A 57,671-nucleotide genomic window follows, 5' to 3' on the forward strand; every position below is an offset into this window, starting at 1 on the left:
GAGAAGTTTACTTGCAGAAGAGCAGTGGTTTTGTAAAAACAAAACAACCCGCCTTGCAGGCTGATTCATTACAAGAAGATGTGGATGCGGTGTTTTTTGATGCTGATGGAGACAAAGACCTTGACCTTTATGTAGTTTCTGGCGGAAACGAGTTTTTTGACAAAATGCCACAGATGTTGGATAGGCTGTATCTGAATGATGGAAACGGTGGTTTTAGTAGGACTTTGAATAGCCTACCACCGATGTTTGAAAACAAGAGCATTGTGAGGCCTTGTGATTTTGATAAAGATGGAGATATTGATCTTTTTGTTGGCGGCAGAGTGGTAGCCTATAACTACGGAAAAACCCCGAAATCTTTTGTTTTGGTAAATAATGGGAAAGGTGTTTTTGCCGATGTTACATCTAAAATAGCTCCCCAAATAAGCGAAGCTGGAATGGTAACGGAAGCCATTTGGGCAGATATCGACAAAGATGGTGATCAAGACATAACTGCTGTGGGCGACTGGATGGGAATAAAAATGTTTGAAAACAGAAATGGTAAGTTTTCGGAAATTGACAATGGTTTGGCAGAAGAAAAAGGGTTTTGGAACGGACTAGCCTCGGGAGATTTTGACAACGATGGCGATATCGATTTTGTGGTTGGAAACTTAGGAACCAATACCAAATTTAGAAAGGAAATCAACGGTAAGTTAAAAATGTACGTCAAGGATTTCGATAAAAACGACTCACGAGATCACATAGTAGCATATAATAGAGGCGACCAGTGGTTTCCTGCCAATTCGAAAGACGAAATGGGAAAACAAATACCAAGTATTATAAACACCAAGTACACAACCTATAAAACTTTTGCTGGCAAGACTGTCGATAAAATATTCTCAAAGACTGATTTGGACGGAGCAGACCAACTAATGGTTAATCGATTTGAATCAGTTTACTTAGAAAACAAGGGAAGTGGCAAGTTTGAGATCAAAGCTTTACCAAGCCTAGCTCAGGTGTCGAAGGTAATGGTGCTGAGGACAGAGGATGTGGACAATGACGGTAACCTAGATGTGATTTTGGGTGGCAACTTTGATGGTGCCAGCATGTATCAAGCCCGATATGATAGTTTCTATGGTTTGATTCTTAAAGGAAACGGCAAAGGGAGCTTTACGGCTTCTGTTCCAACAGATAATGGTTTTTTGATGGAAGGTGATGTGAGAGATATTAAAACACTAAACACGCCAAAAGTGAAACTGTACTTTGTAACCCGAAATAACGACAAAATGCAGATTTTCAAAAAGATAAAATTATGAAATATGCTTTGGTATGTTTAAGTTTTTTGTTCGTCTTTGTATTTGAGATAAGTTGTAACAGCGATATTTCTGAAGGAAAGGCTTTAGCAAAAACCCATTGTTCTAGCTGTCACATGTTTCCTGAGCCGAACATGCTACCTAAAAACGTTTGGCAATATAGCACACTACCTTATATGGGTATAATGATGGGAATCGATAAAGAAATAGAGAATCTCCCGAAGGAACTGATGTACTATGCTATTTTAAAGCCTGAAACCAACCTCATAAGTGCAAAAGACTACGAAAAAATAAAAGAATATTATCTTTCAGAGGCACCAAAAACTTTGGAGTTTCCTGTATATTCTGCATTACCAGAATTAAAAGGGCGATTTGATATAGAAAAACTCAATGTGCGTAGCCCAAACGGAAAAATACCTAACTATACTGCGGTAAAAATAGATGAAAAAAACCAAAGAATTGTGGCTGGAGATCAGTCGAATAGGCTTATTTGGATTTTAGATAGAAATGGGAAACCGACACAAACCATTAAAGACCAAAATGCCTTAGCGTATGTGGATATTGAAACCGAAAAACCATATTTGTTCACCTATATTGGATTTACTACTCAGGCAAATCCTGATGTTAATGGTTCGGCAGAATGGTTGAATGTGACAGAGACTGCCAATAACGAGCGAGTTAAAATCCTTCCAGACTTGAACAGGCCTATTGAAGTATTGAGCAGAAACCTCGACGAAACATCTGATGAAGAATTGATTAGTAACGAATTTGGCTTTAAGTTCGGCGGTTTGAGTGTTTGGAAAAAAGACGCCTCTGGCAAATACCAAAAAAAAGTAATAAGTACTCAGACTGGAGCTACAAAAACAATAATTCAAGATTTTAACGGAGATAAAAAACCAGATATTCTTTCACTTTGTGCTCAAGGAGACGAAAAAATCATACTTTATCTCAACAAGGGAAGTCTGAAATTTGAAGAAAAACTTCTACTGAGGTTTCCTTCAATATATGGTTCTAGTTCGTTTGATATCGCTGATATAGATAAAGACGGCAAATTTGATATCATTTATACGGCTGGTGATAACGCTGATTTTACCACAGTTTTGAAGCCCTATCATGGCGTATATGTGTTTAGAAATAAAGGAAATTTTAAGTTTGAACAATCTCAATTTTTCATGCAAAACGGTGCAACAAAAGTTGTTCCTGGCGACTTTGACAATGACGGAGATATAGACATGGTTTCTATTGCACTATTTCCTGATGTAGACAAAAGACCATTGGAAGGGTTTATGTACTTTGAAAATAACAGTTCGAAATTTATTCAAAAAACGCTTCCAATCAATCATTTAGGTCGATGGTCTGTAATAGATGCTGGTGATATTGATCAAGATGGTGATATTGATTTGGTATTAGGAAGTCATCCAGTGGCTAAGTTTCCGGCAGGATTTGACCAAGCTTGGAAACAAGGAAGTGGGATGGTAATTTTGAGAAATAAAACACACTAAAAATATCATTATTGATTTCTGTAATATCCATTTATGATAATGGAATCCATGTGATTGGTATTAGCCTCCTTTTTGAAAACGATATTTATAGCACAACCGCAATTAAACAATGCTGCATCGGTGCCTTTATATATTTCTAACTTCTCAATATTAAAAGGCGAAATGCCATCAATGGACTCCTCCTCAACATTATTAATTATCAGTTTTATACTATCGGCTCCTTTACAAAACTGATTTTTGATTTTTTTCATTGGGTTTTCTTCCAAAGTATTTAAATAAGACTGAACGAGGGTTGAATTCAATATAAAAGCTGGAGATGATTGCGAAAATTTATTAAGTGGATCATAGAGCTTGGTTGCTTTCACCAGAACTTCCTCTAACAAAATGCTGCCTTTCTGAATACTATTGGAAGGTATTTCCAAACTTCTACGACCTATTTCCATTGAATTGCCTATTACTATTTTCCAGTTGATTGGTTTATTAATTGGTAAAATTGGAGGTAATGAAAATGTGGAATCAAAAACAACCTGACAATGGTCACACAAATAGGAAAGCTTTTTGTCTCCGTAAAAATCTAAACCAGATATTCTGAATTTATCTTTTGTATTGATAGCAAAAACATGAGGTTGGCCAGTAGCGGTGTCTTCTTTTATATCACTTATAATAAACTTTATATCAGCAGGTTTAGAAAGCTCTGCTCCATTTTTTTTAAAAATATTTCCAGCAAAAGACAGCTCTTTCTCATAGTCATATTTTCTATTAAATTCAAATAATTGACTTTTAGAGAAAGTGAAAGACCGCTTGACATCAGTAAAAAAATCGGTTCCTACAGTATCAATTACCTGTGTTTTCTCGGCTAAAATTTGGTATTGATTATCTAAAAGGAAAACGTTTAAAGTACTGGCTTGCGAAGGAAGTTCAATTTTGAACAGAAAAGAAGGTAAACGGCAAGGTATCTTGTTGAAGTAGAAAACTTGGGCATTTTTTAAAATAACCAAATAAATTGAATCTAAATCAGGTCGTTTGTTTTGAATATGAACCCTCAAATGGTCAGTAGAGCTTATGTAATCAGTGGCCATAACGATGCCTTCAGATAGTACATCCGGCATATTAAAAGTTTTAGAACCTGCCAAAATCTTATATTTACCTACCAAAGTAGGTGTAAATTCGATAAGTCCAAGACCTAAAGAATCGGTTTCAGAGCTAAAAATTTCTTCATTGCTTGGAGACAATATAACAAATTTTGTTGACCAATTTTCTCCAAAGTTATTTTTGGTTTCAATTACCAACCGGGATTTTAGTCCCAGTATGAGATGATTTTTTGACTCGGTGTGCACTATGACCTCATCGAGATATTCTTCCAATTTATCAGGAATTTCTGCTCTATAGTTTTGGTTCAAAATCAAAATTTCTTTGGTTGCAAATCCTACAGCAGAGGAGTTAAGCATCCATTTTGTATAGACTCTTACTTGATAATTACCAGTAGAGAGCTTTTGCGGCAATTTGTACTTCAAGCTTGTCTTACCATTTGCCAGCTTTAATTTCAAATGGTCAATAGCCATACCTTTGGCCATATCAATGATATCGACATATAATATTCCACTAAAATTTGTCACAAAGCTACTTTGCAGCTCGGTCACAGAAAAATCCATGTCTATTTGCTCGCCAGATAAGTAAAAAGGCTTTAGCATAGAAATCTCAACTTTTTCGCGTGGTTCTTTGAACGGCTCCTCCACCGCTTTGGGTATAAGCACCTCAAGGTCAGTTATTTGAGACGTTTGAAAGGCATTGCTTTCGAAATCAAAAGGTAGTAAGCTTGCCATCCTTCTGTCTGCCATCCCACCAGAAATTGCAATTGACATAGGGTCAAAAATATTTCCTATCTCATCCACTTCAATCGGCATTTGCTGCTTTAGTATGGACCGCTCGAGCAATCTATTTCCATTCCAATACTTGACCAATACTCTGTGCGAAAAATTCACTAAAAAGACATTCTCAGCATTGGTTTTGTAAACTAGGTTTGAGTCGATAAACTTGAGTTGGGAGTTATTACCCAATGCTGTTATTTCGTGAAACCCCATATTGTCCGGATCTGTTTCTAAATATTGACACCGAAAATTTTGTTCTTTGAGTTGCTTAAACAAAATGGCCTTAACAAGGTGCTTTAGAGAACCCCGATACGCTTTGATTCTATTATTCTCCCATAAAAGTCTTTGATTTTCGTTTAAAGCAGTAAGATTTTCAAACCTCGGAATACCATTTATGGTGATTCTTCCTTCTTTCTTTTCGAAGTTTTGAAGAATAAAATGTACCCTGTAGCCTAGTTTATAATTTTCAATGACCAAAGGCTCAAATGCCGTAGCCGTGTAAGTGTCAAAATGTTTTTCAAAGTTAACAACCTCTTTGTTTTTAACAAAAACTTCCTTTTTCTTAAAGTTATTTCCTAAAAATTCTAATGAAAAGTCTTTGAAGTTGTTCTCCCATTCTTTGTCACGTTTTCCAACTACTTTAAGTTCTTTCAAGGCGGTTTGGTCTTCTTCAAGCTTGATAGTCAATTTATTAATATCCTTGTCAATAGTCAACACCTTGATATTGGGCTTAAAGCTAACCATGGAGGCTACCAATTTGTATTTACCCGACTTTACATTTGTGATTCTGAAATTTCCGTTTTCGTCGGTTTGGGTCCCGATAGTAGAGCCTTGAAAATACACATTGACAAATGGCAAGCCATTTCCTGATACTGAGTCAGAAACCGTTCCTGCAATCTCATACTTTTGTTGGCCAAATGCGATATTTGACCAAAAAGCAAAAATGAAGATAAGCACAATTGGTTTCATATTTTCATTTAAATTACCGTTGTTAAACTACAGCAAATCGCTGTGTGTTGAGGTATTTATGTGTATTAAATAATCATAGTTTACTTCAAATAGGGGCAAAAAATATTTTTCACTTGGCTTGTTTTGAGTATCATAAACTGCTCCCATTTCAAAAAAAGCACGTGACACAATATATGGTCTTATTATTGGATTCTTAAAAACATCTTTTGTTTTAAACAAAAAATTAGGAGTGCTGCATTTTCCAAAAACTACATTTGTAAACCTTTCAGTTAGAGCATCATCTACATTCAAATATTCCACTTGCATATTTAAGCTATTTTTAGATGTAACTGTTCCTTTCAAAAATGAAAAGCCAATGACTTTATAGTTTCCTTGAAGTGCGTTTGTAATATAATAGCCCATTGTTCTTGAATAGGTAAATGTTTCGACAATGTTGCTCACATGGAAGTTATGAGCCCATATGGACATCGGGAAGTTGGTTTGTTTGCTTAACCAAACTGCATTTTTTCCCATATATTCATCTCGAATTATACCAGCTTTAGCGTGATCAGGTTCGTTAGCATAAATGAACGTTTGAATTAAAACATCCGATAAATGTTCAATTGATTGATATTCACTTTCCGAAGATTTACCAGTTATTTCATTTTTATTGGATTTAATTAAAGAAGCAATAGTATTCAAATCCGTTTCTGAAGGGATATAAGAAAGGGATTTCATTGGGGAAAGTATAGGTTGTAGTTTTTGACCTAAATTAACATCAATCTTCGAAATTTTTTCTTGCAGTATTCTAGCGTTTGTATCAAAATATTGGCAATCTACACCATAAATATGGAGCCTTTGGTCTTCTGACTTACCAATATTATAGCTTTTCATCCATTCTAATAGATCTCTGACTTCAGTCGTTCTCCAAACGAAAAAATGCATTTCCTTCTTCATTATGCTAGTGATATCACCTTTCCCTGTCTGTAGGTATTCATCTAAAACAAGCGACTCGCCGTAGTCCATTTCAAAAGCAAAAACACGATGCCCGAAGTTTTTTACAAAATATTGAAACAGTCTCTGTTTCATCTGGAAAAACTCTTTGGTGCCATGGGTGGCTTCGCCTAGGCCTATTACTTTTACGTTTTTGTACTCATCAAAAACCTTCAACTCATCATCCGTCACAGAAAGAGGATCAGAGCCCAAAGGCTTAATGAGTTTGTTTAATTCATTGACAACTAGTAGGCTAGAGTCAATAGCAGCCGGAGGTAATGTTGTGTCGGAGGGTACGTTGGCAGGTTCTTTACACGAAACGATCCAGAAAAAGATTGTACTAAGAATTAAGAAGTTTTTCACGGGATATATATATTGTTTGTTTTCGGTTGTAAAATAGTTCATATTACTTCGTGCTGGGCTGCATTTAACTAAATTTACGAAAGTTATTTTGTTTGGTAAATCCCCAGACTTTATCGAAATAGGATTCACGAAATCGAATAAGACCTATTTTTCTGTATAATAACCTTCAATAATTTGCTGTTTATACTCTTTCAAAAAACTTCTGGGTCCGTACATAACCACATTTATGGCACAATTACAATTAAAAATGGCGGCCTCTGCAGCTCTGAAAATTTCTACCTTTTCAATGTTGCCAATGAAAAAATCTAATAAGTTGTCATGTTTTGTTAGCTCCAAATTACCATTAATAATTACTTTAGCTGCTTGTCCACCACACCTATACTTGGTTATGTATTCTATCAAATCTGTTGTTTGTGGGAATACAACCACGTCTTTGTTGTCCAAAAGAACCTGTGGGCTAGCGTTTCCGAACTTGTTGAAAGGGTCAAAATTTTTCTTTGCCTTCACTACTATTTCTTCTAGAGAAATACTGCTTTTCTTTGATTCTTCTAAAATGCCCTCAATGATTTCGTCTTTTCTTTTTTGCATTTCATAATCTGTACTAACCATTTTCCAATTTATAGGCTCAGCCTTGGTCAAAATTAGGGGTATATCCGCTAAACTATCAACCTCAATCTGAGCAAGCGGACAAACAAATGTAGCACGCTTTTTTCCATAGAAATCGAGGTTGTCTATCTTAAATTTGCCCTTGGTTTTTACAAAAATTGACTCATAATTATTTGCTATACTGTCAACATTGGTATCGGCAAGCAGGACTGTCAAGGTTTCTTCCTTTTTTAGTTCTTTGCCCGAAACCTTCTTTAGAGTACCCCCTATTGATAGGCCTTTTTCGGGTAAAAACTTTCTATTATTATAAAAGAAATTTTCTGGTTTTTTTGTTAAAAATTCAGTGTCTAGGTCAACGTTTGCTTTGGCTGAAAAGCTATTATATATTGTTCGAGAAGCCAATATTTCGGTATTTTTTATCAAATAACAATCCAGAATTCCTTCTGGAAGTATGTTTTTGTCTATGAAGAAAAGAAAGACATCTTTTTTGTTTTCGAATGTGGAGAGGTAAACATTTTGATTATGTTGGTTAATTATAAAATAGAAGGGATCTTTAGTTTTCAGCATTTCCGTACTCTGTACCATCACCCTAAGCCTGTCTTTATTCGACAAATTGTCCACAATTATATTTGTGCCAGAAGGTTTTATATTCTGAATTTCAAAAACCTTTGAGCCACTTTCTATGAAGTATTTTTCGGCGGGATTAGGGTGAAACTCAAAAGTTGCTCCCCCTGAGATATCTGTTTGGGACTCAAGTATAATATCGTTATTTTCATTTTTTAACTTAAAAGGCACCTCCATGGTTACCCCGAAATTATCGAAAGTTCTTAGGAGTACTTTATTTTTGATTCCTGCTGTCAGCTGACCTCCTTCAGCATAAATGCCGATTGTGTCTAAGATCGGATCCAATGCAATCTCTCCCATTTCCTCCTTGTAATTCTGACCAAAAACAGGAAATTGGAAGTTAAAAAAAGAGCTTTCAGGAAAGTTTCGCATCCAAGTGGTGTATGCTCTAATTTGATAGTTTGCGGTTTTTAATGTTAGCGGAAGTCTGTAATTCAAGGTCGAACCGCCTTTTTCTATTTTTAGAACAAACCGCCTTAATAGTTTTCCTGATAGGGACTCTATTAGTTCCACATATAGCGGAACACTTATGCTGGTGAACTGAAGAGTTGGAGTTTCAATGACCGAAAATTTAACTGATAATTTTTCTCCCGCCAAATAGTTTGTTTTCAGGCCCTCTACGTGAATTTTTTCTCTTGGAACAGATAGCTCTTCATTTATTTTGGTGGGTTGCTGTGCAAACAACGACACGCATAGAAAGTATAATGGAAGGATTGATTTAATTGACATTGGCGAATAGTTTTCTTTATAACGTTAAACATAGTAGTAGAATAATGATAAAAAAATGGTGTTAACAATTTTAACAAAAATGAGTTTAGTCTACGAAGAGAAATGTAAAGAATCAAATTCTTGTATTCTGAAGCGAGAATAACCATCAACAGTAAAAAGGATAATGGAATAATCAATTATCTTTGCAAAGAATGTTACACTTAGACCAATGGGATGAATTTAAAAAGAGCAATTCTAACAGCTGTATTTCTCACTTCATTTTTAAATGTTTCTTTTGCTCAAAAAAAGGAGTTTTTGCTTACTGGAACAGTAAAAGATAAAACTACAGGTAGGCCAATTGGTAGTGCAAGTGTCCTTTTTTCGGGATATTCGTTCGGTACCCAAACAGACACCCTCGGGAAATTTACTATTCTTCTAAGTCCTAGAAATTATCAGATGTCTATACGGATGATTGGCTATAAGCTTTACTTGGAGCGTATCAACATAACTGAAAAAACTGATCAAGAGTTTTTATTGACCGAATCTGAAAAACTTCTTGACGAAGTTGTGATTTCGGCTGAAAAATCGGACGCAAATGTAAATCGAGCATTGATGGGTGTCGAAAAAATTTCGGGAAAAACGCTTAAAAAGCTGCCAACGCTTATGGGTGAAGCAGACGTTATACGGAGCATCATGTTGCTTCCTGGGGTTTCAACGGTGGGCGAGGGAGCTTCTGGCTTCAATGTTAGAGGAGGCAACGTGGACCAAAACCTGGTTCTTTTAGATGGAGTGCCTTTGTTTAATACCTCTCATTTATTCGGATTTTTTACTGGGTTCAATGCCGACATGGTTCAAGACCTAAGCCTTTTTAAAGGTGGTATACCATCAAACTACGGCGGAAAGGCGTCGTCTGTCTTGGATGTGAGAACCAAAGAGGGAAATTTCGAGAAATGGCAATTTGGTGGCGGGTTAGGGCCAATAGCAAGCAGAGTTTTGATTGAAGGGCCGCTTTGGAAAAATAAAACTTCTATAATTGTAGGAGCACGGGGTTCACTTTCAGATTTTTATCTTAAGTATTTCAATAATCCTTCCCTCAAAAAGAGTCAGGCAAATTTTTATGACCTAAATGCAAAAATTACGCATAAGTTTGGTGAAAATCAGCGGATTTCTTTTGCCGTCTATACCAGTACAGATGCCTTTAAGTTTGCACAAGACACTGTTTACAACTGGAATACACAAAACATTAATTTAAAACACAATGCACTTATAAATAGAAGGTTGTCTCATAATTTTACGGCATTCTATAGCAAATATCTATACGGCAATAAAGGCCAAAAGGAATTTTATGAATATGCGTGGCAGCCTAGCGTTATTCAAAAAACCTTACGAGAAGACCTTAATTTTGACCTGAGCAATTCTTCAAGGGTTTATTTTGGCGGGGAGGCTAATTATTACATCAACGATGCTGGTAGTTTTTTGCCCAATTCGGCTCAATCTATTATTAATACTTTTAAAATGCCGGTGGAAAATGCACGCGAACTGTCGGTTTATGTAGGCAACAGTTTGGTTTTGACCAAGAAAGTCAATGTTGACTTCGGTGTTAGGTACGCCCATTACTCTCTTCTTGGGCCAGGTAGTTTTTTCCAATATCAATCGGGCAAGCCAAGGGAAATTACAACAATTACGGACACTTTGACTTACCAGAAAGGGAAGAAAATAAAATCATATGGTGGTTTTGAGCCGAGAATTTCTTTTTCTTGGAAAATGGACTCTACTTTATCATTGAAGTTTGGTTACAATAGGATGCAGCAATTCGTTCATTTGTTATCAAACACCATGGCCATATCTCCTGTAGATATTTGGAAACTCAGCAATGCTCAACTGCCCCAGCAAATTGCGGATCAGTACTCTTTTGGAATATTTAAAAACATTGGCTCATCTTCAATTAGTACTTACGAGACCTCAGTGGAGCTGTACTATAAAAACCTCAAAAACGTAATAGATTACGTAGATGGTGCGGCCCTTTATTTAAATCCCATCGTGGAAACTCAGCTTTTGGTGGGTAAGGGTTATGCTTACGGGGCCGAGTTTTTTATAAAAAAATCAAGAGGAGTTAAGGTTACTGGCTGGTTATCTTATACTTATGCTAGAACTTTTCGGCAAGCAACGGCCACCTCGGAGCAAGTGGCGGCCAATTTTGGATTGACCTTCCCGGCCAATTTTGATACGCCTCATAACTTCAAAGTGGTGTTCAATGATCGATTGACCAATCGGCTTACTTTTAATGCTAACTTGGCCTACAATACGGGCAGACCTATAACATACCCCAATGGGCGATATAAAATATATGCCTTTAACGATGTATATAACTATTTGATTTCTAATAATTTAATTCCGAGAGATGGACTTGAAATTAGGAGCTATGTTTACGAAGGACAAACATATAAATTTCTTAGTCCTGCACAAATTACCGAAATATTAGATGGATATTCGGCTCCCAGTTTTACGCTTCGAAATCAGGAAAGGCTGCCTGATTATTTTAGATTAGATGCTGGTTTTACACTTGATCCTAAGAAAAAAAGCAAAATGAACAGTAGCTGGAATTTTTCTATTTATAACATTCTAGGTCGGCAAAATGTATATTCGATATATTTTAGATCAGCAACGGGTTTAAGAAATCAAGCACGTACTTACAAACTCTCGGTGTTGGCTGTTGCTATTCCATCTCTTACTTACAACTTTAGTTTTTAATGAAAAAATACAATTTTCTTGTCGTCATCGCATTTTTGTTTTTGGCCTGTGAAACAGAAATATCAAATTATAAAACCGATAATTTAAGCAATGCGATAATAGTTTATGGTGAAGTTGGTAATTTAATCGGGCCGTATTCAGTAAGAATAAATACTATTAGTGCCTATTCTCCTTATGATGCCAGAGAATTTATAGGCAAGCCAGTTGAAGGGGCTAAAGTACGCATCGTTGACAATATTGGTAATACAACAATTTTGGGAGATTTTGGAAATGGATTATACAAAACAGCAATTTTGTTTAAAGGTCTACCAGGGCAAAGCTATCAACTGAAAATTACTACTGCAGATGGCCTGGAAATAGAATCTAGTATTGAAAAACTACAAACTCCTCCTCAGTTGCAGAATTTCTCCTATAAGTTTATTGACGCGGAAAAGGTTGAGAATATGCGATTTGATGTAAAAGCAAGCATTAAAGATTTGGAGGGAGAAGAAAATTTTTATTTCATTAAGAAACAAGAATTTATTGAATTTCAGACTACCTGTCCAGCACCGCCACCACCTCCGGCACCGCCACCACCGTGTTATTTTAAATGCTGGCGTGCACCGTTAAATACACAGCCTACATTACTCAACGACTTTCTTGTAAACGGCAAGAACCTTCCCTTAAATATAAAATCAGTAGACGCCTTTGATTGGACTGACTATGTAGTTCAGCTAGATATTCAGTCGGTTTCTAAGCAAATCTATAATTTTTGGCAGAGGCAAGAAGACCAAAGAACCATAGGAGGAGGCCTGTTTGATAAAATACCGGCCCAAATTGTGGGAAATTTAAGATGCGTAAATAAACCTGACCAAGAAGTGCTAGGAGCATTTGTGGTCAGCGGAACCACTAAACAGAGACTTGTAATAAAGAGGTTTGAAGCTATGGGAACAGCGGCATTTCAAAAGGTGGAGGCCTATGCCGATTTCAATAATCTCAGAAATAAGAACTTGCCTCTATTGGATTGTCGAAAGGCGGGATGGATAGATTATAATCTTGGATTTAGTATTCCTGAGTTTTAACTCATTATTTTAAGAATATATTTTTTTGATAAAAAGTCATAAAATTTTCGAAGGAATTTGCACTTTGCAAAGTCTCACTCTGGAGTCAATTTCAGGTTTTTTAGCTTTTATAAAGCTCTGATTATGTCTATTTAGTAAAGGTCAAAAATGTTGTTTTTCTCATTGTTGACTTTCTTTCAACATAAAGAATTACCGTTTTAGCCGTACCAAATCCTTCTCCTCAATGCATTTATTTTAATACCTCCTAGGTTTTATTATATTCTCTGGGTTTTGACTTAAAATCTTACTTCGCTTATTATAAAATCAATGCACGATGTTGTTAGAAACAAGCCAAATATGAGGATAAGCAATTGCGGAAATGCTCGTTTCTTTTTCATAGGAAAAGTTTTATCAAATGTACTCCAACGCGTCTTAAAAACAGTAAAATCGCTTATGCTTATGGGATTTAATCGACAAATAGAACTAAAAATCGGCAATATTCGAAATAAGCTAATAAAATCTTCCCTTTTCAATTAGGAGAAAAGAGTGTTTTATTTAAATGTAAAAATTAAGATAGCATCTTACTAAATTTTAAGATGTTCATAATTCATGCGAAAAGATACTCGGGAAGGTTTCAGTTTATTTCAAAAAAATATATTATTTTGCTATTAAATAATACTAACCTTATAATGAATTTTTCCAAAATCACCCTTTTGGCTTACTTATGTTGTTTCATAATTTCAAAAACAAATGGCCAGACTAATTTTAAAATATCTTCACCAGACAACAATATTAGCCTTTCGGTAAATCAAAATGCCACAAAGCAAATAAGCTACAATTTGAAGTTCGGAAAAGAAGTGGTGGCAGAAAACTCACTTGTGGGTTTTGAGTTGAGCAAACCTAGTCTAAAACTCAATACTTTTAATTGGTTGGGCACCGATACGCTTACTGTAAACGAAGTTTGGAAGCCGGTTTGGGGCGAGGTTTCTGAAATAAGAAATCAGTACCGAAAATTGGTAATTCATCTAAAATCTACATCAAATGTTCTACTAGATTTAGAATTTCGGGTTTTTAATGAAGGCTTGGGTTTTCGGTATTTTTTCCCTGAGCAGGTTGGTTTTAAGCATTTTGTAGTGAAAAATGAACTGACACAGTTCAATTTGGCTGGTAATCACAAAACTTTCTGGATACCAGGCGATTATGATACCAACGAGTATCTTTACAATACCACACTCCTGTCCGAAATAGACGCTCTGAAGGCAGCCAACCAAGAAAAGGATATCGCTTTGCAATCCATAATAGGCAAAAATGCGGTCCAAACTCCTTTGATGATGAAGTCAAGGACTGGGCTTTACATCAATATCCATGAGGCAGCGTTGATAAATTACCCGGTTATGCATCTCGATTTGGATAAAACTACATTTACGCTTACTTCCCATCTCACACCCGATGCCGTGGGCAACAAAGCCTACCTACAAACGCCTTTTAACACGCCTTGGAGGGTTATAAATGTAAGCGATAAGGCGGAGAAAATCTTAGAATCAAAAATGATTCTGAATCTCAACGAACCGAGCAAAATTGCAGACGCATCATGGATAAAACCACAGAAATTTATAGGTATGTGGTGGGAGATGCACGTGGGCAAATCTGATTGGTTTAAGGCTGGTGGTAAACACGGAGCCAATACTGCAAACGTAAAAAAGTACATTGATTTTGCGGCAGCGAATAATTTTGATGGTGTGCTGGTAGAGGGCTGGAACCAAGGTTGGGAAGATTGGTTTGGCAATTGGAAAGAAGACGTTTTTGATTTTGTGAGCCCCTATGACGACTACGATGTGAAATACCTTAGCGATTATGCCAAGCAGAAAGTGGTAAAAATCATTATGCATCACGAAACCTCAGGCTCAGCCACTAACTACGAGCGACATATAGATAAAGCCTTTGATTTTATGAAAAACCATGGCATGAATACCGTAAAAACGGGTTATGTAGGCAAAATTATACCCCGTGGAGAACACCACGACAGCCAGTGGATGGTCAATCACTACGAAAGAGTAGCAAAAAAAGCGGCCGAAAATCAGATTATGGTGGAGGCCCACGAGCCCGCTCATCCCACGGGCTTGCACCGTACTTACCCCAATTGGCTGGCCAACGAGGCTGCACGCGGAAACGAATTTAACAACGCACCAACACTTGGGCTCAAGCCCGAGCATGAGACCATTTTGCCTTTTACGAGACTCATGGGCGGTCCTATGGATTATACGCCAGGCTTTTTCCATTTCAACCTCAACCAATATGACCCTAGCCGAAAGCAGAAAGTAAAAACCACACTTGCCAAGCAGCTGGCCATGTACGTGACCATCTATAGCCCATTGCAAATGGCGGGCGATTTTCCAGAGAATTTCCAGAAATATCCTGATGCCTTTCAGTTTATCAGAGACGTGCCGGTAGATTGGGACAACACCAAAGTTATCTCGGCAGAGCCCGGCGAATTTGTGGTAACTGCCCGAAAAAAGAAAAACTCTGAAGACTGGTATTTGGGAGCCATTTCAGACGAAAACAGCAGAAAAATGGACTTTAAACTTGATTTTCTAAATGATAATATGGAGTACGAAGCTACCATATACAAAGATGGACCGAAGGCGTCGTGGGATAAAAATCCGCAGGATTATGTGATAGAAAAAATGAAAGTAAGCAGCAAATCTAGTCTTAGTTTGCAAATAGCAGCTGGTGGTGGATTTGCGGTGAGTATTAAGAAAATTTAATTACCTGTTTTCTTCTAAAACAAGAATTATGACCATGAAATGCTCAAATCTGAATAGCCCCGAATGGAAATTCGGGGTAAATAATAGGAAAAGGGTTCAATGATTCTGTAGGGAATCACGCTATATTTTTTGAAAAATTTATCCCAAAACTTTCTTTAAATTCTCAAAAAACACCTCCAAGTCTTTCTCTGAATTGCCCCAACCAAAGCTAAATCGCAAGCTCGCAAATGCGTCTGCTTCGTTTATACCCATGGCCGTGAGTACGTGCGACGGAAACATAGTGGCGGAGTTACAAGCCGAACCATTAGAAATAGCCACTTTATGGAGTTTTAGCATCAAATCTTCGCCATCAAGGCCTTCGAAACAAATGTTTGAAATATTAGAAACTCTTTGAGCACTTGGGGAATTTATTCTGGCTTTAGGGTAAATTTTAATAATTTCAGACTCTAGTGTGAGTTTCAATTTTTCACAATGGGTATTAAAATCACCAATTCTATTGCTGGCCAATTCGGTAGCTTTTCCTAACCCAACAATGCCCGGAATGTTAAGTGTTCCGCTTCTAAAGTTACGTTGCTGGCCGCCACCCAATATTTGCGGACTTATCTTGTGTGAGTCTTTTATTATTAATGCCCCCATGCCTTTTGGGCCATAAATTTTATGAGCCGAAAAACTCAGGAAATCAATATCAGAAAAATCTATCGGGATTTTCCCAACTGCTTGTGTGGCGTCTACATGTAACACAAAATCGTACTTTTCTTTTAGTTTTAGAATCTCCGAAATGCGGTGAACAAGGCCAGTTTCGTTATTTACCCACATAACCGTCACCAGACTTTTACCCTTTTGGAGTTCTTCTTCTAGTTTTTCTAATGAGATTTCTCCCTGATTATCAACCCCCAAAAGTATAGTTTTTACATTCTTTTTGGCTAAATCTGAAACAACTTCAAGGTTGGCCTTGTGCTCTGTTTCACAACTTATTATTTGATAATCAGGATTTAAGTGGACAAATCCTTTCAATGCCAGATTTATAGACTCAGTGGCTCCGCTAGTAAATACGACCTCGTTTTTTTTGCATTTAAAAGCCTTTGTAATTCGCTCTTTTGCTTCCTCAACGGCTTCTTCAGCCAACCAACCATAAGCGTGGTGTCGGCTAGAGGCATTTCCAAAATTCTCCAAGAAAAAGGGTGTCATTTCGTTGAGAACTTCGGGAGCCAAAGGCGTAGTGGCAGCGTAATCGAAATAAATAGGCAAGGGCATTAGGACAATTATAATGTGATGTCCAAAAGTACATTTTTTGAGCGAATTGTAATAACTATTTTGGTACAGATTGCGAGTAGTAAACCACAATAATGTAGAAGAAGAGAATCAAAAAGCCCCAGTCTTTAATGAAGGCAAAGAAGTCTTTGTTTTTGAGATTTGGCATCCTGAATTTTTATCACAAAGTTCCGTTTCGAATGTTTTCTAAATATTAATACAAAATCAATTCTTTATTAAAAGCATAAATTGATTTTACCCTATTTTAAAGGAAATTAGCCTTGTGTTTTGTTTCTTTACAACCATTTCATAGATTTTATTCAATCTTATATGCTTAAATATTCTTTTACAATTGTGCTTTTGTGCTTGTTTATAAACACTTATGCACAAAAAAGCGAAATCGTGGTGAACCCAATACTTCAGAAAGGAGCAGATCCTTGGGTGTACACACATGGGGAGACGCTCCATTATTGTTATGTTAGGAGAGACACCGTTTTTTTGAAATCAGTAAACCGAATTTCTGAACTTACACAAGCCAAAGAACGAAGTATTTGGATTCCTCAAAAGGGAACTGCCTATGCCAAAGAAGTGTGGGCTCCCGAACTACATTTTCTGGATGGTCGCTGGTATGTATATGTGGCTGCAGATGATGGCAAAAACGAGAATCACCGTATGTACGTGTTGGCCACCGCTGGGGCAAATATCAATGACGAATTTAGCTTTATTGGCAAAATAACAGACAAGTCAGATAAATGGGCTATTGACGGCTCTGCTTTTAAATTCAAGGGTAAGCTCTATTTTATTTGGAGCGGTTGGGAGGGAGACCAAAACGTGCAACAAAACCTCTACATTGCCGAAATGGACGGCCCAACGAGCATCAAGTCGGAGCGAGTGAAAATCTCTCAACCAGACTACGAATGGGAAAAACGTGGCTCAAGTAAAGACCTGCCGACCATAAACGAAGGCCCGGAAATTTTAGAACGCAACGGGAAACTATTTCTAATATATTCAGCAGCAGGCAGTTGGTCTGACCACTACTGCTTAGGCATGTTGGAGCTCACTGGCGATAATCCGTTGTCTGCCTCGGCATGGTCTAAAATTTCGAAGCCGGTTTTTGAGAGCAATGAAGTTGTAACAAGCCCCGGTCATGCTTCTTTCATTAAGATAAATAAACAGGATTACATAGTCTATCATTCTGCTCGCCGAAAGGGAGCCGGCTGGGACCGACAAGTGAATATTCAGCCCTTTGACTGGAAAAACGGCAAGCCAGATTTTGGCACGCCAATGCCTTATGGAACGAATATAGAGTTAAAGTACAAATGAGAAAATGTATTGTTGGCCTAGAATTGGCCTAAGATTTTATCCTAAGAAAACACTTTTCTTAGCCATGACAGGACTTTCGTATCTGAATGTACCAAACTCTAGCTCTAAGATGTTACGTCTTATGGTTTTGACAGTTTTTGCTTTTTTAGCCCTTTTTGAAGGAGGATTTGAAAAGCTCAAGAATGGAACTAAGAGAAAAGCCAAAATGAATAGCCTTTGGGTTCTATTTTTGACAACAACACAGCTAATTGTAAATTTTTGTGATCTAAATTTTGAAAATGCAGTTGTGTTTATTGATTTTATTCCTTCTCCTGACTTTCTTAAAACTGACAATTCCATTTATGTTCCTTTTTAGATTAATAGATTCGGTCGGGTACTAATTGATATAAATCAATTGCAAAGCTAAAGGATTTATTTTAAAAACCAACTATTTATAAATCTATAAATTGATACATATCAATTAGTTAGGAATAGTATATTAGTTTGCTCTTAAATACATTATGTTTGTTTTATATCCGAATAATAACTTTTTTAAAAAGTCATATTTAATTATATTATATAGATATAATATTACTATTTGAATCAAAACAATATTGAAAAACATGGGGTCAATTTAAGAAATAATAGAAAGTATATTTTGAAACTTTGGTAGTGAGGGAGATTTTGGATAGAAGAATGCTATTGGGGTTAGTTTAAAAAATATTCTTGCTTAGTAGCTATAGAATTTTGCCAAAAAAATCATTTATCTTTGCTTCACAAGACTATTATACCCCTAAAACAATGCTTTACTACCTTTTTAGCTACCTCGACCAAATGTTCGATTTCCCCGGTGCAGGTGTGTTTCGTTACATATCGTTTCGTGCCTCAGCAGCCACTATTTTGTCGCTTTTGATAGCGGCCATTTACGGTAAACCAATCATCCGAAAACTCCAAATGTTGCAGGTGGGCGAGAGCATCAGAGACTTGGGTCTTACAGGTCAATTAGAGAAAAAAGGTACACCAACAATGGGAGGTTTTATCATTTTAGCATCATTGATGATACCCGTTTTGTTGTTTGCTAAGCTTGACAATGTATACATCATTCTGCTTATCGTTGCTACTCTCTGGACTACCATGATAGGTTTTGCTGACGACTACATCAAGGTTTTCAAAAAAGACAAAGAAGGCTTAAAAGGTACTTTCAAAATAATCGGACAAGTAGGATTAGGATTAATAGTTGGTCTTACGCTATATTTCAACAACAACGTAAAAATCAGAGAGTTCGGCTCTAACGGATTCATAGATAAGCAGTCGCTCACCACTACAGTACCTTTCTTAAAAAATAACCTTCTTGACTACGATATACTTTCGAGTTATCTACCTGCGAGTTTGGCTTGGTTGCCTTATGTTTTTATTTGTGTGTTTATCATCACGGCAGTGTCTAATGCCGCCAACATTACCGACGGCATCGACGGTCTAGCGGCGGGAACTTCGGCAATCATCGGACTTACTTTAGCGGTATTTGCCTATCTATCAGGCAACAAAGTCTTTGCTGAATATTTGAATATTATGCTCATTCCCAACTCTGGCGAGGTGGTAATATTCTGTGCGGCCTTTCTGGGTGCCTGCATAGGTTTTCTCTGGTACAACTCTTATCCTGCATCGGTTTTTATGGGAGACACCGGCAGCTTGATGCTCGGCAGTGTTATAGCTACATTGGCTTTGATTTTAAGAAAAGAGCTGATGATTCCTTTGATGTGTGGCATTTTCTTGGCCGAAAACATCTCGGTGATACTACAAGTGAGTTATTTTAAATATCAAAAACGCAGAAGAGGGCTGGAATACGCCAAACAAAATCGACTCTTGTTGATGTCGCCACTGCATCATCACTTCCAGAAAAAAGGCTACCATGAGGCCAAAATCGTAACAAGATTTTGGATTGTAGCCATAGTTTTGGCGGTTATCAGCATTGTTACGCTTAAGTTGCAATAAAAAGGTATTGTCTGTGGTTTAGCCCATAGCATTTTTTTGCTATATTTGGAAAGTCCTTTAACTGGCCTGAACCTATACGCCTAAATGAAACAGACATTAATCTTCTTATTATTGCTATCTACGGGTATTTTTGCCCAAAAACGACCCTTACAACATTCCGACTACGACGCTTGGAAAGCTATCTCTGAAACAAAAATAACCCCAAACGGGCATTGGATAGCTTATGTACTCAGCCCTCAAGATGGTGACAATAAGCTTATTCTGTATCCACTATTGGGCAATGCCATTGATACCGTTGAACGTGCCTCTGATCTTTGGCTGAGCCAAGATTCACAATGGGCTGCTTACAAGATTTCTCCAGCAAAAAGTATTGTAAAAGCTGCTAAATTGGCCAAAAAAAAGAAGGAAGAAATGCCCAAAGACAGCATTGGCATACACAGTTTTACTACCTTCGAAACCCTAAAATTTGGCAACATCAAGAGTTTTATTTTTCCCGAGAAATCAAATGATTGGCTGGCATTTCTGAGCCATCCTGAAACCAAAAAAGATACCTCGGCCAAGGCAAAAAAAACCAAAAAGGAAAGTGAAGAAAACGGCAGTACTTTGCAAGTTTATAGTTTAAAAAACAACACTTTACATAAGTTCCCGTTTGTTTATAAATACCAGTTTGATCCTTCGGGGCAAATTTTGACTTTTGCAACCACCGGAAAAGATAGCACCATGAAAGCTGGTTTGTATACATTCTCTACAACGGGCCAAAAGACCAAACTTTTGGCCGAATCAAAAGGCACATATAAACAACTTATCAGCTCTGAAGATGGCCAACTTTGGGCCACAATCCTCGACCCCGATACTACCAAAAAATCTTTGATAAAAAACCATACATTATATTATTGGAAAAACTCCGAAGAACCTAAACTGATAGGCGATACGCTTATAATAACAGACCCCCGATTGCCGCTCATCAGTGCAGACTTCGAGCCTCAATTCTCAAAAGATGGAAGTAAATTGTTTTTCGGAAAAAACCCTCGAGGAATCATAAAAGATACCACAAGACTTGAAGAAGACATTGTGAGCTTGGATGTGTGGAATTGGAAAGATAACCGCCTAATGCCACAGCAGTTGGCCAATCTCAAAAACGACCTGAAAAAAAGCTATTTGGCCATTTTTGACCTAAAAACACAGAAAACTGTTCAATTGGCAAATCCAGATTTCTCTGAAATAAGACTTACCAAAACAGCCAATGAAGAAGAAATGCTACTTTTGGCTTCCGAAAAATATGCCCATCAACACTGGCTTTTTAATCCACCAATAGACGCCTTCACGGTTTCTAGCAAAACTGAAAATCGCGAGCTAATTTTTGAAAACAAACGCGTGACTGACCTGCGGATGTCACCCGATGGCAAATTTGTAGTTTGGTATGCCTTGGAAGACACTGCATGGTTTGCCTATCAGATTCGAAACCAAAAGACTCACAAACTCACAGACGATGTGAATTTCTCTGACAAAGCCGACGACGACCATCCCGACGAACCAAGCAGCTACGGCATGGCGGGCTTTACCAAAGACGACGACCAAGTGTGGATATATGACAAATATGATATTTGGGCCGTAAATCCCTCAAAACCTTCGGAGAGAAAACGCCTGACCAATGGCAGAGAAAATAACCTAAGCTACCGATACATTTCATTAGACGAAAAAGAAACGCAGATTGATACCAAAAGTACGGTTATGCTGCATGTGTTTAATCAAAAAACCATGGAGTCGGGATACGCAACATTGGGTATGGCTGAAAATGCAATTCCAGAATTGGTCATGTTTGAGAAGTTCTATTTGTCTCCAAAAATTATCAAAGCTAAAGAAAGCACTGATTTGGTTTTTACCCAAGAAAACTTCGAGGTTTTTCCCGACTTACAGCACACAAAAGGCCTTGATTTTAAAGAAGTTAGAAAAGTAAGCACCGCCAATCCACAACAAGCCGACATCAACTGGGGTACTGCTGAAATGATAAAATATAAATCACTGGACAACAAAAACTTGGAAGGAATTCTTTACAAACCTGCCAACTTTGACCCAAGCAAAAAGTACCCAATGATAACGTATTTTTATGAGAAAATGTCGGACCAAATCTACCGATATAATGTACCTCAGCCGGCTAGGTCAAGCATCAATTTCTCTTATTATCCAAGCAACGGCTACTGTGTGTTTGTGCCAGATATTGTTTACAAAACTGGTCAACCAGGCCAAAGTGCCTACGATTGTATATTGCCAGGCATAAAGAAAGTAATAGAAATGGGATTTGTGGATAGTACCCGACTAGGTGTGCAAGGCCACAGTTGGGGCGGTTATCAGATAGCTTGGTTGGTGACCAAAACCAATATTTTCAGAGCGGCCGAAGCTGGAGCACCTGTAGCCAACATGACCAGTGCCTACGGCGGAATCAGATGGGAAACGGGCAACTCTCGCCAAGCACAATACGAGCGGACGCAGTCGAGAATAGGCGTTACACTGTGGGATAACCCACAAAAATATCTCGAAAACTCGCCATTGTTCTACCTTCCAAATGTAAAAACGCCTGTACTAATGATGCACAACGACGACGACGGTGCTGTGCCATGGTACCAAGGCATAGAGATGTTTATGGGGCTTAAAAGACTTGGTAAACCAGTGTGGATGCTCAATTATAACGGCGAAAAACACGGTTTGACGCAACGCAAAAACCGCAAAGATTGGTCGCTGCGAATGTCGCAATATTTTGATTATTACCTGAAAGACGCCCCTATGCCCGAATGGATGAGCAAGGGCGTGCCCGCAACCGAAAAAACACTAAACTATGGACTTAAACTCGATTAAAACCTTCGAAATAGGTAACAAGCGTAGCTTTAGAAAGAAGGTGTGGAGCACACTAGATGTGCGGTATTCTGAGCGAAAAGGAATCAGTTTTGTGTTTAACATTTCGCTTTCTATACTCATCTTTCTTAATACCATAGCCATTATCCTCAACACTATTCCTGATTTAAGCCAAAACTACCATACCGTTTTTAGGGACTTCGAATACTTTTCTGTAGCTGTTTTTTTGGTGGAGTATTTACTTCGTCTTTGGTCTTGTGTTGAAGCTCGGGGATTTAGCCATCCATTTTACGGGCGTGTACGTTTCTTGTTTTCGTTTTGGGGTATTGTGGATTTACTGGCCATTGCACCGTTTTTCCTTTCGGCTTTTGCTACCGACTTTGCCTTTATTCGGATGCTCCGTTTGTTGCGTATTCTGAGGCTTTTCCGCATGAGCCGGTATTTTCATGCATTCAGGATTATCAAAAACGTATTGAACAGCAAACGGGACGAGCTCATTTTAGCATTTTCTTTTATCTTTTTCTTGATTATTTTCTCCAGCTCTTTGATGTATTATATCGAGCATCCTGTGCAACCAAAGAACTTTTCGAGTATCCCTGCCTCACTATGGTGGGGTGTAAACACCATGACTACAGTGGGCTATGGAGACATTTATCCCATAACACTTGCCGGAAAAATATTGGGGGCTTTTGTGGCTATTTCAGGGATTTCACTATTTGCTTTACCTGCGGGTATTATAGCTTCGGGTTTCAACGAACACATCAGGGGCTATAAAAACGAACAGGGAAAAGTAAAATGCCCTTATTGCCAAGCTGAGTATTTTTTGGCCGAGAAAGGCAAGCATATACATTAATTTTTGCAAAGTATTTTTGACGCAGAGTTTCACTGATATTTTTTATCTACTTTGTGTTTTTGAGTTACTCAGAGTTTTTATCGCTTCGCTCATTTGGCTTTGTATCCGCCCAAGTTTGTATCCTCACAAACTTCCCCGCATTCTACAAACCTTAGCAAAATCACTATTGCTAAAAATACAAGCACTATTCTGCTAAAATAATTGCCAATTTTGAGCTGCGAATATTACTTATACTTAAAAAATGAAATCAGCAACAACACGAACTATCGCTCATTTCGACCTCGACTCGTTCTTTGTGTCGGTCGAAAGGATCAAAAACCCTAGCCTCATAGGCAAACCCGTGATAGTGGGTGGCATGAGCGAGCGGGGCGTAGTGGCCGCCTGTAGCTACGAAGCCCGAGCCTTTGGCGTAAGCTCAGCCATGCCAGGCAAAATGGCAAAACGCCTCTGCCCCGATGCCATCTGGATCCGTGGAGACTTTGAGAGTTATGTAAAATACTCCGACATGGTCACCAACTTAATGGAAAGCAATTTGCCCTTACTAGAAAAAGCATCCATAGACGAGTTTTACGCCGACCTCACGGGCATGGACAAATACTTTGGCAGCTACAAATACGCCACTGAACTGCGGCAGCGGATAAAAAAAGATACGGGTCTGACCATATCACTAGGCATGAGTAGCGGCAAAACAATATCAAAAGTAGCCACCAACGAATGTAAACCCAACAACCAAAAACTCATACCGCTAGGTGAAGAACGCTCGTTTCTGAGCCCCTTGGCCATAAGCAAAATGCCCATGATAGGCAAAGTAACAGGCCAACAGCTACGCAACATGGGCATTACGAGCATAGGTATGCTGGCCGAAATGCCCAAGAAAATGGTACAGGCCGTATTGGGACAAAACGGCGTCAGCCTATGGGATAGAGCCAACGGCATAGACAATAGCCCTGTAGTGCCTTACCACGACCAAAAATCGATGTCGAAAGAGATGACTTTCGACAAAGACACCACTGATGTAAGTTTGCTGCGGTCTATCCTCGTAAAAATGACCGAAGAACTCTGCTACGACCTCCGCCGCAAAAACCGCTGTGTAGGCCAACTTTCGGTCAAGATTCGATACTCCAACTTCGACACCCACCTGCGGCAGCTGACTGTAAGCTACACCGCCAACGACGACCAACTACAAGAAAAGGCCCTAGAAATATTCGAAAAACTCTACGACCGCCGTCTGCTCATTCGGCTCATTGGTGTAAAGTTTGGCAAATTAGTGCCAGGCTATTCGCAGATTACGCTTTTCGACAAGTCCGCCCACATGGCCGACCTCTACCAAGCCATGGATCGGATACGCCACAAGCATGGCATCAAGGCCGTAGGCAAGGTGTTTGGCATGCAGATGTACGAACGCCGCAAAGAAATAAAGGTAGAGGGCGTAGGTCTACCACCTGAGAAATTGAGAAAGATGTATCAATAGGTTTATTGGCTAATTTTACGGCGTGCGGTCAGACCCAAAAAGTGGTTAGAAATAAATTATCAAATAGACTTTGGAAACACTCAATAAAAAGAAATACTTTACAGTTTCTCCAAATACACCCCTAATCCACCAAATAATTTGAAAAACTCTCTGTTTCTACGGATATTTACGTTTAGAAAAAAACAATTAATAGATATGTTTAGAAACATTATAGGGATATTGGCAGTATCGGTTTGGGTATTTGCTTGCGATAACAAAAGCTCCGAAACTACAGAAACTACAGAAGAGCCCGCATCAACAGCCACACTTAACTACAGCATAGTGGGTAGTTATCCACATGACATACAGTCTTTTACAGAGGGATTATACATAGACAACGGCCAGATATTCGAAAGCACGGGTTCACCAGAGGAGCTCACTTACACCCTCTCGCACCTCGGGCCAGTAGACACCACCACGGGGAAAATAATACCTAAAGCAGCCATAGACCGCAACAAATACTTTGGCGAGGGCATAGCAAAGCTCGACGGAAAAATATTCCAGCTCACTTACAAAGCCCAAAAGTGCTTTGTTTACGACGCCAAAACTTACAAACAAATAGCAGAATATCCTTACGCCAACGCCGAAGGCTGGGGTATGACCCACGACAGCACAAACCTTATCATGAGCGACGGCACAAGCAAACTCACCTATTTTAGCCCTAAAGATTTCTCGAAAGTCAAAGAAATCAACGTAAGAGAAAACGGCTACGCCATAGACAAAATCAACGAACTGGAGTATGTAGGAGGTTATATCTATGCCAACATCTGGACCACCAACCAAATAGTAAAAATAGACGCCAACACCGGCAACGTAGTAGCCAAAGTAGATATGGGGCCAATTTTTGTGGAAGCCCAAAAACTCAACCCAGGCCTAATGGAAATGAATGGCATAGCCTACAACACTACCAAAGGAGAGTTTCTGATTACGGGCAAACTTTGGCCAAAAATTTATAGAATCAAGTTTTTGTAAAGCTTTGAATAGATATTTCTAATTGTTTTATCTACAAAAAGACCATATATCACCATTCTGAGAAACTTCTTTTTAGAAAAAAACTTATATTTACTCAACAAACCAAAAACCAAAACGATATGAAAAAAACACTATTTTTTCTTTTTCTTGCCTGCCCTTTGCTTTTTGCACAAACCAAAAAACAAGTAATTGACGATATCCAAAAAAGACAGCCAGAGTATAGCTCCATGGCCATGGACATCTGGAATTTTGCCGAGGTGGGTTATCAAGAATACAAAAGCTCAGAACTTCTCCAAAACACGCTCAAAAAAGAAGGTTTCACAGTAACGGCTGGCGTGGCAGATATTCCAACGGCCTTTGTGGCTACTTTTGGTTCGGGCAAGCCTGTTATTGGAATTTTGGGCGAATTTGACGCTCTTCCAGGGCTTTCACAATCAGCAAACCCTGAAAAACAGTCACTCAATGGCATAGCAGGTCATGCGTGTGGACATCATTTGTTTGGTGTAGGCTCTACCGCAGCAGTCGTAGCCGTAAAAGACTGGATGAAAAAAACGGGTCAAAAAGGCACAATAAAATTTTATGGCACACCTGCAGAAGAGGGTGGTTCAGGCAAAGTATATATGGTACGTGAGGGATTATTTAAAGACGTGGATGTGGTATTGCACTGGCACCCAAGCTCAGACAACTCTGCCAACGCTTCAAGTTCATTGGCCAACAAATCGGGCAAGTTTAGATTTTACGGTCGCTCGGCCCATGCCGCCGCATCTCCCGAAAATGGCCGCTCAGCATTAGATGGCATAGAGGCTATGACACACATGATCAACATGATGCGTGAACACGTGCAAGAAGATTCTCGTATTCACTACGTGATTACCCAAGGTGGTAAAGCCCCCAACGTGGTACCAGACTTTGCTGAGTTGTATGTGTATGCTCGTCACCCCAACCGCACCAACGTAAAAGAAATGTGGGAATGGATGGAGAACATAGCCAAAGGAGCGGCACAAGGCACGGGCACAAGAGTAGAAGTGGAAGTATTGGGTGGTGTGCACGAACTTTTGCCCAACGAAACCCTCGCCAAAGTAATGCACAACAACATGAGCATGGTGGGTGGCTACGTAATGACGCCGGAAGAATTGGCTTTTGCCAACAAAATATTGCCCACTCCTGGTATGTTCAAAAGCTCTCTTGATGCTACTACTAAAGTTCAAGAACTTAAACTTGAGAACTCTGCCAACGGAGGCTCTACAGACGTGGGTGATGTAAGTTGGGCTGTGCCAACAGTTGGTTGTAGAACTGCCACTTGGGTACCTGGCACGCCTGCCCATAGCTGGCAAGCTGTTGCCGCTGGCGGTACAAGCATAGGAGTAAAAGGAATGATGATAGCAGCCAAAACTTTGGCATTGAGTGCGATAGACTTATTTGAAAATCAAGAACTTATACAAAAGGCGACTGTAGAATTTAAAGAAAAAACGGGTGGTGATTTTAAGTATGAAGCTTTGCTTGGCAACAGAAAGCCAGCCTTGAATTATAGAAATTGAGTTCTATGGTTTTTTAAACATTTGAAATAGAAGCAAAAAAGGCGACAATAAATTGTCGCCTTTTTCAATATTTTTATCCAAGTTATATCTTCACTATTAAACACTTACTTTCTCCAAATCAAACAAATCGTTCAATACATCAATAAGTGTATCTGCCTCTCCACGCTTGCAAGCGGCTTTGAGTTGAAGAACTGGCAATTTTATAATTTTCTGCATCATGGCAGCAGTTACTTTGTCCATTTTCTCTGCCTCCTCCGCACTCATGGTTTTCAAATATCTCGACATTTCGTCTTGACGTATTTGTTCTAATGCGTTTTTAAGTTTTTGTATCGTTGGCGAAACCATCATCTCTTTCGACCAATTACCCACTTCCAATACCATCTCACTGATGATGGTTTTTACTTGTGGAATAGCCGACTTTCTTTTCTCTAAGGCTTCGTCTGATCGTTTTTGTATCTCGTCAAGGCCGTATAATACAACCCCAGGAACATTTTCTACTTCAGACTCTATACTTCTTGGTACCGAAAGGTCAAACAAATAGGTTATCGCTTTTTTGTTGGCCAAATAAGCAGCTTTTACAACAGGAGATTCGGCTCTTACAGAAGAAATGACCACATCAAAGTATTGAATCTTCTCAGATAAATCCATGTAATCCAACACTTCCATTTCGAAAGACTTCGCTATTTCTACCGCTTTCTCTTTCGTTCTATTACAAACACTAACATTCTTAATTCCTTTCTCAAACAATGTTTTAGCTATGTCTTCGCCAATCTCCCCAAGTCCCAAAACCAAAATGCTCGGGTTGGCCAACATCGGCAAGAAACTTTCCATTAAATCTATCGTCACATAGCTTGTAGATGCCGCTCCATCTCTAAACGAGGTCTCTTGTACCAATCTTTTGTTGGCATAAAATACCGTGTGCAACACTCTGTGTACAAACGGCCCAGCCATTTGCATGTCTGCTGACCATTGGTAGGCATTCTTTACTTGATTGATAATCTGCTGATCTCCAATTACCTGTGACTGCAAACCAAGTGCAACTTCAAAAAGATAGTTTGTGGCAGATGATTCTTCATTGATAATTTCAAAATAATTTTCAATCTCTGAAGAAGATACGCCTTTATTGACAGCCAATAGTTTGATAACTTCCGATGAAAGGTCTGAGTCTGACTTAAAATAAACCTCCGTGCGATTGCAGGTAGATATAACCAAGGCCTCCACTACTCCTAATACCTCTTTAAGTTTCAAATAAAACGCCTTTGTTTCGCTTTCGTCCAAAGCCAATCTTTCCCTTATTTGCAAAGGTGCTTTTTTGTAAGAAATTGAAACTACTCTAAAACTCTCGCTCATTACCTTGATATTTGAAAAATATTTATGCAAAAATACGCCCTAGCTACCCTATATTTGTTATGACAATAAGCAGTTTTTATAATTTAGAAAAATTCTAAATTAGAATTTCCTGCCTTCCATCATGTATAACTACGACCAAATTCCAAGTTTAGATTCTAACACGGAAAAATAATAACCAAAATCAGAAGAAATATTTTTTTGAATATTGATGAAAAGTAATAGATTATTTCACGACTTGTATGTAAACATATCAACCAAAAGGCTGATAGTCACTGCATTACTATTAGTTTTTGTTTTGGGTTTATTGTTTTATTTCAACGATGTCAGAAAATCCCTTGAAGACAGGGAGGAAAAATATGCACAACTCTATGCCGAAAGTATAAGGTTCACGATAGAACAAGACCCACAGAGTGATTGCGACTACACTTTTGTTGAAGAGGTACTTTCGGCCAATGAAACCGTGCCTACGATATTGGTAACAGGCGGCAGCCCCATGGATTATAGGAACATCCCTGAACTCGACGACTCTACTAAGAAACTAACCGGAGATAAAAAATTGAAGTTTCTTCTATCAAAAATGGATGAAATGAAAGCTGAACACACACCCATAGCATTTGTGGTAGGTAAAGACAAAGGCTACGTGTATTACAGCAACTCCACCATCGTTACTCAACTTCGATACTTCCCATACATACTGATAATCACGTTTTTAATATTCGGCTCACTGGCGTTTATAGCCTATTCATCCTCAAGAAAAGCCGAACAAAATCGTGTATGGGTAGGCTTAGCCAAAGAAACGGCACACCAATTAGGCACCCCGATTTCGGGGCTAATGGGTTGGATAGAAGTATTGAAAATTAATCCAGATTTTGATAGCTCTATCGGTGACGAAATGCTGAAGGATATTTCAAGGCTCGAAACCATCACCAATCGTTTCTCTAATATTGGCTCCGAACCGACCATGAAAGAAGAAAATGTAGGTGAATTGATAGAAACGGCTGTTGAGTACTTGAAAAAACGCATTTCAACCAAAATAAACTGGACGCTAAACAACCATCTAGAGAAACCATACATTCATAAAATAAATAAAAATCTCATAGAGTGGGTAGTAGAAAATCTTTGTAAAAATGCTGTGGACGCTATGGGAGGTATTGGAAATCTAGAGATAAAAATGAGTTATAATTCCTCAGGAAAACTAACGATGGATATTTCAGACACCGGAAAAGGGATGACCAATGCAGTTCAACGCAAAGTGTTTAACCCTGGATTTTCAACTAAAAAAAGAGGTTGGGGACTTGGATTAACTTTAGCAAAAAGAATAATTGAGACCTATCACGGTGGCCAAATTTATGTACTTAAATCGGAGATAGGAAAAGGTACGACTTTTAGAATAATAATTTAGAAAAAAGCCAAATTTAGAGGGCTAACTTGCGTTAATTAAGAAATGTTTCTTGGAAAAGAATTAATATTGTCTTAATTATATTTTTCAGAAATTTGCAAAATATTATATCCCAAAATTTAAAGATTAAAGATTCCAAATGGGTAGTGTTACAGAAGGTGTGGTTTCGTTTTTTAAAGATTTACTTGATTTCAATATGGAAAGTGAGTACAGGTACAATCCCACCATAAAAGACCAAAAATCAGACAACAACATAGAAAAATCAGATCTTATCAGTCGAGATTTAAGTTGGATGAAATTCAACGAACGCGTACTTGATCAGGTAAGAAAAACAGATTTAAACATATTTGAAAAGCTCAAGTTTATGGCCATTACGGCCTCCAATCTCGATGAGTTTATGGCTGTTCGTTTGGGTAGCTTGTACAACTATATAGACTATGATAAGGAAAGAATTGATTACTCGGGCCTCAGAGAGGTACAGTTTAGAAAAGTCCTGCTCAATCAAATCAAGAAATTTATAGACGAGCGAAATCGCATTTTCAGAGAAGACCTTGAGCCGGAATTTGAAAAAAATGGATTCAGAATTATTAAATATAACAATCTGGATGAAAAACAAATAGACGAGGTTACTGATTTTTTTGAAAATACGGTTTATCCTATGCTCACTCCTATGGTGTGTGACCACACACATGCATTTCCGAACCTTTTGGCCAAAAGCTTGATATTGGGAATAGTATCTATTGAGCAACAAACTACGCTTTTCCCCGAAACTGAAGACAACAAAAAACTCTCATTTGTACAGATACCAACCAATTTGCCAAAATTCTATGAGTTTGAAAACGAGGATGTAATAGACTTTTTGCCAACAGAGGAAATTATCAGAAATCAGATTGGCAAACTTTACAAAAACGTAGCCATAGAGTCAGTGGACCTTTTCAGAATTGTAAGAAACGGAGATTTTACAATAGACGAAAATGACGACGTGGACGCAGACTTTGTGGACGAGGTAAAAGAAAAGATAAGAAGTCGCCAAGCTGGCAGAGTGGTAGGACTGGTGATAGAGACACGCCCATCAGAATACTTGATGGATATATTGAAGAAAAAATGGGAAATAGACAAATATAACATCCATGTAAACAATGAGTTAATGGATTACACAAGGCTTTGGCAAATTGTAAACCATGCGGAATTTAAGCCTCTGTTGCCTCCCTCTCCAAGCACTTTGGCCCCATTAAATTTTAACAGAGAACTTAGTATTTTTGATGCAATCAAAGAAAATGATATTCTTTTGCACCATCCTTACAACAGTTTTGAACCCGTGCTTAATCTGTTAGAAAAGGCAGCAGATGACCCAAATGTACTTTCTATAAAGCTCACTATTTATAGATTGGCCAAAAACTCTAGAATAACTTCTGCACTACTCAGAGCGGCAGAAAACGGAAAACACGTTTCAGCACTTTTTGAAATAAAGGCCCGTTTTGATGAAGAAAATAATATCCGAGAGGCTGAAAAACTACAAAAAGCGGGTTGTTTTGTAATCTACGGCATTGGGTGGCTGAAAACGCATACCAAGTTGATGCTCATTGTTAGGAAAGAAGGGCCAAAGGTGGTGCAATATGCCCATTTGGCTAGTGGAAACTATAACGAAGATACTTCTAAACTTTACACCGACATAGGCCTATTGACGGCCAATCAAGATTATACCAAGGACATTGCGGAGTTTTTCAATGTCATCACAGGCCACTCGCAACCAGCTGGCTATAAGAACCTCATAACTTCACCAAAAAACATGCGTAACTCTCTGATTGAACAAATCAGAAACGAAGCAAAAAACGCATCTCAAGGACTTCCAGCCGGAATATGCTTCAAAGTAAACTCTTTGGAGGACAAAGATATCATTGAGGAATTGTACGCAGCTTCAAATAAAGGTGTAAAAATAGAATTGATTGTACGAGGAATTTGCTGCTTAAGACCCGGCCGAAAAGGCTTAAGCGAAAACATAAGTGTAAGGTCATTGGTAGGTAATTATCTCGAACATGCCAGGATTATATATTTCCATAATGAAGGTCAACCAAAACTTTACGGCGGTAGTGCCGACATGATGGTGAGGAGCTTCGACAAACGCATAGAATCGCTCTTTGAGTTTATAAATGAGGACATCAAACAGCAGCTGATAAATATCCTAAAAATAAACTTACTTGACAACTGCAATACGTATATTTTGAAAGAAAACGGCGAGTATCAAACCATCAGAGAGACTGAAAACCAGATAAATATTCACAAATATTTCTTTGACAAAGAAAAACAGAGCTTGAAAGTGGGTGAGTTGTTTTAAGCAAATTTTTCAGCAGTTTTCCAAATTTAACAATCAATAAGAAACAGTATTGAGAATAAGATTGTTTTGCATTTATTAGTAGTAATATTTGGCCGAAAAGGCAACATTCAAAAACAATCAGAACAAGATAAAGAATCAATAAAATGGAGAAAGCAACATTAGCCGCAGGCTGTTTTTGGTGTGTAGAGGCTATATATCAGCAATTAGAAGGTGTAGAAAAGGTAGAATCAGGCTATGCAGGAGGCAAAAATGCAAACCCTACTTATAAAGAAGTTTGTACTGGAGAAACAGGTCATGCTGAGGTTATTCAGATTACTTATGACCCAGCAAAGATTAGCTTCTTGCAGCTTTTAGAAATATTTTTTAAAGTACATGACCCCACCACGCTAAACCGCCAAGGTGCAGACGAAGGCACGCAATACCGTTCTTCTATTTTCTATCATAACGATGAGCAAAAACAAATAACCGAGGATGTCATAAAAGAATTAGATGCCGCAGGTGCCTATACCAACAAAATAGTAACGCAACTAGAACCCTTCACGGAGTTCTATGTGGCAGAAGATTACCACCAAAATTATTTCAACGAAAACGGCGACAAAAATCCGTATTGCCAAATGGTAGTAAGACCCAAAGTGGAGAAATTCCAGAAGGTCTTTAAGGAGAAACTTAAGTAATAAGCTAGTGAAAAATTTAAAAAAGGAGACTTACAATCAGAAGTCTCCTTTTTTGTTGATTATAAGTAACTTAGACCTGTTTTCTATGAATAGTTTTTAACAAAACAAGGGCAGTTTAAAGAAAACGTAAAGTGATTTTTCAAATCGCTGAAGAATACAAAATCCAAATCATAAATACTGCGATTTGAAAAATCGCAAACACGAACAAAAAAAACGCCCCCATTGCTGGAGGCGAAATTCTATCTTTCACACAATCAATCTATTACAAAAGCTCATAAATACCTGCTACACCTTGGCCTCCACCTACGCAGGCGGTTACCATCCCGTATTTTTGGTTACGTCTACGCATTTCGTTGAAAATCTGCACAGAGAGCCTAGCACCAGTAGAGCCCAATGCATGCCCTAAGGCTATTGCTCCACCGTTTGGATTTAATTTTGTTGGGTCTATTTGTAGCTCTTTTACCACCGCCAATGCTTGCGATGCAAAAGCCTCGTTAAGTTCTATTTGGTCAATATCATCAAGCTTTAAACCAGCTTGAGCCAATGCCTTCGGAATAGCAAAGACCGGCCCGATGCCCATCAAACTTGGCTCGCAACCAGCCACAGCATAAGATGCCATTCTAGCAATAGGTGTCAAGTTCAAATCTTTCATCAATCGCTCCGACATCACAATTACAAATCCAGCTCCGTCAGAAGTTTGTGAAGAGTTTCCAGCTGTTACGCTACCTCCAGCCGCAAAAACTGGCTTTAATCTTCCCAATGCTTCTACACTTGTATCTGCTCTTGGACCTTCGTCTTTGGTTACAGTATATTCTCTGGTTTTCTTTTTGCCAGAGGCCGCATCAAAGTAGGTTTCTTTCACTACTATTGGCACAATTCCGCTATCAAAATATCCAGCAGCCTGAGCCGCAAGTGCCTTTTGGTGAGACTGATATGAAAACTGATCCTGCTCGTCTCTTGTGATTTTATATTTCTGAGCTACGTTTTCCGCAGTTAGTCCCATGCCTACATAATAGTCAGGATTTTCTCTTGCTATGCCGTAATTCAAGGCCGTTTTATAGCCTGTTGTTGGTACCATAGACATAGATTCTGTACCCCCAGCTATGATACAATCTGCCATACCAGCGGATATTTTTCCAACTGCCATAGCGATAGATTCCACACCAGAGCCGCAATAACGGTTTATCGTAACTCCAGGAACGGTTTTACCTAAAGCCAATAGCGAAATGTATCTGGCCATTTGCATACCTTGTTCGGCTTCTGGCACAGAGTTTCCTACAATAATATCGTCTACTCTCGTAGGATCTAAAGCAGGCACTTTGCTCAACAAATGCTTAATAACATCTGCCGCCAAGTCGTCAGGTCTTGTAAATCTAAAAACACCTTTGGGGGCTTTTCCCACTGGCGATCTATATCCATCAATTATATATGCGTCCATTTTTACTAAATTTTTTAATCTATTTTAAATTAATCCTAATCGTTGGCTGAGCGGAGCCGAAGCCAGCGGAGTCGAGGCTAGTTTCTTGGCGGCTTGCCTCCACTCAATAAGCCTTGCATACGCTCCATGGTTTTGCGTTCTCCGCAAAGCGAAAGAAAAGCTTCTCTTTCTAATTCAAGCAAATATTTCTCACTCACCAATTGCGGATAACTTAAATCTCCACCGCAAATCACATATGCCAATTTCTCGGCAATAAACGCATCGTGGTCAGTGATATAATTGGCCATTCGCATAGACTTGATTCCTGCTTTGAAAAGTGCAATTCCAGTTTTTCCTTGCACTTTGATGTCAGTTCTACGTATTGGCTGCGTGTAACCATTTTCGGCCAATTCTATTGCCGATTGTTTGGCTTCTGCTATCAGACGGCTGCGATTTAGCACGATCTGGTCACGATTAGTTTTCAGATAATTCATATCAAAAGCTTCTTGAACTGAAGTAGAAACTTTGGCTTGGGCAATATTCATAAATGCGGCTTGCAGAATATTCAATTCGGCGTCGCCAGGTTGGTACAAATCAGAGGCCCTCAAGGCCATTTCTTTTGTTCCGCCACCTGCGGGTATCAAACCAACACCCAATTCCACCAAGCCCATGTAGGTTTCAGCCGATGCTACAACTTTGTCGGCATGAAGGTTTATTTCGCACCCACCACCTAAGGCCAAAGAGTGAGCGGCGGTAACTACAGGAATTGACGAATATCTGGCACGCATCATGGTCTCCTGAAACTGTGCAATCATGAGGTCAATCTCGTCATACTCTTGTTCAACTGCAAACATAAACAGCATAGCCAAATTTGCTCCAGCTGAAAATGCTTCCTGACTATCGTTTCCTATCACCAAACCTCTAAAATCTTTTTCAGCTAAACCATAGGCTTTATTCAAAGCTTCGATAGGTTCAGCACCCAAAGTATTCATTTTTGATTGGAATTCGACACCCAAGATACCATCCCCCAAATCAAAAATAGAAGCACCTGCGTTTTTCCAAACTACATTGGTTTTGCGGATATTGTCTAAAATAATAAATGATTCAGTACCAGGAATTACCTTATAAGATTTTGAAGGGATATCATAATACAGCTTTTTACCATTTTCTATTTTGTAGAAAGATTCACATCCAGCTGCCAGCATATCATAAACCCACTTAGCAGGTTTTTGATTTTGAGCCTCCATCATTTCTACAAAAGCCTTCACTCCTACTGCGTCTGCGGTAGCAAAAAGGCCCAATTGCCAGCCAAATCCGGCACAAATGGCGTCGTCAATTTTATATAATTCGTCTGCAACTTCAGGAATTCTGAAAGAGGCATATTTGAATGCATCGGCAAAAGTTTTTCTATAAAACTCACCTGCCTTATCTGTTCCTTTTAACAAAACAGGAATTCTTCCTGCCACCGTATCAATTCCTTTGGTGGTTTCTAAGGTCGCAAATTTCACTTTCTCAGATGGACGATATTCCATTGTCGCAAAATCCAACCCAAGTATTACTGTTTTGCCGTTTTCGTCTTTGGTCTTTTTATAAAAACCTTGGCCCGTTTTATCACCTAACCATTTGTTTTCCATCAACTTGGCCATGATGGTCGGTAATTTAAATGCCTCCACAGACTCATCGTTGGTCAAAATGGCCGAGAGATTATTGCATACATTTACGGTAGTATCAAGTCCAACCACGTCTGAAAGTCGGAATGAACCCGACTTTGGTCTACCTACTATTGAGCCAGTAAGTTTATCCACTTGCTCAATCGTTAGACCCAACTCTTCTGTGGCTCTGATGGTTTGAACCATGGCATAAATACCCAATCTGTTGGCAATGAATGCTGGAGTATCTTTGCACAAAACGGTTTGTTTTCCTAGGAAAAGGTCACCGTAATGCATCAAGAAATCTATAATAGCCTGTTCGGTTTTTGGACCAGGAATAATTTCTAAAAGTCTTAAATATCTTGGTGGATTAAAAAAGTGAGTTCCACAGAAGTTTCTCTGAAAATCCTCGCTCCTACCTTCTGCCATTAAATGAATCGGAATTCCTGAAGTATTTGAAGTTACCAAAGTTCCTAGCTTGCGGTGTTGCTCAACTTTATCGTAAATCAATTTCTTGATTTCTAGCTTTTCTACCACGACTTCAATGACCCAATCAACATCTTTGATTTTGACCATATCATCGTCAAAATTTCCCACTTTTACTTTTGCCAAAGATTTTTGGCTATAGATTGGCGAAGGACTTGCTTTACAAGCTGCTTGAAACAAATCACTTACGATTCTATTTCTTACCAAAGGACTCGACACATCCAATCCTTTGGCCTTTTCTGCATCGTTAGGTTCTTTCGGAACCATGTCGAGCAACAAAACCTCGCAGCCAATATTGGCAAAATGAAGAGCTATTCGGCTTCCCATAATACCAGCACCCAAAACGGCTACTTTCTTTATCGATTTTTTCATAAATCCTAAATTATTATTTAAAGGTCAAATAAAACAATACTATGTTTATAAAACAAAAAATAGTATGCAAGCATAACAATTACAAATCTATTACTTCCAAAATTATTATGCAAGCATACTATTAAAAAAATAATATTCTAAGCAGCCTTGGAACGAAAAACTGAATAAGATGCTTATATTTGCAGCGTTGTTGCATTTACAAATCTACTTTGATGTTAAAAAAAATCAGAAAACACTCTCATTTGCTCCATAAAACAGGAATGACCCTCTCGTTTCTGTGTTTAATACATTGCTTAGCCATGCCTTTTATAATTACCCTTTTACCTCTAGTGGCCAAGGGTTTTATGAATCATACTCTTGAGATTTTCTTGGTGGCTGGGAGTTTTGTGATTGCTGTACTTTTGCTTACGAAAGATTATAGAATTCACCGTAAAACTACTCCATTATTATTACTATTTGGGGCAAGTATTTTACAATATATTGGCCTTTTTGTTGTTATTCAAAAACAAGAATCGATGTTTGTTATTTCTGGCTCTATTTTGATGGCAATTTCCTATCTTTCCAACTGGAATTTACACCAAAAAATGTGCTCAAATCACAGACATTGAAATACAGCATTTTATGATGTTTTTATCAAATATTGGACTAAAGTATGGAGAATCGTTAGTTTTTTAATAAAAACGATGTCTTTAAAGATATTTGAAAAATAAATTATAAATTTGCACTTTCATTTAATAAAAGTATAACCCCAAAGCTTCAATGGCTGGATTTTTTAGTTTCCTTACAAGCGATATTGCGATAGATTTAGGTACTGCAAATACCTTGATTATATATAAAGACCAGATAGTGGTAGATGAGCCGTCGATCATCGCACTAGACAAGGTATCTGGCAAAGTGCTAGCCATAGGCCATAAGGCTATGCAAATGCATGAAAAAACCAACGAAAACATAAAAACTATCAGACCTCTTAAAGATGGAGTTATTGCAGACTTTACTGCTGCTGAACTTATGATCAGAGGTTTGATAAAAATGATAAATACAGGTCGTAATCTTTTCTTTTCTCCATCACACCGTATGGTGATTTGTATTCCTTCGGGAATTACTGAAGTGGAAAAAAGAGCTGTAAAGGATTCGGCAGAACACGCTGGAGCAAAAGAGGTTTACATGGTTCATGAGCCAATAGCGGCTGCAATCGGTATCGGCATAGACATTGAGCAACCAAACGGCTCAATGATTGTTGACATAGGTGGTGGTACAACAGAAATTGCAGTTATTGCACTTTCAGGTATTGTTTGTGAATCTTCTGTTCGTATTGCTGGTGATTTATTTACAAGAGATATTGTGGACTACATGCGTAGAGAGCACAACCTATTAATAGGTGAGCGTTCTGCAGAATTTATTAAGATTCAAGTAGGTTCAGCTTTACCAGACCTTGAAAATCCGCCTGCTGATATTGAAATCAGAGGACGTGACTTAATGACGGGTATTCCGAAAGAAATAAAAGTGACTTATAGCGAGATAGCTTATGCTTTGGACAAATCAATTTCTAAAATTGAAGAAGCCATCATGAGAGCATTAGAAATGTCTCCACCAGAACTTTCTGCAGATATTTATGAAAATGGAATTTATTTGACAGGTGGTGGGGCATTGTTACACGGACTTGACAAAAGACTGGAAGTAAAAACTAAGTTGCCTATTCACGTTGCAGACGATCCATTAAAAGCAGTAGTGAGAGGAACTGGCGAAATATTAAAAAATCTTGATAAATATCAGGCGGTATTGGTTCAATAATTTTTGTTAGAAAATATTTTATTAGGGTATCCATGCTTAAACAATCTGGATACCTTTTTTTTAAATATAGCAATTCATGTCTCAACTCTTCGGAATATTATATAGAATCAGACATTTTTTCATGTTTCTGTTTTTACAGATTACATGCTTTTATCTGATTTCCAAAAACAGCGTTTATTGGGACGTTACATTTTTTAACACCACAAACTCTGCAGTAGCTAAGTCTCTCAGAGTTTCGCAAAATGTTAGAGAATTTATGAACTTAGGCAAGGTGAACGACCAACTTGCTTTGGAGAACAAGAAACTGAGAGAAGAACTTTCAAAATCTCATGAACTAGTCGCTCTTAAGGAGGTTGGTTACAAGCCAGATTCTACAATGGCTGGAAGATTTAATTTTTTAGTTGCCAAAGTTATCAGTAGTACCGAAAACCTCACTGATAATTATATCACACTCGATAAAGGAACCAAAGATGGAATAAAACCAGGAATGGGAGTTATTTGTCCTCAAGGTGTCGTGGGTCAAGTGATGTCATGCAACGAAAACTTCTCGCGTGTTTCGTCCATATTGCATTCTAATTTTCAGGTTTCATCCGAGATTCTTGGAAAAAACCTTAGAAAAGAAAACGTAACAGCATTAGGCATTGGTAAATGGGGCGGCACAAATCCAAGTATTTTGCAGCTGACCACTGTGGATAGGTTTAAACCAATAAGCAAAGGAGATAGCGTGGTAACTTCTATGCAGAATTCTATTTTCCCGCCAAGGATTATGATTGGCAGAGTGAGTAAAATTTCAGCATCCCCAAGCGAAGCGTTTTTTGATATTAATGTAAGACTTTCTACTGATTTCTCAAGTTTGGTATATGTATATGTAGTCAACAACAAACTGATAGATAAGCAAAGTCAAGTAGAAGCAAAACCCGCAAATTAAGTGAATACTCAAACATTATTTAAAGTTATTGGAACTGTTGCATTATACTTGTTTTTGCAAGTGTTTATAGTACGCAACCTAGTATTTTTTGAGGTGGCATTTTGTTTTGTATATATCTCAATTATATTGTTTTTGCCGAGCAACACCCCTGTGTCAATTGTTCTTTTGATAGCTTTTTTGTCTGGACTTGCTGTAGATTTATTTTATAACACAGCAGGTATGCATGCCTCAGCAAGTTTACTGTTGGCTTTTTTGAGAAGTTATATCATCAAGATATTGTTCCCAACCAAAGGACTTGACACCGAACTTGTAATATCATTAGATGGTATGGGAATGGAAAGATTTATCAGATATATTATTATTCTAACTTTCATCCATCACCTTTACTTATTTTTCCTCGAAGCTGGTTCTCTTAAGTATTTCCTCAATACTTCGCTAAAAGTTGTAGCAAGTGTTTTGTTTACTTCAGTTGTAACTTTCCTCCTTCATGTATATTTTAAAAGTCTTCAAAATTCTTAATAGATGCATTTTTTACGGTTTTGGGTGTTGGTGAGTGGTGTATGTTTGATGTTTGGGTGTAACAAAAATGAAAAGCCCGAAACTGTCAAAAAACCTGTAGAGAAAGTACTCACTGATCGTGAAATAAAAAAAATCAAAAAAGAAATCAACGCCGATTACAAAACTCTGTTGATTTCAGAAATCATAAATAAAAAAATACGTTCTGGCTTTAACGGAAGCGTCCTAGTAGCCCAAAAGGGAGTTGTTTTATATGAAAATGCATCTGGATTTGCAAAAGACACCATTCCAAATACCAAAGACTCTAAATTTCAATTAGCCTCACTTTCCAAAACCTTTACAGCAGTGGCCATAATGAAAATGGTGCAAGATGGTCAAATTGGCCTAGACAATACTGTAAAAGACTACTTCCCGAAATTTCCTTATGATGGAGTAACTATCAGAAGCTTACTTTCACACCGCTCGGGTTTACCCTATTATCAGTATGAGTTTGATCTGAAAGTGAGAACCGAAAAAATATACCCTACCAACACACAGATGATGGATTGGTTTGGATCGGCTGCACCAGCACCCAAACCTCTCAATATGCCGGATCATTTTTTCACTTACAACAATACCAATTTTGCGGTATTGGCAGCGATAGTAGAAAAAGTCTCAGGCAAAAGCTTCGATGAATACCTTAGGGAAAAAATTCTTTTGCCCGCCGGTATGACAAACACATTCACTGGTGTTTCTAAAAATCCTATGTTAAATGTAAACAAAACCGTAGGATACCAGAACGGAAGAAAGCTTGAGAAGGATTTCTATGACGATATAATGGGCGACAAGGGTGTATACTCTACTACTAGTGATTTGTTAAAATGGTATAACGTACTGAAATCCGAAAGTGTTTTAAGCAAAGAGAATCTAAGAGAAATGTACACACCGAGAAGTTTTGAGCATCCTGGTCTTAGAAATTATGGATATGGTTTTAGGCTGTGGGTTAACGAATTGCAACAGACAGACTATATCTACCACACTGGGTGGTGGAAAGGCTACAATACTATAATGTTTTTTGATTTAAGAGAAGATTTTGTAGTAATTTTGTTAAGCAATAAGTACAACAGAGACGTATATAATGTTAAAGAAATAGTGAGCATTTTACACGGAAGAGATAAACAGAGTACTTTAGAAGAAAATATTTTGGATCAGTAAATATTAACCAAACCAATGAAAAAGTATGTCATTTTACTTGCAGTAGTGTTTTTATCTGCCTGTAATTCAAAAACCGCCAAAGAATATAGCAAGGTTACCGATAACCCAGAGTTTATACACGATGCCTACGAAAAACTTACTGACGTAATCATTCATGACATATTTTCGCCTCCGGTCTCATCAAGAATTTATGCTTATGCTACTATAGCTGGTTATGAAGCGTTAATTCCTGGTAATTCAAACTACCAAACGATGGCCGGCCAACTAAATGGCTTAGAAGGATTTCCGAAACCGGAAGCCGGAAAAGAATATTGCCACTCATTGGCAAGTGTAAAGGCAATCATGACCATTGCCCGAACGCTAACTTTTACGGTTACAAAATACGACGACTTCGAAAAGCAAACTTATCAACAGTTTAAGGATGCGGGCGTGCCTTCTGATGTTTACGATAGATCAATGGAGTTTGGAGAAGCAGTAGCCAAGCATGTTTTGGCTTATTCTAAAAAAGACAATTACCTACAAACTAGAGGATTGAGATACTCAGTAAAATCATCTGGTGACAAATGGGTACCTACTCCGCCACAATACGCCGACGCCATGGAACCTTATTGGCCGACCATAAGGACATTGGCTATTGACTCAGCTGGTCAGTTTCAGCCTGCTCCAGTAATTCCTTTTTCAAAAGACCCCAACAGTGCTTTCAGAAAAGAAGTTAAGGCCGTTTATGAGACAGTAAACAATTTGACACAAGAACAAAAAGATATCGCTTGGTTTTGGGACGATAACGCATTTGTGATGAACGTGCAAGGTCATGTAATGTTTGCTAATAAAAAAATGACTCCTGGAGGACATTGGATGGCCATTACAAGAACAGCCTGCCAACAAACAAACAAGAATATTTACGAGGCTCAAGATGCTTATTTAAGAGTTGCGATTTCGTTATTTGATGGTTTTATAGCCTGCTGGCATGAAAAATACAGAACTGAAAAAATTAGGCCTGAAACTGTAATAAATGCTGATGTTGACCCTAAATGGATGCCGTTTTTGCAAACTCCACCGTTTCCAGAATACACATCAGGTCACAGTACAATTTCTGCTGCATCGGCAGAAGCATTGACGGCATGTTTTGGAGATAACGTGGCTTTTACAGACTCTACAGAGTTTAAATATGACCATGGCGTAAGGAAATTTGCCTCGTTTAGAAAAGCCGCCGAGGAATCATCTATCAGTAGGGTGTATGGTGGTATTCACTACCAGTCGGGTTGTGATGAAGGTAACAAGGCCGGCACCAAACTTGGGCAGTTCATAGCCGCCAAGCTAAAGACAAAAAAATAAGAACGAAACAAAAGCCCTGAAAATGGGCTTTTGTTTTTTTAATATATTCAAGAATGATTTATATAGTTTTACGACAGTTTATAAGATTTGTACTAAGGTTTTATATCAAAAAAGTAGAGGTAAATGGAATGGAGAATTTGCCACTTCATGGAGCAGTTATGTTGGCAGGCTTTCACCCCAACTCATTTTTAGACGCCCTTATCATAAATTGTAAGGTAGATAGACCAATATGGTCTTTGGCTCGCGGCGATGCTTTCAAAAAACCTATTGCTCGCAAAATCCTTTCTCAATTTTTTATGATGCCCATATACAGAATTTCTGAAGGCAAAGAGTATTTGGGCAAAAATGACGAGACATTTGAGCGTTGTTCGGAGATTTTTAAGAATAAGAGCCAAGTATTAATTTTTAGCGAAGGGCTTTGCTCTAATCAAACCGAACTATTACCCCTAAAAAAAGGAACCAGCAGATTAGCTATGCAAACTTGGATGTCAGGTTCAGACATGGTAATTGTGCCAGTGGCAGTAAACTATGACGAATTTAGTAAAATTGGCAAAAACATAACACTAAACTTTGGGCCGGCTATTAAAAAAGCCGACTTTGACGAGCTCGCCATGGATGGAAAGGCCATTAAGACTTTTAATGAAAAATTAACTACGGGGTTGACAAAATTGGTTAGAAGGGACTTTAATCCGGCCACTTTTGGTAGTTCTTGGTTTTTTTACTTGACTTATATACTACACTATCCTTTACATTTACTTTTGGGTGCGTTTGTGAAAGCAAAAACCAAAGGAACCGTTTTTTACGATTCTATTTATGTGGGCTTCTTAATTGTAACTTTACCCCTTTATTGGCTTGGCTGTTATTTTATTTTGAGAACCTTTATATAAAAAATTCTTGAGCGATATTTCTAAAAAAGGGCTTTTGTATATGCTAGGGGCGGCATTTTGTTTCTCTGTCTCTGGTGCATGTACCAAAGTCTTAGGTAAAAGAATCAGCTCTGTAGAGTTGGTCTTTTTTAGAAATATTATAGGTGTGCTTTTTGTACTTTTCACTATTTATAGACGGCCGTTGGTTCAAGTTGGAGGCAAAATGAGCCTTTTGATTTTCAGAGGGGTTATTGGCACCTTGGCACTTTACACCTTCTTTTTTAGTATAACAAAAATCGGTCTTGCAGAAGCCATTACCTACCAGCAATCCTATCCAATTATTCTGGCTCTGTTGGGTGGTTATTTTCTAAAGGAAAAACTTGATTTTAAAAACTGGTTGGCAGTCATTGTCGGTTTCATTGGTATTTGCTGTATATTTTTACCACAGTTTAGGATTGACATCACCTCTATAAAATACCACACTTTTGGGCTCGCAAATGCCATAATGACGGCACTTGCTTATATGAGTATAAAGCAATTAAGTGGCTATTACGACTCCCGCTCGATTGTATTATCCTTTATGTTTTCGGGCATAGTATTACCTATCATTTCGATGGTTTTGGGGCAATATATTTATATCGATTCTCTAGCTTTTCTATTTGGCGGTTTCAACTGGCCAATGGGCGTGGAATGGCTCTGGATTATTACGCTTGCTTTATCAGCTTTAGCTGGTCAAATACTTCTGACCAAGGCATTTACCTATGGCAATACTGGCGAAGTATCAGCCATTGGCTATAGCAATATCGTGTTTTCTGTAATGTTTGGGATAATACTCGGTGATTCCTTTCCAAACGCTATAAGTCTTTTGGGCATTTTGCTTATTATAGCCTGTGGTGTCTATATTTCTTTCAGAAAAAATGAGGTAAAGCCGGCGGAATAATTCAGACTAAAGATTTGGCAATTCTCGGTCCATCCACACCAATCTTTGTTTCAGCCAATTTTTGATTAAAACAATCTCTTGGTCATGACTACCCTTGGTATCATTAGGTTCTATTCTTTTATTCAAGATTTTCCAACGGTCAAAATTCCGCTCAAGGGCTTTTGTGTTTTTAAGATATTTTATCTGACTATCAATGCTTTGAATCAATACTACTTCTGAAAATTCCTTTTTTCTCAAGGCATTCCAGCGGGAATTTAGTTTTTCTACAAATAATTTATCTTGCAAAAGTCTCGGCCACCAAAACGGTACAACCCACATATCGTCACCACAATATTTATTGTATTCAAAAATCCAATAGTTCTGATTTTCCTCATTCATGTTATAACAAAAACCTTTGCTGCCGAGAGAAAGGTCAAAGTCCCAAATTGGACCCATTTTGAGCTTTTCTCCCTTTTGTTTTTGCAAATAGGTGCTTATTCTGTATCCATCAAAGTTTTGAAAAAGCTCTGTCAGTAGGAAATAATCTACGAAGCTATCTTCGTCTATGTATTTTCTAAAGCCTAGGTTTGGCTCCGAAAAATCAGATGAAGCCAAGCTTTTCTCAAACTGATGCATATAGTTTTCGATGTAGGCCTTTTGTGGTTCTGAGATAGTAGTGGGTTTTGGGTAATCGTATAGAAAGTGAATTTTTGTGTTTTTAGAAACCTTCCCCAACTGGTCATATTTAGAAGTAATCGCATTCGATTCGTTATAATCATCTTGATTAGAATACCCTGCTCCGACCGTTTTATCTATTTTCAAAATATAGCCCCCGGAAATAGAATCTGTGGCAGAAGTTTTAGACGATAGTTTTGAAACATTTACTCTTTCTTTTCCTCTTTTTATTTTCTCCATCAACACATAAAGACCTTTGAAGTCGCCATTGATTTCTACTTCCACAAACTTGGTTTTGGATGCATATCGGCCGATGTTATTAGAAACTTGATAAGCCAACACATTTCTTATCAACGACTTATCGGCATATGGCCCATGTAGAATCCAATCCTCCTCAGCCGACATATTTAGCACGGACTTAGAAACTCCATTATTTGATTCATCCCAAAGTTCTATCCCATAAGACTTTTTTTCATAGAACATTTGGGACACCGCACCCCGATATTCTATGCCTATTTTAGAAGAAAAAAGCAAACTGTCCTTTATGAAAATCTGCATTTGAGCTTCCGTTTTGGGCTCGTCTTTGATTTTTTTACTTGACGAAATCTTTATTAGCGGAATCGGTTCTCCAAAAACCTGAAGTGCTTTATGAATAGATTCTTCAGAGCTGCCACCACACGAAAACAGCACGACAATTATTAAGAGAGTCTTGTACATTTTATAGATGAATGGGTTTTCTTTAAGGAAATTAAATCATAGATAACGAAACGAGATTCAATTTTACATATTGTAAAAAGGACTTAAAATGTCTCATATATTCCTATACCCCGCTCTCATCCAAAGCCTCCCCGACTTTTTGTTTAATAATGGCCTCAACTTTAGTCTTCTGAGTATTAAAAACAAACCATAGAATCAAATAAATGGCTATCAAAATGGCATAGCCAGCCCAAATGGTTTCAGTAAAATAATTGATTCCTATGGCCAAAAGTATATTTAGAAAGAAAAATACCATTACAAGGAAAACGGCCATGACGATTTTTACAACAAGCCCAGAAATAAGCCCCTCAATTTTTTCCTGAACCTCCAATTTCTTGAGTTCAAACTTGGCCTCTATAAGTTTTACTAGATTATCCTTTAGCTCATCTATTTTGAAATAATCAGATATCGATGACTTTATACTCATAATTTTTTATCAATTTAAACGGCATCTACGTTTACAACTACTTGCACCGATTTGAATTTTTTTTCGGTAACCAAATTTACTATTTCTTTTTGTAGAAACGCTTTTGTAGCCTGAATATTCATTTTGTCCTTCTCCAGTTTGAGCCAAACCTCAAAAAGATATTTGTTCCTAATACGCTCTACCAATGCTTTTTCTGGACCCATAACGCGGGTTTTACCAAGCTGATTCTCCAAGGCCTGAGCAAGCCTAGCGGCTGCTTGATGGGCCAAAGTTTGATTTATATCCTTAACAGTAATCTCAATAATTCTCGAAAATGGCGGATAATTATACCCCTCTCTATCAATAACCTCAGATTCATAAAAACCCTCGTAATCGTTCTGAAGTACAAACTGCAAAATTCTATTTTGTGGGCTACCCGTCTGTATCAACACCCTGCCTTTTTGCTCCCTCCTACCGGCTCGACCGCTCACTTGGGTAATCAGCTGAAACGCTCGCTCGGCAGCCCGAAAGTCAGGGAAATGAATCATCTTGTCGGCATTGTAAATTCCTACCAAGCTCACATGGTCAAAATCTAGGCCTTTTGAGACCATCTGCGTACCTACCAACACATCCACCTCTCCTTTTTCAAACTCCCCGATGATATTTTGATAGGCATTTTTTGACCTTGTGGTGTCCAAATCCATCCGTAATATTTTGGCTTCTGGAAATATTTCATAGAGGTCTTCCTCAATCTTTTCTGTACCAACTCCCATCGCCTTTACCTTGGTAGATCCGCAGTCGGGGCAGATTTTCGGAACAGATTCTTTGTGTCCACAATAATGACAAACCAAAGTCTTCTCTGCCAAGTGATAAGTGAGCGAAACCGCACATTGGTCGCAGTGCCCTATCCAGTTACACTCTTGGCAATTGAGATACGGAGCATAACCACGTCTGTTCAAAAAAATGATGGTCTGTTGCTTATTAGCCAAGTTTTGGGACATTTCGGCCAAAAGCTCCGAACTAAACTCCTTTACAATCGTCTTTTCTTTCCGTTCTTTTTTCATATCCACCAGCCTAATATCTGGCAGCTGAGCATCTCCGTATCTTACATTTAAACTAACCAATCCATATTTGCCGTTTTTTGCCTGAAAAAAAGACTCAATGGAAGGTGTAGCGGAGCCAAGAAGCACCTTTGAACGAACCTTCAGAGCCAGCATAATGGCCACATCACGAGCATGATAGCGGGGAGCTGGGTCAAACTGTTTGTATGAAGACTCGTGCTCTTCGTCCACTATAATGAGACCCAAATTGGTAAATGGCAGAAAAATAGCCGACCTTACACCCACCACAAACTGAAACTTACCGTCTAAGACACCTTTCCAAACTTCCACGCGTTCGTTGTCAGAAAACTTAGAGTGATAAACGCCCATAGAATCACCAAAAACAACCCTTAATCGATTCACTATTTGGGTAGTGAGGGCGATTTCAGGCAACAAAAACAAGACCTGCGAACCCGAATCCAAAACTTTCTGAATAAGATCAATATAAATTTCTGTCTTGCCCGAGCCCGTAATACCATGAAAAAGTACCACTTCGTTCTGGGTGAAAGAGTCCATTATTTGGTCGGATGCTTTTTGCTGTGGCTCCGAAAGTTGCATTTGAGCCTGAGAGCCTAGGTCCTCTCCATCAAATCTAGATACCACAATATCGAATTCCTCAAAAATACCCTTGTCCAAAAGAGTTCTGAGAGACGATTCCGAAATATCAGCGGCCTTAAGCGTACTTTTCGCTAGACCCTCTTTGTTTCTATAATGTAGCTCATTAATAGGTATATGGCTCAGATATTCCAACAAAACCTCCTGCTGTTTGGTGCTTTTTTCAAGCTTTTCTATAAAAGCTAAAATCTCCTCTGTACCTTCGTAGACTCTCTTCAGGCGTATTTTCTTGACAATCTTCGGCCGATATTTATCTTTTACTTCTTCAAAAAGTATAATGGCATGCTTGGCCACCAGCTCTTTTATGGTTTTATTGATGTTTTGCTTATCTAATAATCGACCAACTTCATCGTAGCTTAGAGATTCCTCTTTTAGAAGTACCTCCATCAGTTGCGTTTCCTGTTCAGACAGTAACTCGGGATGTGCAAAATCAGGATTATACTGAATTCTAGACTGACTGCTGATTTTTAATCCTGCTGGCAATGCTATATTCATCACTTCGCCAACATGACACATATAGTACTCCGCTACCCACTCAAAGAGCCACAGCTGGGATGCCGTAACAACCGGTTCAATATCAAGCAGTTCTTGTACATACTTGGCTTGATACTTGGGCGGAGGATTGGTATGAATTTTAACAATAACGGCTGTCAAAACCCGTGACTTACCAAACTCAACTACGACACGAGAGCCAACTTTTGCAGATTGACTCATCTCTCGTGACAAACGATACGTAAAGTACTGAGGTATGGGAACTGGCAATACCACATCCACAAAAAAAGTCTGCTCTACCTCTGAAAATTCGCTACTCTCACTTATCATGTACAAATTTAAAATTTGAGGCTTGAAAACAATAAAAATATCAGAAATTATATAGTTAAACTTTAAAACTAAAAGAATCAAGCAATCCAAAAGTTGAAATTTCTCGTAGGTTTGTTTAAGGATGAAAAAGAAAGATTAAACAATATAATTGTATTTATTCAAGATATCATTAAACCAAATTAAGTTTTGTTTAATGTTTGGAAAAATAAGTTAAACATAATTTTTTCTTTTGTTTAATCTTTTTAACATTTGTTTAAACAAATTAAAACAATCAAATGACTGCGATAGAATTTAATTATGCTTTACAAACCAACACCAAAACGCTCAAGCCATTTGCGATGCGGTTGACAAAAAATTATGACGATGCCAATGATTTGGTACAAGATACATTGGTAAAGGCGTTTTTAAATAAAGACAAATATTCCGACGGCACCAATCTAAAGGCATGGTTGTTTACTATCATGAAAAACACCTTCATAACGAATTATCAAAGAATGATGCGTAAAAATACCATCATAGACACTAGTGATAATTTGCACTACATAAACTCCTCCGACAGTATTGTTCAAAATGATGCTTATGGTAATTTTGCCAACGAGGACATCACCAAAGCACTTGAAAAATTGGACGACACCTACAAAGAACCTTTCATGATGTATTTTAATGGTTTTAAATATCATGAAATTGCCGAAAAAGTGGCGATTCCGATTGGTACTGTTAAAAATAGAATACATTTGGCAAGAAAAGAGTTAAAAGATAGACTCAAGATTTATTCTAATACACAAACGGCTTAATTTAGGGAGAAAGATTTGGAAAAAGTAATCGTAATTGGCTCTGGTTTTGCAGGAATTTCTGCCGCAACAAAACTCGCAAGTTCAGGTTTTGATGTGACAGTTTTGGAAAAAAACGCCGATTTCGGTGGCCGAGCGAGGGTTTTTAGCGAGTCCGGATTTAAGTTTGACATGGGTCCGAGTTGGTACTGGATGCCAGATGTCTTTGAGCGGTATTTTGCCGAGTTTGGCAAGAAACCATCTGACTATTATAAACTCGTCCGACTCGACCCATCCTATAAAGTCATTCTTACCAACGGCAAGGAAGTTGACTTACCCGCAAATTTGCAGGACCTTAAATCTCTTTTTGAGAAACTTGAGCCAGGGTGCGGAGAAAGCTTTGATGCATTTTTTGAAGAGGCCAAATACAAATACATTACCGGAATGGGTGAATTTGTGTGGAAGCCTTCTCTCTCTATTAAAGAATTTTTTGATTTTCGTCTCTTAACAAAAGCCATTAGTTTAGACCTTTTTGCATCGTTTGGAAAACACCTAAGAAAATTCTTCAAAAATGATGATTTACTGAAGATTTTAGAATTTCCAGTATTGTTTTTAGGAGCTACTCCAAACGATACTCCCGCCTTATACAGCTTGATGAATTATGCCGAAATGGCCCTTGGTACTTGGTATCCGATGGGCGGCATGCACGAAATCATTAAAGGCATGGTGAGTTTGGCCGAAGAAAAAGGTGTGAAATTTATAAGCAACCAGGAGGTAAAAGAGATTGTTTCAGTAGATAATGTAGTAAGTAAAATAATTACCAAAGATCAGGTGTATTACGCTGATGTGGTGGTAAGCGGTGCTGACTATGAGCATACAGAAAGTTTGCTGAATGGACATCGAAACTACAGCCAAAAATATTGGAACAAACGATTGATGGCCCCATCGTCTTTGCTCTATTATGTTGGAATAGACCGCAAAGTGGACAAACTTGAACATCATAACCTGTTCTTTGATGAGGATTTCAATTTGCATGCCGATGAGATTTATAAAAATCCCAAGTGGCCATCTAAGCCCTTGTTTTATGTTTCAGCACCGTCCAAAACCGACCCATCGGTGGCTCCAGAAGGAAAAGAAAACCTATTTCTATTGATACCTATTGCTCCTGATTTGGAAGATGACGAAAAAACGAGAGAAAAATATTTCGATATCATGATCGAAAGATTAGAGAAATACGTAAATCATGATATCAGAAGCCATGTAATTTATAAAAAAAGTTACGCTGTGAGTGACTTTAAGGCAGATTACCATGCTTTTAAAGGAAATGCTTACGGCCTAGCCAATACACTTTTACAAACAGCATTTCTTAAACCCGCACTAAAAAATAAGAACTTGAAAAATATGTATTACACCGGCCAACTTTCTGTCCCAGGTCCAGGCGTCCCTCCTGCACTCATTTCGGGCTTAGTGGTAGGGGAGTATATTTCTAAAAATCATTAAAACCCCGTTTAAGAATGTTTTCATTGTATGAAAAATCAACTTTCGGATGTAGTAAGCTCGTCACTGAGCTTTACAGCACGTCTTTTTCGATGGGTATAAAAACGCTCACCAAGCGTTTTCATGAACCTATTTATGGAATATATGGGTTTGTTCGATTTGCCGATGAAATCGTAGATACTTTTCATCAATTTGATAAGAAATATCTCCTGGACAAGTTCAAGTCTGATACCTACGAAGCCATAGAAACAGGTATAAGTTTAAACCCTATTCTTCATTCATTCCAAAAAATAGTACGTCAATATAAAATTGACCGTGAGCTAATCGATGCATTTTTATATAGTATGGAAATGGACCTTGGCCAAATAGTGTACGACGACAGCAAGTACAAAGAATACATTTATGGTTCTGCCGAAGTAGTGGGTTTAATGTGCCTTAAAGTATTTGTGGAAGGCAATGAAGAGCAATATGACAGCCTAAAAACGGATGCAAGAAGCCTTGGGGCAGCTTTTCAGAAGGTCAACTTTTTGAGGGATCTAAAAAGCGATTATCAAGAACGCGGTCGCGTGTATTTTCCTCAGATAGATATGAGTAATTTCTCCGCATACGCCAAAAGAGAAATCGAGAAAGATATACAAATTGACTTTGATAATGCACTCAGAGGAATCCTAAACTTACCCGTGGGAGCCCGCTCTGGTGTCTATTTGGCTTATGTTTATTATCTAAAACTCTTCAAAAGAATCAAACAAACCTCGGCAGCTAAAATCCAAACGCAAAGAGTACGAGTGCCAGACTTTATAAAGTTTACGCTTTTGGCCAAAACTCTTGTAAAAGGGCATTTGGGAGTTTTATAATACTATTTGGTTTCAAAACCCGACTTACGAATTTTCTCAAAAAACTTGGAAGTGGCTTCGATGCCACTTTCTGCGTTTATGTCGAAATACCAAAACGTCTCCAATTCGCCTTTGTGCATTGAGCCGTTCATGTCGCCACTTTGTGATTTATGACAAGCTTTTACCCAATCTGCCACTATCATATAGCTGTGTTTGTTGTTTTCGCCAAATCCAAAGGACCTATCAAAATAAAAGACTGGAGCTTTGGTAGAGACTTTGGTCTCGGGAAATCCATCCAACATATCAAAACTATATGTGTAACTTTTGTTCAAAGCCCTACCACCCAATACAATCGGCTTTTTGGCTGAATCTAGGTTTCTGACTGCTCTGATGGCCAAAATACTGGCTGTTTTGTGATGAGCATGTTGCTCGGCACTCGGCACCAAACAAAACACATAATCGTATTTTCCGTCTTCCAGAATTTTGTTCAGTTTTTTCTCACAAAAGGCCATATCCCAACGTTTTCCTTCGAAAAATGGCTTGGGATCTATCTGGTAAAAATCATCCAGTTGGTCAAAAAAGAAAAAATTTCTGATGCCCATCACTTCTCCAGCACACATCAATTCTTTTTTACGAAGCAGAGGTAATGCCACCCTACCCGTCGCCGAATCCGTAAGATTTTTGTCATAGTAAGTTGAAGCTATCAATCCATTATATCCACCCGAAGCGTCTGTTATTAAGGCCAAATCTACAGTTCCTTTCAGCTCACGAGTAATCTTAAAAACGGTTGCTGGAAACATCGTTTCGTCGTCGGGATGAGCTGTTACAATTAGAACCTTTGGACCTTGGGCGAAAATGTTTGCTCCAACAAACAAAAGCAGCAATAAGTTGAAAATTAGCTTCATATCTTGTATTGGTTGAATATCTTAAAATTCTTTTGTCTTAACAAATTTAGAAGAAATTAGGAGAATGGCAAACGCGAATATAGAATGGACTTGTTAGGAAAATTGAAAATAGTTTCGTGTATAGGGAAATTGAAACTATAAAATTTGAGAATGCCTATTAAGATAAAGATATAAGTTGTATGAGAAAAAATAGGATTCAGCCACTCAAAAGGCACAAAAAAAGTCGACTCTTTCGAGTCGACTTCTGTGGTGATGGACGGAATCGAACCGCCGACACAAGGATTTTCAGTCCTTTGCTCTACCAACTGAGCTACATCACCAAAGTGATTTCACCACCTACCGATGTGTATCGATACCCGTTTGGGACTGCAAAATTAGGGAAAAAGTTTTTAATAACAAATTTCAACTAAAAAAAAATAAATTATTTTTAGACCGTTTGTTTTGTTACACTTTTTCTTGATATTTGTATATGGTATGCACGCATACTATTATTCTAAATATAGACATTATGAATATTCTTCCTCAAATTCTGTTTTTGATTGCATTAGCCACTGCTGCATATTTTATTGGTCGCAGAGTAAACCTGATTAGGAAAACCATACTGTTGGGAAAAGCTGAAAACCGATACGATAACCCTGGTCAAAGGCTAAAAAATATGCTTTTGCTGGCTTTTGGACAGAAAAAAATGTTTGCCAAACCCATGGTGGCCATTCTGCATTTAGCAGTTTATGTTGGCTTTATAATCATCAATCTTGAGGTGCTAGAAATCGTTTTGGACGGACTTTTAGGTACACATCGTATATTTCTAGAGCCTTTGGGTGGACTTTATTCGTTTTTGATAAATTTCTTTGAAATACTCGCTTTGGCGGTAATTGTTGCTTGTGTGGTGTTCTTAATCAGAAGAAACATAACCAAAGTGGAGCGTTTGCAGGAAAGCCGCCACCGTGAAATGAAAGGCTGGCCAGTGAAAGATGGTAACATTATCTTGGTTTTCGAGATTATATTGATGGCCGCATTTTTAAAAATGAACGCCGCAGATGCAGTTTTACAAAGCCGAGGTGTGGGTCATTTTGCTGAGGCCATTACGGGTTCTTTTGTAATCAGCCAATGGTTGGTGCCTATTATGGATAACTTCTCTGATGGTATGCTCATCTTTGCTGAGAGAGCGGCTTGGTGGTTTCATATATTGGGCATTATGGCTTTTGCCTTGTATGTTACTTATTCTAAGCACCTCCACATAGCTTTGGCGTTTCCGAATACATATTTTTCGGACCTCAATCCAAAAGGCAAAATGAGCAACATGCCAACCGTAAGTACGGAAGTGAAAATAATGTTGGGTCTAGAACAAGCTCCCGAAACTCCAGCAGAAGTAGGTCGATTTGGTGCAAAAGATGTGGAAGATCTCACTTGGAAAAACCTGATGGATGCCTACAGCTGCACTGAATGCGGCCGCTGCACCTCCGCCTGCCCTGCTAATATTACAGGTAAGGCTCTTTCGCCTCGTAAAATAATGATGGACACCAGAGATAGATTAGAAGACATCCAAAAAGGCTGGATAAAAAATGGCAACGAGTACAAAGACGAGAAATCACTGCTGGGAGACTATGTCACAGACGAAGAAATATTGGCTTGCACAAGTTGCAACGCCTGCGTGCAGGAATGCCCTGTGATGATTAGCCCGCTTGATATTATCTTGCAACTACGCCGCTACCGTGTAATGGAAGAAAGCCAAGCCCCTCAAAGCTGGAACATGATGTTTCAAAATCTTGAAACCAACATGGCTCCTTGGAAATTTTCTCCTGACCAGCGATTTGATTGGGCGAAGGAGGATTAATTTCTGTTAATTTGTACGCTAATTGGTGGACAAAAAGTAGCTGGCGGCAAAGGAAAATTATAAAAGTTTTGCCTGAGAATTGGTCTGTTAACTTGGTAGTAATATAAATTCAACGAGCTATCTTTATCATCGATAAACGCCTTAATAAGATATTCATTCACATCTTCACATGGATCATTAACTTTTAATTCAGAATGTTGAATCTTATTTTTATTTGTAAGTTTTAGATATGTTATAAAGCCTGCATTTGTACCTAATATTGTATTGTGTGTTTGCACATAGCCAATTGAGGAATCTGGAAATAGGAGAAAGTCGTTTGCATTAGAAGCTTCAGACCAACTTACTAAGCTATTTTTAACTGGAATGCCTGCTAATCCAAAATACTTTATACCAGAAGAATCAACCTTCTGAATTCGATTTAAAATATTTATACTATCACCAACTGCATATATAAGATATTGATTATTTGTAAATATCTCTTCTGGCATTTTCTCAATAACGAATGTTGGTGTTTCATCAAATCCATCAATAAAATTAAATTTTCTGATTTCGCCCTTAGAATCTTTTTGAGAAATAACCATCACATTCTCACCTTGAATATCAATTCTATTTAAAGAGTATTCATCAGTGATAATATCAATTGATGATTCATCAAATGTTCCTGAAGGATAGAATTTTCTTGTACTAATTGTAAATTCGGTAGTTGAGTTATAAATCAAGCTAGACACAAAAATTACATCATTTAATTTGAACAAGTAAAAATCCTTTAAAAAACTATAACTTTGGCTATATGTCCTTTCTACTACAATTGCTTGGTTATTTTCGTAAACCCTATTCCCCTTATTATTTACAATAATATATTTGGATTCAGTTATGCTATTTGGATAAAATAATTTAGAAGTAAGTAATACATGACAACTGCCATTTTTTAAAGTTTCAAAATTTTCAACAGTACCATTTAAAACATCAGTATTCAATTTAATACCCATAGAGTCCCACTTTGAGACCCCGAGCGAATCAAACTTAAAAAGATAAATGTCACTTAAAGTAAATAAAGAATCTAGATTGAATGCACTGGTATTTATATTTAATACTACCAAAATGTTTGAAGAATCATCAACTTGAATATTTGCACTAATTGGATAATTAAAATAATTTCTTTTTTCAGGATCGTTTAAACTGTTTCTACTGACTGATAATAACTTTACTCCGCAGTCTTGGAAAACCTTAGAATCATTTTTATCCCATTTTTGAAGTATCATTGAATATGTACTATCGATTGAATTTTCCGAAGTATATAGAAGGTATTCATTGCCGTTTTTGTCTTTATAAGAAGCATTACTATGCTGATAATCTGAATTATTACAAACGATTTCAGTACTATTTATTTGGGAGAAGGTTCGAAATGATAAAAAGAACAATAGAATAAAATACTTTAACATTTGGATTCAGTTTTTATTTAATATCTAGCAAAAATTACGCCATTTAATAAGACCATGTTAACGAAATGTATTTAAAATACTTGGTTAATTAGGAATACAAAACTTAAATATTCATTACTTAAAATTATATTTGTCGAAGAACTCTTAGGAAAATGAACAAAAACATCCAAAAACTATATGAAATAGCACAAAAGCCAACGAGAAAAATCATTGGCTTGATGTCGGGTACTTCTATGGATGGGCTGGATGTGGCACTTTGTGAGTACCAAGGAAGCGGATTGGATACGAAAGTCAAGGTATTGAAATTTGAAACAGTACCTTTTGGAGAAGATGTAAAAGTTGAAATCAGAAAGATATTTGCGAAAAAAGAAATTGATTTTCAGCAACTCTGCGTGCTAAATCCTTGGATTGGCAACCTTCATGGAGAAATAGTGAATCAACTTTTGGCGAAATGGGGAATTCCAAACTCTGACGTCGATTGTATCGCCAGCCATGGACAGACAGTTTTTCATGCTCCCAAAATCCAACATAAAATAGAGAAATTCCCAAACGCAACGCTACAAATAGGCGATGGCGACCATTTGGCCGTCAAAACAGGCATTATTACGTGGTCTGACTTCAGGCAAAAACATTGTGCTGCAGGAGGTGAAGGTGCTCCCTTGGCGGTTTATGGCGACTATCTAATTTTCTCGGAAAAAGGTAAAAACAGAATCTTGCTCAATATGGGCGGTATATCTAACTTCACGTTCTTGAGCGGAGATTTAAATCCTGAAAAAGTTTTTGCCACCGATACAGGTCCAGGAAATACCATCATGGATGCTTATGTGCAAAAGCATTTCGGGATTCCTTACGACAACAATGCCGAAATAGCCTCAAAAGGAAAAGTATCAGAAACCCTCCTTTTAGAATTAAAAAACCACGATTTTTTTAAAGGGAAATTACCCAAAACTACTGGGCCAGAGGTTTTTAATTTAGCCTATTTAAAATCCGCATTAGAAAAAACTAACTCAAAAGAGCTTTCTAAAGAAGACATCATGGCCACGCTTTGCCAACTTACTGC

At 38.0% G+C, this 57,671-nt stretch carries 41 protein-coding genes and 1 tRNA gene (2 of these 42 running past the window's edge); 28 read left to right on the plus strand and 14 right to left on the minus strand.

Features of this window, described 5'->3' with window-relative positions; translation table 11 throughout:
• Both EGI26_RS15080 and EGI26_RS15085 read left to right on the plus strand, forming a co-directional pair.
• Positions 1-1,292, plus strand: the 3' end of a protein-coding gene (locus EGI26_RS15080) for a VCBS repeat-containing protein (RefSeq protein ID WP_255079662.1). It extends 2,026 nt beyond the left edge of the window; only the last 1,292 of its 3,318 coding nucleotides appear in the window; the start codon falls outside the window, past its left edge; the stop codon is at positions 1,290-1,292.
• Entirely contained in the window at positions 1,289-2,791 is a 1,503-nt protein-coding gene (locus tag EGI26_RS15085) for a VCBS repeat-containing protein (RefSeq protein ID WP_255079664.1), read from the plus strand. The genes EGI26_RS15080 and EGI26_RS15085 overlap by 4 nt, the downstream gene beginning before the upstream one ends.
• Before the next feature lie 8 nt (positions 2,792-2,799).
• On the opposite strand, the gene EGI26_RS15090 is transcribed toward EGI26_RS15085, so the two are convergent.
• From EGI26_RS15090 to EGI26_RS15100, 3 genes are all read right to left on the minus strand, one after another.
• On the minus strand, positions 2,800-5,628 hold the full coding sequence (locus EGI26_RS15090) for a carboxypeptidase-like regulatory domain-containing protein (RefSeq protein ID WP_255079665.1): 2,829 nt from the start codon (positions 5,626-5,628) through the stop codon (positions 2,800-2,802).
• Between the two features lie 27 nt (positions 5,629-5,655).
• Positions 5,656-7,005 (minus strand): erythromycin esterase family protein, encoded by a 1,350-nt coding sequence (locus EGI26_RS15095; RefSeq protein WP_255079667.1) that lies wholly within the window; start codon positions 7,003-7,005, stop codon positions 5,656-5,658.
• A 102-nt stretch (positions 7,006-7,107) separates the two neighbouring features.
• Entirely contained in the window at positions 7,108-8,922 is a 1,815-nt protein-coding gene (locus EGI26_RS15100) for a hypothetical protein (protein WP_255079670.1), read from the minus strand.
• Positions 8,923-9,135: 213 nt separating this feature from the next.
• On the opposite strand from EGI26_RS15100, the gene EGI26_RS15105 reads away from it, so the two are divergent.
• The 3 genes from EGI26_RS15105 (at position 9,136) to EGI26_RS15115 (ending at position 15,457) form a co-directional block, all read left to right on the plus strand.
• Positions 9,136-11,652, plus strand: coding sequence for a TonB-dependent receptor (locus tag EGI26_RS15105; protein ID WP_255079671.1), 2,517 nt, complete (start codon positions 9,136-9,138; stop codon positions 11,650-11,652).
• Complete coding sequence (locus EGI26_RS15110) at positions 11,652-12,713, plus strand: DUF4249 domain-containing protein (RefSeq protein ID WP_255079673.1); 1,062 nt, start codon at positions 11,652-11,654, stop codon at positions 12,711-12,713. The genes EGI26_RS15105 and EGI26_RS15110 overlap by 1 nt, the downstream gene beginning before the upstream one ends.
• A 668-nt stretch (positions 12,714-13,381) precedes the next feature.
• Entirely contained in the window at positions 13,382-15,457 is a 2,076-nt protein-coding gene (locus tag EGI26_RS15115) for a glycoside hydrolase family 97 protein (protein WP_255079675.1), read from the plus strand.
• Positions 15,458-15,595: 138 nt separating this feature from the next.
• Here the strand turns inward: EGI26_RS15115 and EGI26_RS15120 are convergent, their stop codons facing one another.
• Positions 15,596-16,711 carry a cysteine desulfurase family protein gene (locus tag EGI26_RS15120; protein WP_255079676.1) on the minus strand — a complete coding sequence of 372 codons (1,116 nt, stop codon included), beginning with the start codon at positions 16,709-16,711 and terminating at the stop codon, positions 15,596-15,598.
• A 327-nt stretch (positions 16,712-17,038) separates the two neighbouring features.
• Between EGI26_RS15120 and EGI26_RS15125 the strand changes: the two genes are divergently transcribed.
• Complete coding sequence (locus EGI26_RS15125) at positions 17,039-18,031, plus strand: family 43 glycosylhydrolase (protein WP_255079678.1); 993 nt, start codon at positions 17,039-17,041, stop codon at positions 18,029-18,031.
• A 36-nt stretch (positions 18,032-18,067) separates the two neighbouring features.
• Here EGI26_RS15125 and EGI26_RS15130 read toward each other — a convergent pair whose 3' ends face one another.
• Positions 18,068-18,370 (minus strand): hypothetical protein, encoded by a 303-nt coding sequence (locus tag EGI26_RS15130; RefSeq protein ID WP_255079680.1) that lies wholly within the window; start codon positions 18,368-18,370, stop codon positions 18,068-18,070.
• A gap of 441 nt (positions 18,371-18,811) precedes the next feature.
• On the opposite strand from EGI26_RS15130, the gene mraY reads away from it, so the two are divergent.
• The 6 genes from mraY to EGI26_RS15160 all read left to right on the plus strand — a co-directional run bounded on the left by mraY (position 18,812) and on the right by EGI26_RS15160 (position 27,725).
• Entirely contained in the window at positions 18,812-20,002 is a 1,191-nt protein-coding gene (gene mraY, locus EGI26_RS15135) for a phospho-N-acetylmuramoyl-pentapeptide-transferase (RefSeq protein ID WP_255079682.1), read from the plus strand.
• Positions 20,003-20,086: 84 nt separating this feature from the next.
• On the plus strand, positions 20,087-22,855 hold the full coding sequence (locus EGI26_RS15140; RefSeq protein WP_255079684.1) for a S9 family peptidase: 2,769 nt from the start codon (positions 20,087-20,089) through the stop codon (positions 22,853-22,855).
• Positions 22,836-23,705 (plus strand): ion transporter, encoded by an 870-nt coding sequence (locus EGI26_RS15145; protein WP_255079685.1) that lies wholly within the window; start codon positions 22,836-22,838, stop codon positions 23,703-23,705. Before EGI26_RS15140 ends, EGI26_RS15145 begins: the two co-directional genes overlap by 20 nt.
• Positions 23,706-23,946: 241 nt before the next feature.
• The gene (dinB, locus tag EGI26_RS15150; RefSeq protein ID WP_255079691.1) at positions 23,947-25,176 is read left to right on the plus strand and encodes a DNA polymerase IV; all 1,230 of its coding nucleotides are present in this window, start codon (positions 23,947-23,949) and stop codon (positions 25,174-25,176) included.
• 195 nt (positions 25,177-25,371) lie between these two features.
• The gene (locus EGI26_RS15155) at positions 25,372-26,187 is read left to right on the plus strand and encodes a glutaminyl-peptide cyclotransferase (RefSeq protein ID WP_255079693.1); all 816 of its coding nucleotides are present in this window, start codon (positions 25,372-25,374) and stop codon (positions 26,185-26,187) included.
• Between the two features lie 119 nt (positions 26,188-26,306).
• On the plus strand, positions 26,307-27,725 hold the full coding sequence (locus tag EGI26_RS15160) for an amidohydrolase (protein ID WP_255079694.1): 1,419 nt from the start codon (positions 26,307-26,309) through the stop codon (positions 27,723-27,725).
• Between the two features lie 96 nt (positions 27,726-27,821).
• On the opposite strand, the gene hemA is transcribed toward EGI26_RS15160, so the two are convergent.
• Positions 27,822-29,075, minus strand: a complete 1,254-nt coding sequence (gene hemA / locus EGI26_RS15165; RefSeq protein WP_255079695.1) for a glutamyl-tRNA reductase — start codon at positions 29,073-29,075, stop codon at positions 27,822-27,824.
• A gap of 208 nt (positions 29,076-29,283) precedes the next feature.
• Here hemA and EGI26_RS15170 point away from each other — a divergent pair, with 208 nt between their 5' ends.
• The 3 genes from EGI26_RS15170 (at position 29,284) to msrA (ending at position 33,483) form a co-directional block, all read left to right on the plus strand.
• Positions 29,284-30,477 (plus strand): PAS domain-containing sensor histidine kinase, encoded by a 1,194-nt coding sequence (locus EGI26_RS15170; RefSeq protein WP_255079696.1) that lies wholly within the window; start codon positions 29,284-29,286, stop codon positions 30,475-30,477.
• Positions 30,478-30,613: 136 nt separating this feature from the next.
• Positions 30,614-32,809 (plus strand): polyphosphate kinase 1, encoded by a 2,196-nt coding sequence (ppk1, locus tag EGI26_RS15175; RefSeq protein WP_255079703.1) that lies wholly within the window; start codon positions 30,614-30,616, stop codon positions 32,807-32,809.
• Positions 32,810-32,952: 143 nt separating this feature from the next.
• The gene (gene msrA, locus EGI26_RS15180) at positions 32,953-33,483 is read left to right on the plus strand and encodes a peptide-methionine (S)-S-oxide reductase MsrA (protein ID WP_255079709.1); all 531 of its coding nucleotides are present in this window, start codon (positions 32,953-32,955) and stop codon (positions 33,481-33,483) included.
• Positions 33,484-33,745: 262 nt separating this feature from the next.
• Here the strand turns inward: msrA and EGI26_RS15185 are convergent, their stop codons facing one another.
• Together EGI26_RS15185 and EGI26_RS15190 are read right to left on the minus strand one after the other, a co-directional pair.
• Entirely contained in the window at positions 33,746-34,921 is a 1,176-nt protein-coding gene (locus EGI26_RS15185; RefSeq protein ID WP_255079711.1) for an acetyl-CoA C-acyltransferase, read from the minus strand.
• 77 nt (positions 34,922-34,998) lie between these two features.
• Positions 34,999-37,407, minus strand: coding sequence for a 3-hydroxyacyl-CoA dehydrogenase/enoyl-CoA hydratase family protein (locus tag EGI26_RS15190; protein WP_255079712.1), 2,409 nt, complete (start codon positions 37,405-37,407; stop codon positions 34,999-35,001).
• Between the two features lie 212 nt (positions 37,408-37,619).
• Between EGI26_RS15190 and EGI26_RS15195 the strand changes: the two genes are divergently transcribed.
• The 8 genes from EGI26_RS15195 (at position 37,620) to EGI26_RS15230 (ending at position 44,977) form a co-directional block, all read left to right on the plus strand.
• Complete coding sequence (locus EGI26_RS15195; protein ID WP_255079713.1) at positions 37,620-38,015, plus strand: MerC domain-containing protein; 396 nt, start codon at positions 37,620-37,622, stop codon at positions 38,013-38,015.
• A 151-nt stretch (positions 38,016-38,166) separates the two neighbouring features.
• Complete coding sequence (locus EGI26_RS15200; RefSeq protein ID WP_255035915.1) at positions 38,167-39,198, plus strand: rod shape-determining protein; 1,032 nt, start codon at positions 38,167-38,169, stop codon at positions 39,196-39,198.
• Positions 39,199-39,274: 76 nt separating this feature from the next.
• Positions 39,275-40,126, plus strand: a complete 852-nt coding sequence (mreC, locus tag EGI26_RS15205; RefSeq protein WP_255079715.1) for a rod shape-determining protein MreC — start codon at positions 39,275-39,277, stop codon at positions 40,124-40,126.
• Entirely contained in the window at positions 40,127-40,645 is a 519-nt protein-coding gene (locus EGI26_RS15210) for a hypothetical protein (protein ID WP_255079716.1), read from the plus strand.
• A 3-nt stretch (positions 40,646-40,648) separates the two neighbouring features.
• The gene (locus EGI26_RS15215) at positions 40,649-41,836 is read left to right on the plus strand and encodes a serine hydrolase (protein WP_255079717.1); all 1,188 of its coding nucleotides are present in this window, start codon (positions 40,649-40,651) and stop codon (positions 41,834-41,836) included.
• Positions 41,837-41,851: 15 nt separating this feature from the next.
• Positions 41,852-43,171, plus strand: a complete 1,320-nt coding sequence (locus EGI26_RS15220; RefSeq protein ID WP_255079718.1) for a vanadium-dependent haloperoxidase — start codon at positions 41,852-41,854, stop codon at positions 43,169-43,171.
• Between the two features lie 53 nt (positions 43,172-43,224).
• Complete coding sequence (locus EGI26_RS15225; RefSeq protein ID WP_255079720.1) at positions 43,225-44,058, plus strand: 1-acyl-sn-glycerol-3-phosphate acyltransferase; 834 nt, start codon at positions 43,225-43,227, stop codon at positions 44,056-44,058.
• A gap of 7 nt (positions 44,059-44,065) precedes the next feature.
• A complete protein-coding gene (locus tag EGI26_RS15230; RefSeq protein ID WP_255079721.1) occupies positions 44,066-44,977 on the plus strand; it encodes a DMT family transporter in 912 nt (303 codons plus the stop codon).
• Positions 44,978-44,983: 6 nt separating this feature from the next.
• Here the strand turns inward: EGI26_RS15230 and EGI26_RS15235 are convergent, their stop codons facing one another.
• From EGI26_RS15235 to priA, 3 genes are all read right to left on the minus strand, one after another.
• Entirely contained in the window at positions 44,984-46,348 is a 1,365-nt protein-coding gene (locus tag EGI26_RS15235; protein WP_255079722.1) for a CotH kinase family protein, read from the minus strand.
• Between the two features lie 103 nt (positions 46,349-46,451).
• Complete coding sequence (locus EGI26_RS15240) at positions 46,452-46,814, minus strand: phage holin family protein (RefSeq protein ID WP_255079724.1); 363 nt, start codon at positions 46,812-46,814, stop codon at positions 46,452-46,454.
• 14 nt (positions 46,815-46,828) lie between these two features.
• Positions 46,829-49,330, minus strand: coding sequence for a primosomal protein N' (gene priA / locus EGI26_RS15245; protein WP_255079725.1), 2,502 nt, complete (start codon positions 49,328-49,330; stop codon positions 46,829-46,831).
• Between the two features lie 275 nt (positions 49,331-49,605).
• On the opposite strand from priA, the gene EGI26_RS15250 reads away from it, so the two are divergent.
• From EGI26_RS15250 to EGI26_RS15260, 3 genes are read left to right on the plus strand one after another with little or no spacing between them, the layout of a single operon-like run.
• On the plus strand, positions 49,606-50,124 hold the full coding sequence (locus EGI26_RS15250; RefSeq protein ID WP_255079726.1) for an RNA polymerase sigma factor: 519 nt from the start codon (positions 49,606-49,608) through the stop codon (positions 50,122-50,124).
• Positions 50,125-50,139: 15 nt separating this feature from the next.
• Entirely contained in the window at positions 50,140-51,600 is a 1,461-nt protein-coding gene (locus tag EGI26_RS15255) for an NAD(P)/FAD-dependent oxidoreductase (protein WP_255079728.1), read from the plus strand.
• A 14-nt stretch (positions 51,601-51,614) separates the two neighbouring features.
• The gene (locus EGI26_RS15260; protein ID WP_255079729.1) at positions 51,615-52,451 is read left to right on the plus strand and encodes a phytoene/squalene synthase family protein; all 837 of its coding nucleotides are present in this window, start codon (positions 51,615-51,617) and stop codon (positions 52,449-52,451) included.
• A 2-nt stretch (positions 52,452-52,453) separates the two neighbouring features.
• Here the strand turns inward: EGI26_RS15260 and EGI26_RS15265 are convergent, their stop codons facing one another.
• Positions 52,454-53,335, minus strand: coding sequence for a PIG-L family deacetylase (locus tag EGI26_RS15265; RefSeq protein WP_255079730.1), 882 nt, complete (start codon positions 53,333-53,335; stop codon positions 52,454-52,456).
• A gap of 247 nt (positions 53,336-53,582) precedes the next feature.
• Positions 53,583-53,655, minus strand: a tRNA-Phe gene (locus EGI26_RS15270).
• Positions 53,656-53,843: 188 nt separating this feature from the next.
• Here EGI26_RS15270 and EGI26_RS15275 point away from each other — a divergent pair.
• Positions 53,844-55,169: a (Fe-S)-binding protein gene (locus tag EGI26_RS15275; protein ID WP_255079731.1), complete on the plus strand. Its 1,326-nt coding sequence runs from the start codon at positions 53,844-53,846 to the stop codon at positions 55,167-55,169.
• Here the strand turns inward: EGI26_RS15275 and EGI26_RS15280 are convergent.
• The gene (locus EGI26_RS15280; RefSeq protein WP_255079733.1) at positions 55,166-56,611 is read right to left on the minus strand and encodes a hypothetical protein; all 1,446 of its coding nucleotides are present in this window, start codon (positions 56,609-56,611) and stop codon (positions 55,166-55,168) included. The genes EGI26_RS15275 and EGI26_RS15280 overlap by 4 nt on opposite strands.
• Before the next feature lie 152 nt (positions 56,612-56,763).
• Here EGI26_RS15280 and EGI26_RS15285 point away from each other — a divergent pair, with 152 nt between their 5' ends.
• Positions 56,764-57,671, plus strand: partial view of an anhydro-N-acetylmuramic acid kinase gene (locus EGI26_RS15285; protein WP_255079734.1) — the 5' portion only. 289 nt of this gene lie beyond the right edge of the window; 908 of the gene's 1,197 nt are visible here — the first part of the coding sequence; its start codon is at positions 56,764-56,766; its stop codon lies beyond the right edge, outside the window.

Source organism: Lacihabitans sp. CCS-44, from assembly GCF_024343735.1.
Taxonomy (GTDB): Bacteria; Bacteroidota; Bacteroidia; order Cytophagales; family Spirosomataceae; genus Leadbetterella.

Coding starts and splice junctions, on each gene's coding strand:
- EGI26_RS15085 (WP_255079664.1), top strand. CDS start 1,289: ATGAAATATGCTTTGGTATGTTTAAGTTTTTTGTTCGTCTTTGTATTT.
- EGI26_RS15090 (WP_255079665.1), bottom strand. CDS start 5,628: ATGAAACCAATTGTGCTTATCTTCATTTTTGCTTTTTGGTCAAATATC.
- EGI26_RS15095 (WP_255079667.1), bottom strand. CDS start 7,005: ATGAACTATTTTACAACCGAAAACAAACAATATATATATCCCGTGAAA.
- EGI26_RS15100 (WP_255079670.1), bottom strand. CDS start 8,922: ATGTCAATTAAATCAATCCTTCCATTATACTTTCTATGCGTGTCGTTG.
- EGI26_RS15105 (WP_255079671.1), top strand. CDS start 9,136: ATGAATTTAAAAAGAGCAATTCTAACAGCTGTATTTCTCACTTCATTT.
- EGI26_RS15110 (WP_255079673.1), top strand. CDS start 11,652: ATGAAAAAATACAATTTTCTTGTCGTCATCGCATTTTTGTTTTTGGCC.
- EGI26_RS15115 (WP_255079675.1), top strand. CDS start 13,382: ATGAATTTTTCCAAAATCACCCTTTTGGCTTACTTATGTTGTTTCATA.
- EGI26_RS15120 (WP_255079676.1), bottom strand. CDS start 16,711: ATGCCCTTGCCTATTTATTTCGATTACGCTGCCACTACGCCTTTGGCT.
- EGI26_RS15125 (WP_255079678.1), top strand. CDS start 17,039: ATGCTTAAATATTCTTTTACAATTGTGCTTTTGTGCTTGTTTATAAAC.
- EGI26_RS15130 (WP_255079680.1), bottom strand. CDS start 18,370: ATGGAATTGTCAGTTTTAAGAAAGTCAGGAGAAGGAATAAAATCAATA.
- mraY (WP_255079682.1), top strand. CDS start 18,812: ATGCTTTACTACCTTTTTAGCTACCTCGACCAAATGTTCGATTTCCCC.
- EGI26_RS15140 (WP_255079684.1), top strand. CDS start 20,087: ATGAAACAGACATTAATCTTCTTATTATTGCTATCTACGGGTATTTTT.
- EGI26_RS15145 (WP_255079685.1), top strand. CDS start 22,836: ATGGACTTAAACTCGATTAAAACCTTCGAAATAGGTAACAAGCGTAGC.
- dinB (WP_255079691.1), top strand. CDS start 23,947: ATGAAATCAGCAACAACACGAACTATCGCTCATTTCGACCTCGACTCG.
- EGI26_RS15155 (WP_255079693.1), top strand. CDS start 25,372: ATGTTTAGAAACATTATAGGGATATTGGCAGTATCGGTTTGGGTATTT.
- EGI26_RS15160 (WP_255079694.1), top strand. CDS start 26,307: ATGAAAAAAACACTATTTTTTCTTTTTCTTGCCTGCCCTTTGCTTTTT.
- hemA (WP_255079695.1), bottom strand. CDS start 29,075: ATGAGCGAGAGTTTTAGAGTAGTTTCAATTTCTTACAAAAAAGCACCT.
- EGI26_RS15170 (WP_255079696.1), top strand. CDS start 29,284: ATGAAAAGTAATAGATTATTTCACGACTTGTATGTAAACATATCAACC.
- ppk1 (WP_255079703.1), top strand. CDS start 30,614: ATGGGTAGTGTTACAGAAGGTGTGGTTTCGTTTTTTAAAGATTTACTT.
- msrA (WP_255079709.1), top strand. CDS start 32,953: ATGGAGAAAGCAACATTAGCCGCAGGCTGTTTTTGGTGTGTAGAGGCT.
- EGI26_RS15185 (WP_255079711.1), bottom strand. CDS start 34,921: ATGGACGCATATATAATTGATGGATATAGATCGCCAGTGGGAAAAGCC.
- EGI26_RS15190 (WP_255079712.1), bottom strand. CDS start 37,407: ATGAAAAAATCGATAAAGAAAGTAGCCGTTTTGGGTGCTGGTATTATG.
- EGI26_RS15195 (WP_255079713.1), top strand. CDS start 37,620: ATGTTAAAAAAAATCAGAAAACACTCTCATTTGCTCCATAAAACAGGA.
- EGI26_RS15200 (WP_255035915.1), top strand. CDS start 38,167: ATGGCTGGATTTTTTAGTTTCCTTACAAGCGATATTGCGATAGATTTA.
- mreC (WP_255079715.1), top strand. CDS start 39,275: ATGTCTCAACTCTTCGGAATATTATATAGAATCAGACATTTTTTCATG.
- EGI26_RS15215 (WP_255079717.1), top strand. CDS start 40,649: ATGCATTTTTTACGGTTTTGGGTGTTGGTGAGTGGTGTATGTTTGATG.
- EGI26_RS15220 (WP_255079718.1), top strand. CDS start 41,852: ATGAAAAAGTATGTCATTTTACTTGCAGTAGTGTTTTTATCTGCCTGT.
- EGI26_RS15225 (WP_255079720.1), top strand. CDS start 43,225: ATGATTTATATAGTTTTACGACAGTTTATAAGATTTGTACTAAGGTTT.
- EGI26_RS15235 (WP_255079722.1), bottom strand. CDS start 46,348: ATGTACAAGACTCTCTTAATAATTGTCGTGCTGTTTTCGTGTGGTGGC.
- EGI26_RS15240 (WP_255079724.1), bottom strand. CDS start 46,814: ATGAGTATAAAGTCATCGATATCTGATTATTTCAAAATAGATGAGCTA.
- priA (WP_255079725.1), bottom strand. CDS start 49,330: ATGATAAGTGAGAGTAGCGAATTTTCAGAGGTAGAGCAGACTTTTTTT.
- EGI26_RS15250 (WP_255079726.1), top strand. CDS start 49,606: ATGACTGCGATAGAATTTAATTATGCTTTACAAACCAACACCAAAACG.
- EGI26_RS15260 (WP_255079729.1), top strand. CDS start 51,615: ATGTTTTCATTGTATGAAAAATCAACTTTCGGATGTAGTAAGCTCGTC.
- EGI26_RS15265 (WP_255079730.1), bottom strand. CDS start 53,335: ATGAAGCTAATTTTCAACTTATTGCTGCTTTTGTTTGTTGGAGCAAAC.
- EGI26_RS15275 (WP_255079731.1), top strand. CDS start 53,844: ATGAATATTCTTCCTCAAATTCTGTTTTTGATTGCATTAGCCACTGCT.
- EGI26_RS15280 (WP_255079733.1), bottom strand. CDS start 56,611: ATGTTAAAGTATTTTATTCTATTGTTCTTTTTATCATTTCGAACCTTC.